This window comes from Rhodoferax sp. GW821-FHT07F03 (assembly GCF_059418745.1).
This window is the reverse complement of sequence record NZ_JBWKQM010000015.1, coordinates 1-57,671: the sequence shown is the minus strand read 5'-3', so window position 1 is coordinate 57,671 and position 57,671 is coordinate 1. Positions and strand designations below refer to the sequence as shown.

Genomic DNA, 57,671 nt, shown 5'->3' with positions numbered 1-57,671 from the left:
CAGCGAAGGACGCACATATGAGTGCTCACCATTTCCAACAAGCCTATCCCGCTTGGTCAACCGTAGAAGCATTGCGCGACCCGGCCTTAATGTCGCGTTTCTGGCATCGCGTTACCCGTTAATTAGCTTTCTATTTATGACTAAAAAAAATATTCTCATTATCGGCGCAACCTCTGGTATTGCAGAGGCGGTAGCCAGGCGTTATGCAAGCCAAGCTTGCAACTTTGTACTGGTGGCGCGCAACCAGGAAAAACTGGACACCATCGCATCCGATCTGACTGCCCGCGGAGGCGCCGCAGTGCGTACATACGTCTGGGAAGCAAGCGACGCCGCGGCCCTGCCCGCGTTAGCCAATTTCGCGTGGGATGCATTTGGAAGCATTGATCTCGCCCTGGTAGCGCACGGCACCTTGCCGGACCAAACCCGCGCCCAAGGCGACTTGGCTTATGCCATTGAGCAATTCCGCACAAACGGTGAGAGCGCCATAGCCTGCATGCTGGCTATTAGCGGCAAATTTGAGGCTCAAGGCAATGGTGTTCTTGCGGTAATCGGCTCTGTAGCCGGTGACCGAGGTCGCGGCAGCAATTATGTGTATGGCGCAGCTAAGGCTGCCGTGGATGCATTTGCGTCAGGCTTGCGTGCCCAACTATACAAAAAGGGCGTACACGTATTAACCATCAAACCCGGGTTTGTAGCCACGCCTATGACGGCCGAACTCAACCTGCCAGCACGTTTGACGGTTAGTGCGGATCGTGTGGCTGCAGATATTCAGAATGCGGTTGAGAAAAAAAATGGCACCCTATATACGCCATGGTTTTGGAAATTTATTATGTATGCCATCAAAAATATACCTCTACCCATATTTAAACGGCTCAGTTTATAAAACAATCATGACTCAAAAAAATTAGCCCACACCAAATACAAGTCTGATTCAACAAAAAAAGCCCCTTATAATATAAACTTATCTTAAAAATTTAATTCAATCGACATAAACACCGACTCACATACGTGCTTATCTTCTCAGTGGTCCACATCACATCCAAATGAATAAAACCATCAAAATCAACTGTACGCCACACCAATACTCGGTTACAGAACCATCGCACTGAACACGCAACAGTTGACAGAATTGGCTTGAGGTCTGCACTAGCACTGGAGTTCAACAGCTCCCCCCAACTGCCACTTTAGGTTTATTTTTGAGAATAAAAAAAACTGCATTTCAAATCCTCTCAATCATCAAAATTAATCGCATGAAACAACCAAACAATTTTCCAATTATTTTCAAAAAATTGATTTGGAGTGTCGCTTGCATCTTGCTTCTAATTGGCGTGATTGTTTCGTATGTTCCATTTTATCCCCAGTTCCCATCCAACGACTTAGATCCGTCATGGGCGCTAGGAATGAGTCACGCGGTCGAAAATGGCATAGGCATAGGTAGAAAAATTGCATTTACATTTGGACCACTTTCAAACCTTTATACCTCAATTTATTCCGGCACATATGATTTCGTATACCTACAGTTATCCATATACATATCATTATCCTTATTCATAGGAGTATACGCAATACTTCACAATGAAAAAAAATATATTACCATGCTTTTTATTGCCGCAATAACTCTCGCATTCGGCTATAGAAAAGATGCCTTTTTTATGTTAATCCCCCTTCTTTCTACGACCACCTTATTCACGGGATTATCAGAAAACACCGTGAAGCCTCGCAAAAAAATTTTTTTATTCCTATTCATTCTGCCGTCACTTGGTTTATTACCGCTCATTAAATTGAGTTTTTCAGCTATTTGCGGATTTTGCATTATTCTAAATTTCCTTTTTCTTATTCACGCACGGAAATATTGGATTTCTTTTTTTTCAATACTAATTCCAATTACATCCTGCCTGGTTATTTGGGTTACTTTTGGACAGCCGCTATCAGATTTCCATCTTTATCTGGAAAATGCTCTCCCAATCATATCGGGATATACCGAGGCCATGGCAATCGATGGAAAATTACGCTTGGTATATTTATTTATTTCCGGCGCCATCATTTTAATATTAGCATTTTTCGATGCACGCCGCGTAAGAAAAATTCCAGCACTAGCAACAACCTGCCTATGCGCTGTTTATTTATTCCTTGCATTTAAAGCAGGCTTCATTCGGGATGATAGTCATGCTGCATTAAGCGGCCTAGCGTTAATAATGATTGCATTAATATTATGGCCCTTTATGCAGCCGTCTCTACGCAGTTTCTTCGGGGTTCTTGTTGCAATCGTTGCAGGCCTTATCGTGCTTGCCGCAAATGCCGTAACCAATCCACATCAGGTCGCGAATCAGACGTTAGACAGAATTAAAAAGGCGATCGAAGGTATAGAATATAGAATTACTTCTCCGCAGAAATTCAATCAAGAATTTCTTGCTAGAATGCAAAATATCGCCACCCAAACCGGGCTTCCACTGTTAAATGGAACAACGGATATCTATTCCTACGCTCAAGCTGCCCTACTTGCCTCGGGCTCTAAGTGGAACCCCCGTCCGGTATTTCAGAGCTACTCCGCATATACACCATCATTGCTTAAATTAAATTCCGACCATTTAATCGGCGAGCATGCTCCTGATAATTTAATATTTACTGTTCAGCCGATTGATGGACGACTCCCCACGCTTGAGGATGGATTAAGTTGGCCATCCATTTTAAGCATGTATGATCCGATCACCATGGTGGGCGACAATATTATTTTGCGTCGAAATGAATTCGAAAAATCAAAACTTATTAATTTAGGAGGTATGACTTCTCGTTTTGATGAGGCTTTTGCCATTCCTGAATTTGATGGGCAAGTTTATATGACAATGTCATTGATGCAGAACTTCTTCGGCAAGGCAAAATCATTGCTATTTAAACCATCCAAATTAACTATCAAAGTTAAATTTCTAAATGGCCAAGTTAATGAATATAGAATTGTTTCCGGAATGACTCAGACACAATTCCTTATTTCTCCAGTTGTGGAAAGCGGTCGTGAATTCATGACCCTTTATGCTGGAACGGATTTTTTAAACGGAAAACGTGTTGCCAGCGTAGAATTGCATGAGAAAAATGGAATTAAATTAGAATGGCAACGGGAATTCAGTGTCAAATTCTACGGATTGAAGGTGCCTCAAAGGAATCGGGCCTTTGAAATGCTTGAAATAACTAAACCTTCAAAAATAAATGCACCGGCGCTCGGGCAATGTGTAGGCTCGATTGACACGATAAATGGAGCGCTTGCCAAACCAGGAACCACTAATGTCAAAAATTATCTCTCCATTAAAGGATGGAATACTACAAGCACTGATCGTTTTCCAGAGGATGTGGAAACAGTTATTCTTTTAACATCTGGATCTGACGTCTTTGAGGCAAGGACTTTAGTTAACAATCGACCAGATGTAGCCACCCACTTCAACGCTTCATCCATGGAGCGCTCTGGATACAGTGCCATTGTTGATGTCGGAGGGCTATCCGGCCCTTACAAGCTGGGATTAGGATTAAAAAAGCATGGAAATATTATTCGTTGCCCTCAATTTAAAAATGACATTGAAATTCAATAAGTTATCAACTCAAAAAGACTAAATTACATTCAATTTGATAAATAATAAAATTCACCCCAAATCACCCACAGCAATTCCATTAGCATATAAATACCACCCCCAATGATCTCTAATTTATTTTACAAAAAATATTAAATGAGCATCAAAATAATACTGCCTGGCGGCGCTGGCTTGGTTGGTCAAAATCTTGTTGCTCGGCTCCGAGCAAAAGGATGTACCAATATCGTCGTTATCGATAAGCACAAAACAAACATTGAAATTCTGAAAAAAATTCAGCCCGGTCTTACTGTTGAATTAGCCGATCTTTCAAGGCCTGGCGCATGGCAACGCCATTTTGAAGGAGCAGATGTGGTGGTTATGCTGCAAGCCCAGATTGGTGGTTTAGATTACCAAGATTTTGTTGACAATAACATTACCGCGACAAAATTGATTCTGGATGAAATCAAGAAATACAAAGTGCCACGTTTGGTACACATCAGCTCTTCAGTGGTGGAATCCGTAGCTGATGACTTTTATACCGATACAAAAAAGAAACAAGAGAAGATGGTACTGAGTAGCGGCATTACATGCCCCATCTTGCGACCGACTCTGATGTTTGGTTGGTTTGATCGCAAGCACCTGGGTTGGCTCTCTCGATTTATGGCGAAAGTTCCAGTTTTCCCTATTCCTGGTGACGGCCGCTTTATGCGCCAGCCGCTGTATGTTGGCGATTTTTGTAATGTGATTATCAGCTGCATTGAAAATGATGCCCGCAACGGTATTTACAATATTACGGGGCATGAGCGGGTAGATTACATTGATATTATTCGAGAGATAAAAATCGCAACAAAAGCCAAGACACGTGTGCTCAAGATTCCATATGGAATTTTCTATGTACTTCTGTGGACTTGGGCATTGTTTGACAAGAATCCCCCCTTCACTACGCAGCAACTACAGGCCTTAGTGGCCAAGGATGAATTTGAAGTCATCGATTGGCCAGGAATTTTTGGCGTGCGGTCCACTCCTTTTTCTGAAGCGATTTATGAAACATTCAACGATCCGGTTTACGGCCAGGTAGCATTGGATTTCTAAGATGACAAAAACACAACAACGCATCGCGGTACTTGGCGCGGGACCTATGGGCTTGGCAGTAGCCTACCAGTTGGCATTGGATGGTCACCATCCCATCGTATTTGAAGCGGATAATCGCGTGGGTGGAATGACGGCTACTTTTGATTTTAGTGGGTTATCAATTGAACGGTATTACCATTTTCATTGCATATCCGACTCTGCATTCTTGAAAATTCTCGACGAACTGAATCTGTCATCCAAAATGCGCTGGGTCGCCACAAAGATGGGCTATTGGTACCAAAACAGATTACAGCCCTGGGGTAACCCCATGGCTTTATTGACGTTTAAAGGGCTTAGTTTTTCCGCCAAATTCCGCTATGGCTTGCATGCCTTTCTTTCGACCAAACGCACCAACTGGCAACCGCTTGACAACGTAGAGGCTACCGGCTGGATCAAACGTTGGGTGGGCGCCGAAGCGTACGAAGTGCTATGGCGGCGGCTCTTTGACTACAAGTTTTACGACTACACATCGAATCTTTCTGCCGCATGGATATGGAGCCGCATTCGCCGGATTGGCCGCTCGCGGTACAGCCTGTTCAAGGAGAAGCTGGGATACTTGGAAGGTGGTTCGCAGACACTGCTGGACGGGCTAAAAACTGCCATTGAAGCAAATGGTGGGGAGATTCGTCTGTCGACACCGGCATCCAAAGTCGCAATTGAAGATGGACGGGTAACAGGTGTACAAACGGCGGTTGGCTTTGAAGCCTTCGACAAAGTGATCAGCACCGTTCCGCTGCCTTATGTGTCGCGGTTGATGCCTGATTTGCCCGCCAAGATTCTGGAACAATTTTCCACACTTAAAAATATTGCAGTTGTTTGCGTTATCGCCAAATTGCGTAAACCTTTAACCGAAAATTTCTGGTTAAATATTAACGACCCAGATATGGATATTCCTGGTCTCGTTGAATATAGCAATTTACGCCCCTTAGACCCGCACGTGCTGTATGTGCCTTTTTACATGCCCGGCGAGCATTCAAAATACCAGGATTCTGACGAGGTGTTTTTGGAGAAAGTACGCCGTTATTGCATGAAGATCAATCCACAACTCGTGGAGTCTGACTTTATTGATATACGGGCGAGTCGGTACCGGTACGCGCAGCCTATTTGTGATCCGGGTTACCTGGACAGATTGCCACCTGCGGCGCTTCCCATCAAAGGGCTATGGGTTGCAGATACCTCCTACTATTATCCCGAAGACCGTGGCATTTCAGAGAGCATCGGGTTTGGTCGCAACTTGGCCACGTCAGCAGCCGCAACCGAGATAACGGCGTGACCCCCCAGTTTGTTCGCTTCGTATTGGCGGGGGGCATTGCCGCTGCTGCCAATTTGGGCTCACGGCTAGTGTTTAGCTATTGGCTTGAATATGGCGTTGCCATTGTTTTGGCCTATTTGGTTGGCATGACAGTGGCATTTATTTTGATGCGGCAGCATGTTTTCACCACGAGCAGAGGCGCTTTAGGGCCCCAACTTGCCAAGTTTGCGGTAGTCAATGTACTGGCTGTGTTGCAGACACTCGCCATTAGCTTGCTTCTTGCGCGCTGGGTCTTACCTGGTATGGGTATCAACAGCCACGTAGAAGCTATTGCGCACTTGGCAGGTGTGTTGGTACCGGTGGTTACCAGCTATTTTGGACATCGCATGTTGACATTTAAATGAACGAGACGGCCATAGCCGCTGCATGGTCGCAGCGGTTGATTTATCCGAAATTTGTTCGCTGGCTCGTGGTTTTCATCCTCGGCGGCTGCTCTCTGTACCTGTGTGGCATAGTATGGAGCGGGTGGGCACTGGTGATACATGCCTTCACCCAACTTGGAGCTATTAGCTTAATAGCGGGCGCTTGCACAGCAAGCTTGGCGTATCTGGTTCGGTTTGCCCGCTGGCATCTGGCTCTTTACTGGCTCGGTAGCCAGGTGCCATGGCTGACCAACTTAAGGGTCTATCTGGCGGGTATTGCACTTACCACCTCGCCAGGAAAGCTGGGGGAAACTTTTCGGTCGGTATTGCTGGCGCCGCTAGGTGTGCCTGCAGCACGAAGCCTTGGTGCGTTTCTTGCCGACAGGCTATCAGATGTGCTGGGTGTGACTCTCTTGGGGGCGATGGCTGGCTGGTGGCAAACCGGCTTGCCAAATTCTGCAGCGTTTGCTTTGTTAGCCATTGCCTGTGGTAGCTTTGCATTTCGCGTCCTTGTGCTTCGCCCAGAACTCTTGAAACGCTGGAGCGCCCTGCAGCCAAGGCACGCCCAGCATCCTGGCAAACTTGCAATTGAAGCACTACAGCAGTGGGCGCGTCTTTGGCATCCGCTAACCGTTTTGCATTTTTCGTGTGCTGCAGCTATTGCTTACGGCATCCAAGCCAGTGTGTTTGCATGGTTTTGCAATCAACTAGCGATGGGGCTGCCTAATGCCGTCGCAATTGAAATTTTTGTCGACGCCACGTTGCTGGGCGCTGCGAGCCTTGTACCAGGCGGTCTGGGCGCGATGGAGGCGGCCTTGGTGGTGCAACTGGCCGAGCATGACATAGACACGGGGCTCGCCATCTCTGTCGCGATGGCCACGCGGCTGGTCACACTTTGGACAGGGATCTTGATCGGAATATGCGCGTTACTTACTGTGAAATCCAAACCATTTGGGCCACGCAAAAATTCTGATTAAATCCATAATGTGAAGCAGCTTCCTAGCCAAAGGGGCGCATTATTGTCTGGCACTGCTTATTACGACCTCGCTTAAACCACAAGAGTATCAATTGAACATATCAAAAGTCGCACTCATCACCGGAGTAACCGGCCAAGACGGAGCCTATCTCGCCGAACTCTTGCTGCAGAAAGGTTACGTCGTCCACGGCGTCAAGCGCCGCTCGTCCTTGTTCAATACGGACCGCATCGATCACCTTTACCAAGAACCACACGTCGACAATGCCAACTTCAAGTTGCACTATGGCGATCTGACGGACTCGACTAACCTGATTCGTATCATCCAGCTGGTGCAGCCGGATGAAATCTACAACCTGGCCGCGATGAGCCATGTGGCTGTGTCGTTCGAGACGCCTGAGTACACAGCCAATGCCGACGGTATCGGTACGCTCCGCATCTTGGAGGCCATACGCATCCTGGGGTTAGAAAAGAAAACCCGTTTCTACCAGGCCTCCACGTCCGAACTGTATGGCTTGGTGCAAGAAACTCCGCAGAAGGAAACTACACCGTTCTACCCACGCAGTCCATATGCGGTTGCCAAGATGTACGCATTCTGGATCACGGTAAATTACCGCGAGGCCTATGGCATCTACGCCTGCAACGGTATTTTGTTCAACCACGAAAGCCCAATCCGTGGCGAAACCTTCGTCACGCGCAAGATTACGCGCGCATTGGCGCGCATTAAGCTCAATCTTCAAGACTGCCTGTACCTGGGCAACATGGACTCGCTACGCGACTGGGGCCATGCTAAGGACTATGTCGAAATGCAGTGGTTGATGCTGCAGCAAGAAACTCCTGAAGACTTTGTCATCGCCACCGGAGTGCAATACAGCGTGCGTGATTTTGTCAATATTGCAGCTCAAGAGCTCGGCATCCACATCCGATGGGAGGGCCAAGGCGTAGATGAAAAAGGCTTCGATACGGCTACCGGCAAATGCATTGTCCAAGTGGATCCCCGCTACTTTCGCCCAACCGAAGTCGAGACGCTCCTAGGGGATGCAAGCAAGGCACGCCAGAAGTTAGGCTGGACTCCCAAAATTAGCTTTCAAGAGCTGGTAGCGGAAATGGTGCAATCAGATTTGCAAAGTGCCCAACGCGACGAATTGGTGAAGAAGCACGGCTTCGCCACGTACGATTACCATGAGTAATTTTCTTGGTCGCCATGGATAAGAATAGCAAAATCTATGTGGCGGGTCACAGGGGTCTAGCCGGTAGTGCGGTTGTTCGCGCTCTACAGGCTGATGGATACCTCAACCTCGTAACCCGCAACCACGCCGAACTTGACCTGGTGGACGCTGCCGCTACGCAGCATTTCTTTGAGCAAGAACAGCCAGATGTGGTCTTCTTGGCGGCGGCTAAGGTCGGTGGCATCCACGCTAACAATACCTATCCGGTCGATTTCTTGATGAGTAACCTGCTCATCGAGGCAAATATCTTCCGTGCAGCACATGCCACTGAAGTGGATCGGCTGGTATTCCTGGGTAGCTCTTGTATCTACCCACGCGACTGCCCTCAGCCAATCAAGGAAGAGTATTTGTTGACAGGGGTTCTGGAGGCAACCAATCGCCCTTACGCCCTGGCTAAGATTGCTGGCATAGAAATGTGCTGGTCGTACAACCGCCAATATGGCACCAAGTGGCTGGCGGCAATGCCCACGAACCTGTATGGGCCAGGCGATAACTACGACCTGAACAATTCGCATGTACTGCCAGCGCTGATTCGCAAGATGCACGACGCCAAGCTCTCTGGAGCAGACGAAGTCGTGCTCTGGGGCAGCGGTACTCCCAAGCGTGAGTTCCTGTATGTAGATGATTTGGCCAAGGCACTGGTATTCTTAGCAGCTCTGGAAGATAAGCGCTACGACGCACTGACGCACCCGTCGTTGTGTCCGCTAATCAACGTCGGCTCGGGTGAAGATCTCACCGTCCGCGCCCTAGCGGAAACCGTTGCGAGTGTAGTTGGCTATAAAGGGAAGTTTGTCCAAGACACCAGCAAACCTGACGGTACTATGCGCAAGGTAATGGACGTATCCAAAATCCGAAATTTAGGGTGGTCCCCTACGATTGATTTGCCAGCAGGCATCCAACGAGCTTACGAAAATTATTTGTGCATCTAGGCTCTAATAGCTCGCCGAAACCATTCGGCACAAACTCTATCTCTGTGGCCTTGTGCACCTACAACGGCGGGCAATTCATCAAAGAGCAAATTGAGAGTATTTGCCAGCAGAGTTTGCAGCCCATCGAGATTGTTCTATCGGATGATGCGTCGAGTGATCGCTGTGTGGAATTGGCACAGGCTGTCATCGCTAACCAAGCCTTAAAGCAATCCAATCCTCCCCCGAGGCTACTCATATTACGTAATAGTCAGCCGCTCAAAGTCGTTAAAAACTTTGAACAAGCAATCAAGGCGTGTACGGGTGATCTGATAGCTTTATGCGACCAAGACGATGTCTGGCATACGGACCGACTCGCTCGCATGGCCCAGGAGTTTGTACAACGACCCGATTTATTGTTGCTGCATAGCAACGCAAAACTTATCGACTCCACGGGGGGCGATTTATCTCAGTCACTCTTTGATGCAATTGAAGTCCAAGGTTTCGAACTAGACTGGATCCACACAGGGCGCGCGCTAGATGCTTTTTTGCGGCGCAATCTTGTAACTGGTGCAACTACCCTATTTCACCGTTCTTTATTGCAATATGCGCTGCCATTTCCCAAGGAGTGGTTGCACGACGAATGGCTGGCCATCGTAGCAGCTTGCATAGGGCTTGTAGACGTGATGGAAGATAGACTGATTAATTACCGCCAACATGCGGCAAACCAGATTGGAGCACGACGCGAAACGCTTCTATGGAAAATTCAGAAGGCTTTTGCGACGCGCGACGACACGCTGAGTGCACGCGCTACAAAGGTGGAAGTTCTTCTTGAAAGATTGGAGCGACTAGATAAATCCATACCTGCGACAACTATTGCAAAGCTACATGCGAAATTGGTGCACCAGCGCTTTAGAGCAAACCTCCCTAAGTGTCGCTTAGCTCGTTTGGCTCCTGTGCTTCGCGAACTGCTTACGGGCCGATACAACCAATTTGGTCGAGGCCTGCATTGCGTGGCACGTGATTTGTTGGAGTCGGGTTGAGATCAGACACTATATTGTGTGATAGCCAAAGAACAAAGGGCGTATTTTGATTTCCGTGGTGATAGTTAATTACAACGCCGGTGAGCTGCTGGCGGAGTGTGTGGAGACTGCCTTGCCCCAGGTAGGGGAAATTGTAGTCGTCGACAACGCGTCCATGGACACTAGCACCGACAGTTGCGCACGCCTTTTTGCCAATGATCCGCGCGTTCAGATTGTGCGCAATACCAGCAATTTGGGATTTGCAACTGCATGCAACATTGGTTTCTCAAGAACCACGGGTGAGCATGTGCTTTTTCTGAATCCTGACTGTCGGCTGGCTGCTTTCGCAGCATCAGAACTGTTGAAATATATAGAAAGCGATGCATCCGTCGGAATGGTGGGCGGACTGCTTATGAACCTCGATGGCTCAGAGCAAGGCGGCGGTCGACGAGCAATACCCACCCCTTGGAGGTCTTTCGTACGGGCGTTTGGTTTGAGCCGATACGAAAAACGCTGGCCCAAGCTGTTTTTTGACTTTCACTTACATAAACAACCCTTGCCAAGTCACCCTGTCAGCGTAGAGGCAATTTCTGGTGCCTGCATGCTGGTCAAACGCCAATCGATCCAAGAGGTAGGCCTATGGGACGAAGGATATTTTTTGCATTGTGAAGATCTGGACTGGTGTGTACGTTTTACACAGAAGGGCTGGAAGATTTTGTTCGTTCCCTCAGCCCGAATCACCCATGCCTTAGGTGTTAGTAGCCGCAGCCGGCCTATTTTCGTTGAGTGGCACAAACACAAAGGCATGATGCGCTTCTATCGCAAATTCTTCCAGCACCAGTACCCAGGCATATTCATGAGCTTGGTCTCGGTAGGAGTATGGCTCAGATTCTCACTGTTAGCCGCTTATCATCTTGCCAAACGCGGTAGGCAGTCGTTGGAAAAATCCCATGACTGACAGTGCATCGAAATATGCAACCTCGCTGGGGATACTAGGAGCCAGGAGCATGGTTGGCGCACACGTCCTGCCGGGTATTTCAAAAATCACGGAAAAGGCAATTGCCTTCAGCCGAAGTACCGCAGCCCCTGCAGATTCAGATATTGAGTGGCGACAGTTGCCCACTGAACTACAGTCCAGCGGTACAGACGTCGAGCCCATACCTTATTGGATTTGCGTAGCCCCCATTTGGGTATTGCCCGGATATTTTGCCATGCTGGAAAGCTGCGGGGTGCGCCGCATCGTTGCCCTTTCCTCCACCAGCCGGTTCACCAAGGACACGTCCACCGACATACATGAGCAAGCCATTGCCCGACAACTCGCCGACGCAGAAGATAGCTTGCAAGTCTGGGCAGAAGGTCGTGGCGTGGAATGGGTGGTGCTACGGCCTACACTTATTTATGACCAAGGCCGGGACAAAAATATCTCAGAAATTGCAGGATTCATACGTCGCTTCGGTTTTTTCCCTTTGTTCGGAGCCGCGCAAGGCAAACGCCAACCGATACACGCAGAGGACGTAGCAGCCGCATGTTTGGCGGCACTACAGTCGCCTGAGGCTGCAAACCGCACGTACAACATTTCCGGTGGTGAGACACTTTCCTACCGGGACATGATTAGCCGCATTTTTGCCATGCTTGGAGCCTCTCCACGCCTCTTAACTGTTCCTTTGTGGGCGTTTAGCATGGCCGTGGTGCTCATGCGTCAAGTCCCACGCTATCGAACTTGGTCTTCGGCCATGGCGGAGCGCATGAACAGAGATATGGTTTTTGACCATTCAGAAGCAACGCGTGATTTTGGATTCATTCCTAGAAAATTTGTATTGGAACCTGCCACCGTCTCTATCGCGAAGCCGCCTCGGCGTACGAGCTAAGAAAATACATATCGAGTGCTATTGGCATAATACAAATTATTAATCAGCGACATCCGTTTAATAGCCTATTATTGACATTGGCAAGCGACGCATACCGCGTGCAGCCTAAGCTTTTACAGGAATACCACATGTCTCTGATCAATACCCAAGTCCAGCCTTTCAAGACCGAAGCCTTCCATAACGGCAAGTTCGTTACCGTGAGCGATGAGACACTGAAAGGCAAGTGGTCTGTGCTGATCTTCATGCCGGCCGCCTTCACCTTCAACTGCCCTACCGAAATCGAAGACGCGGCTGAAAACTATGCCGAGTTCCAAAAGGCAGGTGCCGAGGTCTATATCGTTACCACCGACACGCACTTCTCGCACAAGGTGTGGCACGAAACCTCGCCTGCCGTGGGCAAGGCCAAGTTCCCTCTGGTGGGTGATCCTACCCACACCCTGACCAACGCTTTCGGCGTGCACATCCCTGAAGAAGGTCTGGCACTGCGCGGCACCTTCATCATCAACCCCGAGTTGGTGATCAAGACCGCCGAAATCCACTCCAACGAAATTGCCCGCGACGTCAAGGAAACCGTACGCAAGCTGAAGGCAGCTCAGTACACCGCCGCCCACCCAGGTCAAGTCTGCCCCGCCAAGTGGAACGAAGGCGCTGCAACCCTGACCCCTTCGCTGGACCTGGTCGGCAAGATCTAAATCTGCATGACGTAAGCGGCATCCAAAGGCCGCTACAGCCCGCTACGCACCCACGAGGTGGGTAGCGGGTGTTGGATAACCACGCCCAAAATATGGGCAGCACAGTCGAGATAGGAAGAGAACACCATGTTGGACGATAGCCTTAAATCACAACTCAAAAGCTACCTAGAACGGGTGACACAACCGTTTGAAATTGTGGCCTCCCTGGATGACAGCAAGGCCGCTGGTGAAATGCGTGGCTTGCTGGAAGACATCATAGCCCTATCCGACAAGATCACGCTGAAGACGGATGGAACGGACACCCGCAAGCCCTCCTTCAGCCTGAACCGCATCGGCAGCGCTATGAGCCTGCGCTTTGCCGCTATCCCCATGGGTCATGAATTCACCTCGCTGGTGCTGGCCCTGCTGTGGACCGGTGGCCACCCACCCAAGGTCGAACCCGGTGTGATCGAGAGCATCCAGGCATTGGACGGCGACTTCAATTTCGAGGTCTACCTGTCCCTTAGCTGCCACAACTGCCCGGACGTGGTACAGGCGCTGACGCTGATGTCGGTGTTTAACCCAAAAATCAAAACGGTCATCATCGACGGCGCACTGTACCAAGACGAGGTCAATGCCCGCGAAATCATGGCCGTACCCAGCATCTACCTGAACGGCAGCCATTTCGGCTCGGGCCGCATGACGGTGGAAGAGATTGTGACCAAGCTCGACACTGGCGCAGCCGACAAAGATGCCGCCCGGCTCTCAGCCAAAGAAGCCTTTGACGTACTGGTAGTCGGCGGTGGCCCTGCCGGCGCCGCAGCAGCCGTATACGCAGCCCGCAAAGGCATCCGCACCGGCATTGCCGCCGAACGCTTTGGCGGGCAGGTGAATGACACACTGGCGATCGAGAACTTCATCTCCGTACTGGAAACCGACGGCCCGAAATTCGCCATGGGCCTGGACGCGCATGTGAAGGCCTACGGCGTAGATGTAATGAACCTACAACGTGGCGACAAATTGATCCCCGCCACCACGCCCGGCGGCCTGGTCGAGGTGCAGCTGGCCAATGGCGGCTCCCTCAAATCCAAGACCGTGATCGTGACTACCGGCGCGCGCTGGCGCAACGTCAACGTGCCCGGTGAACAGGAATACAAAAACAAGGGCGTAGCCTATTGCCCGCACTGCGACGGTCCGCTGTTCAAGGGCAAGCGCGTGGCGGTGATTGGCGGCGGCAACTCGGGTGTCGAGGCGGCCATCGACCTGGCCGGACTGGTGGCGCATGTGACCCTGATCGAATACGGCGATGCCCTGCGTGCCGATGCGGTGCTGGTCAAAAAGCTGCAAAGCCTGCCCAACGTGACCATTCACATGTCAGCGCAGACCACCGAGCTGACCGGTGACGGCAACAAGCTGAACGGCCTGACCTATACCGACCGCACCAGCGGCCAAAGCCACCACATAGCGCTGGAAGGCTGCTTTGTGCAGATCGGCCTGGTGCCCAACACCGAATGGCTCAAGGGCACACTGGAACTCAGCAAGCACGGCGAGATCATCGTGGACAACCGGGGTCAGACTTCGGTGCCCGGAGTGTTCGCGGCGGGTGACGCGACGACCGTACCCTTCAAGCAAATCATCATCGCCGCAGGCGATGGCGCCAAGGCAGCGCTGGGTGCATTTGACCATCTGATCCGCAGCTCATCCCCTGCCGTAGCCTGAAGATATAGCCAGTAGACGTCCAGCCACGGATGCCCAGCACCCGTGGCTGAAACAACTCAGGGCTTGCCCGACTGCGTGTAGCCGCCGGTCAGGCACTCAGCCCCCTTGGGGTCCTGGCAGCACGCAGCCAGCATGCGCACGCTGCGGACAAACTGTTCATTCCACTGCACCTCGCTGTGCAGATTGCCAGGCGGCATCCAATGCGACTGGGGGAATTTCTTGCCCCACGCGTCCAGCCCCTCGGTATGCCCCTGGCCAATGGACTGCCACATGGCCACGTTACAGCTATTCATGTTGCCTATGCGATGGCAGGTGGTACATGCGTTGCCGCGGGTGCTGATGGAAAAAGGTACAGCCCAGCGCTGAAAATCTTTACCAATATCATTTTTGTACAAACCAAAGGGATCACCAGGCACCATACGTGTCTGGGCGATAAAGGGGCTGTACATGAAAGGGCCGCTGTCGTGGCACTGCACGCAGTTCTTCGCGGCGGTCAGACTCGGCTTGTTCCAGAAGGTCTGCGCAGGAGGATAGCCGGGCAAAGGCTGCGCCTGGTTGGGCGGCGGTACCTTGCGGCCATCGACGCCCTCGTTTTGTTTCAGTGGCTTACGTGTGCTGGCCTGGAACCAGCAGGTGCTGCCGGTGCGCACGTTGTGGGCCACGATATCCACCTCATCATACAAATGGGTGTCAGCGGGGCGAATCATCTTCTGCCGGCAAAAGGCGCTGATCTGTGCCTGGTCATCGTCGCGCAACACCAGCGCTCGCGAGTACGGCACGCATTGACCATCGGTCTTCTGCCCTTTGTCTGGCGGCAGCAGAGAGGGCCGGTCGCAGAGCATGTTCTTGGTGTACTTATCGGGTGTACGCCCATCCACGGCGATGGGTACAGCCACGCCGGTTTCACAACTGAATGCGGGTATGGGAGCCACCTTGTCTGCACACTCCTGGCCGTATTCGATAATGCCTTGCGCATGCGCAGCCCCCGCCATAAGCAGCACCATACTGAGTAAATAACGCTTCATACAAGCAGCCCTTTCTCCTCTGTAACCAGCGCACGGATCGCTTCGTAATACCGCACATAGCCGGTGCAGCGGCAGATATGGGCACCACATGCGTTGGCAATGGCCGCGTCCAGATCCGAGACAGGAATCGGGGCCAAACGCAGACGCTCCAGCAGCATATGGGTGGCCATAACAAAGCCTGGAGTGCAGTACCCGCACTGAAAGGCAAAGTGGTCCAAAAAGGCCTGCTGAATACGGTCCATATGCTCAGGCTGGCCTATGCCTTCGATGGTGGTGATGCTTTCGCCGTCCAACAGCACCGCAGGGGTCGAGCACGCCAGCAATGGCTGGGGCAGGCTCTGTGGGGTGCGTTGCACCGCCACGGTACAAGCACGACAAACACCGATGCCGCAGCACAGCTTGGTTCCGGTCATCCCCAAGTCTTCCTGGAGAAAGTCGATCAGCGCCAGATCGTCTGACACCTCACGCTGCACCTTTTGACCATTGATATGGATAGTGATGGACTGGTTCATTTTCTCAATACCTTGCGCACTTTTTCAGGGGTCATAGGGAGTTCATAAAACCGATGGCCAGTGGCAAACGCCACCGCGTTCGCAATCGCCGGAGCAATCGGGCACAGCACGGCCTCAGCAATACCCTTGGCAGTGGACTCAGTAGTGGGCAGGACGGTCAGCCCCAGCCTTTCCAATGGCACATCGCCAGCCAAAGCTACGTGGTAGTTATCCAGATTCCAGCGACCGTTGCCACCGCCCTCCCCTCGCAAGGGGATGTTTTCCAGCAATGCGTAGCCAATACCCATGGCCACACCACCTTGGGCTTGGCCTTGCAGCAGATCAGGCTGGATAACCTTGCCAGCATCCAAAAACAGCTCAATCTGCAGAACCTTGACAATGCCGGTTCGGCGTTCGATCTGCACAGCAGCCAGTGCACCCGAAGGCGAAAACAGACTACGCCCATACAAACTGGCGTTCGCAGGGGGGGCGACGGTATGGGTCCGGTCGTGGCGCCGCCAATCATGTTGATTGGCCAGCTTGGTGGACAAGCCATCCAAAGGCAAGCTGCCGCTCCAGTCCCCGACTTTGTAGTCGGCCGACACCCACTGCCCTTGGTAAACCGCATGCACCATGGCCGCAGCAGGCAGACCACCGGCATACAACTGGCCAGCAATCCTTACCAGATCCAGCGGCGGCAAACCGGGCGCCTCCAGTTGGCTGTCGCGCCACTGGGTGTGCCCACGCAAGGTGTCAGTCGATACCCCCCACAGCTGCGCAGCAGCCGGCAGCAAACCAGTTTCAAACAGAACCAGGCTGGCCTGCTCCGCCACATGGACCTGGTGAAACGCCGTCAAACAGGCACTGGACGACATGGCCCAGCTCGCAGTCCAACGCGGGTTGTTCCAGGCATTGGTGTCCGACGTATCGGTGAAACCCAATGGCTGCGTGAAATACGCGGCCTCCCCCATATTGGCCAACGTGGCATTGGCACCGGCGTATTTGGCCGTGCTGATGGCCAAGGTGGTGGCAGAACCATTGCCCATGTCCACGCAATTGGTGCGCACCGTGAGCTGCCCGTCTTGCGCAATCGAGACTTCGGCCATCACGCCATCCGTACCCGTGCCGAAGGCCTGATTGGCCAGCGCAAAGCCCACTCCATACAAATGCTCGGCCGTATGCCTGTGTGTGTGGCGCTGTGCCCACAAAGGATGCTCGCGCGCCAGACGGCAAATCTCAGCCAGTTGCATAGGCTGGGTCAACGGTGTGCCGGTTACCGTGCGGTCACCCTTGCGCAGTACATTGCGTTCACGCAAGGCAATGGGGTCCAGCTTCAGGCGCACTGCCACTTCGTCCACCAGACTCTCCACCGCAAAGCTAGCCTGTGGGCCACCAAACCCCCGCATGGAGCCGGCCACCACACCATCGGTCGGCACGGCTCGGGCATCCACAGCCGCCTGAGTAATGTTGTAGCCTCCGGTGCCACAGTAGGCGGCCAGCTCGGCCACATACTGGCTGTAGTTGTTATTGCCGCCCGAGCGCAGGTCTTGGTGGCTCTGAAAAGCCACGAAGCGACCGTCGCGGTCCACCGCAATACGCTGCCGCATGGTGGAGTCCAACTGCTTCAAACCAGACTGGAATTGCTCGTACCGGTCTTGTGCAATACGCACCGGCCCGTCAGCATAAGCCGCAGCCAGGGCCAGCAAAGGAGGGAATGTCGATGTATCTCGCCCGCCAAAGCCGCCGCCGGGGTAGCAAGAATTGAGCACCACCGTCTTCACCTTGATCGGACACTCCTTGTTCTGGAACAAGCCGAAGGTGGATGACAGGTCGCCATTGGTCGCCTGCGTGCCCATCACCAAATGCAGCGTATCGCCATTGCGCCATGCCAGGCCTGCTTCCGGCTCCATGAACATCGGGTCCAACACCTGCGTGGAATACGTACCCTCAAAGCTGCGAATACCGGGCTTGCGAAAAGTCTGATCTATATCGCCCCGCAAGGTGCGCGCTACCCAATCGACGGCGGTAGGAGGATGGGCAAATGGATTGCTTTTGCCGCTCTCCACCTGTGAAAAGCCAACGCCCGCCGCATCTGCGTAGCGCGTTAGCTGGGTGGTAGGTGCATATCCCTGGTGGACCTCCGGGATGCGGACGACATCGCCGTAGCACAGCACATCGGGGTTGAATTGCAGCAAGCGCTTAGCTTGGCGCCAGGTTTCAAAATTGCGAAACAGCAGCAGTGCCACGGGCTGCCCAAAGAAGACAGGGCGTTGCCCCTTGCCCACCAGCAAACCACTGGGCCATGTAGCCGGTGGTTGGGCAAACCAGGGAACGTCGATGTGGTCGCGCAGCAAATCTTCCTGCGTCACAACCTTGGTGGGCTTGAGCGCTTCCGGCAGCATCGACAGGTCTATGCGCTCAAACAATCGATCCACCACCGTTGCACGCAAGACCATGCCCACCTGCTCCTGGGCTGGCCAACCGGGCATATCGCGGGCACGGAAATCGCGCGCATAAATCTTCTGCCCGGTCACCTTGGCAATGCCATCGATACGAAACCGGGCCTTGCCAGGAGTATCGCCCCACGCGGGTTGGCCCGTCGGTGGCGGCACTGCGGTGGGATCAGTGGCACCTAGGGCCAAACGATTGAACACAACGCATAAACTAGCCGCTCCAGCGGTCTGGATAAATGTTCGTCGTGATAAGGTAAACAGGCTTTTCAAGTCAGATCCTTCCTTATTGCTAGTGCTGGCCGGCCTGCACAAATGGCTCACCGCACGAGGCACAAAGCAGGCCGCCGGTGTAACACCTTGTATCATTCTTGTCTATGGCATGAAATAGGCGAATAGAAATTATTTTTCGGCGTGGTGCCACTATTGAAGGCCCCCCAAAATCTGCGGAGGTTCAGCACATGGAGTCTTATGTCGCGTCAGCCGATTGCGAAAGCATGTTCGAATGGGCGCCCATTTCATTGTGGCTGGAAGACTACGGCGAACTCAAGAATCTGTTCGATGCCTGGCGTAAGCAAGGCGTAGTGGACATACGTGCTCACCTGCAAGCTGCGCCTGAGCGGCTGCTGGAGTGTTCGCGCAAGATCCGCCTGGTTCGGGTCAATCGCCAAACCTTGATCCTGTGTGCAGCACAGAGCCAAGAAGAACTGGTGGCCCGCCTGTCCGATATTTTTCGCGACGACATGCTGGAGTCGTTTGTCACCGAGCTGGAAAACCTGTGGAGCGGAGTCTTCCATTTCACCAAGGAGACCGTGAACTACGCGCTGGACGGCAGGCGTATTGAAGCGCAGATCCATGTTCGCGTGCTGCCCGGCCACGAAGAAAGCTGGAGCCGGGTGATGGTGACACTGGAGGACATCACAATCCGCAAGAAAATCGCCGCCAACCTGGAATATGTCAGCACCCACGACTCTTTGACAGGTCTGTATAACCGCGCTTTTTACACCTCGGAGTTGGAGCGCATTGCGCGCCAAGGCACGTGGCCGCTGTGCGTAGTGGTGATGGACCTCAACGGACTCAAGCGCATCAATGATGCGCAAGGCCATGCGGCCGGTGACGCAGTACTGCGGCGCGTGGGAGACCTGTTGCGCCGGGCGCATGCCATGTCCCACCCCGCCTGCTCCATGGTGCGTATTGGCGGAGACGAATTCGCCGCCTTGATGCCTGGCTGCAACGAATTGCTGGCGCAAGCTCTGATCGACTGCATCACCAAGCTGGTGAGCGAAAGCAATCTGCATGACCCCGAGTACCTCATCAGCCTGTCCATAGGCATGGCCACCTGCAGCGCCGCGGGAGACATCGACGAAAGCCTGCATCTGGCCGACCAGCGCATGTTTGCCGAGAAAAACCGCTTCTACGCTGCCGCCCCCATAGAGCGGCGCATCGTATAAGCCGCTTAACTACACGACCAACCCGTCTGAGCTCTAAACGCGCAGGTCGATCAGACGCTGCAATGTGCGCTGCAGCAAACGGGCATCGTTGCTGGCCCTGTGGCGCTGCTCCCCCAGCTCCATACACACTTGCTGCTTCATGCCATGCCACTGTGACAGTTCATCTTCCCGCAACAAAGAGCGCAGGTTTTCGAGCTTGAAATAGGGGCTGAGGTCGGCCACTTCAAACAGCGCGTTGATCCAGCTGTAATCATTCGCCCAACCATCGGAATACACGGTTTGCCCACGCAACTGGGTGTTGAGCAACTGAGCCACTTCCAGCGCGGAGCGCCCCTTGTGCACAACCAGATCACGGGAAATATGGTGCAGTTGTTCAGCCGCTGGGTCCCAATGGGTCCACTCCGGCTCGGGCTTGATCAAGGAACAAAAGCTGCGACCATCAGACAACACACACCCCACTTCAATCGGATAGCTGTTACGCCCCAAACCAGAGGCTTCGATATCCAGGACGGCGGGAGCGGGGTGTGCTTGCATATGGCAATTGTGACTGCGTCAATTGATTCATCTCTGATTTTTATCAAGTTGCCACAACCTGTATCGGCATAGAGTGGACGGCCCAACCCGGACCCCACATGCCCATCGAGCTCTACCGCGACCCTCAACACACCTGCCTCATGTTTGCCGACCTGATCGAAGAAGGCGGACAAGCCGTGCAGGCCAACCAATTCCTGATCGTAGACAGCGGCACGGGCGCCATCATCGACCCGGGCGGCAACCTAGCCTTCAACGAGCTATTCCTGGGCATGACGCGTTACTTCAGCCCACACAAGCTGTCCTACGTCATGGCCTCGCACGCCGACCCGGACATCATTGCCTCGCTGGACCGCTGGCTCACCTCGACCAGGGCCCATCTCGTCATCTCCAAAGTGTGGGAGCGCTTTGTGCCGCACTTCACCAAGGTAGGTAAAACCGAGGACCGCATCATCGGTGTAGCCGATGCAGGCGGCCGCCTGCCGCTGGGCAAGAGCGAGCTCTGGTTGCTGCCCGCGCACTTTCTGCACTCCGAAGGCAACTTCCACTTCTACGACCCCATCAGCCGCATCTTGTTCACGGGCGACCTGGGCGCTTCCGTGCTCACGGGTGAAGAGTCCAAGCAGGCCATTACCGATTTGCGCAAGCATATCCCGCACATGGAAGGCTTTCACCGTCGCTACATGGTGGCCAACAAAGTGCTGCGCCTGTGGGTCCGCATGGCACGCCAGTTGGACATTTCCATGCTGGTGCCACAACACGGCGCACCGATTGTCGGAGCCCCAGCGATAGCGGCGTTTTTCGACTGGGCCGAATCGCTCGCGTGCGGTATCGACTTGTTTGACGAACGGGCCTACCAGATACCTACCCAAAGCATTGACCGCTGAACCACAACGCCCCGTGTAGCAGGGAGGCAAAGCAGGCACATTTCTTTTGATAGTCCCGCAGACTGCAGCGACAATGGCCCATCTTTTCACCCCTACGCTAGAGGACGAACACCATGAAGGGCGACCCACAAGTCATCGCGCATCTGCAAGCGCAACTCAAGAACGAACTCACCGCCATCAACCAGTACTTCCTGCACTACCGCATGTACAAGCACTGGGGCCTGGACAAGCTGGCCAAGAAGGAATACGAAGAATCCATCGGCGAGATGAAGCACGCCGACAAGCTGATGGACCGCATCTTCATGCTGGACGGACTGCCCAATCTGCAAGACATGGCCAAAATCCTGGTCGGTGAAGACGTGCCCGAATGCCTGGCCTGCGACCTGAAGGCTGAGCAAGGCGCGCAAGCCACCATCAAGGACGGCATCGCCTACTGCGAAAGCGTGCGCGACTACGTGTCCCGCGACCTGCTGCAAGGCATCCTGGACGACACCGAAGAGCACATCGACTTCCTGGAAACCCAGATCGACCTGCTGGGCAAGGTCGGCATCCAGAACTACTTACAAAGCCAGATGGGGGAACTGGGCTAACCCCCGCCAACCCCAGGTCCATAGCGGGCCGGTGCAAACCGGCCCGCTATTTTTTTAGTAGCTGCTTGCGCACGTTTTACCTGCGCTGCAGCCCTTTTTTCTATAAATGGTGGACGGCCAGTGCAGCAGCGGGCAAGGCCGCTTGCGCCACCTGCACCAGATGCTGGTGGTGGGTGAATAGCAGCACCTGGCCTCCTTTAGCGAAGCGGGCCAGGGCCTGGAACACCTGGGCGGCGCGGCTGTCGTCGGAAGTCATCAGCACATCGTCCAGCACCAGCGGCATGGCTTTGCCGGCCTCGCGCTGCAACTCCAGCGCAGCCAGGCGCAGCGCCAGGTACAGCTGGTCGGCCGTGCCCTCGCTCATGGCTTCGACACCGATCACCCGGCCGTCGACGCCTTCGGCCTGCAGCACCGGTTTGTCGGCGGAGGCATCGACCAGCAGCTTGGGGTAACGGCCGCCGGTGATCAGCCCAAAGTACTCGGACGCCAGCCGCAACATCGGCGCCTGGGCGCGTTCGCGAAAGCGCTTCAAAGCCTCTTGCAGCAAGGTCTCGGCCAGCCGCAGCTGGGCCCAGGGCCTGACCGCGCCGCGCAGGCGCGCGACGGCCGACTCCATTTGTTCACGCGCCTCGGCAGCGGCTGCCGAGGTGTCGATGGCCTGCAGCGCGCGGCGGGCATTCTGCGCGGCCTCGCTGGCCTGGGCGATGTCCAAGTCCAGCTGCGCGACGCGGGCCTCGCAGGCACTGCGCTCGGCATCCAAGTCCACTACATCCTGGCCCACCACCGCCGCCCGCAGCTCGGCCAAGGGCCGTGTCGCCGCCTGCTGCAACTGGCCTTCCAGGGTGCGCAGCTGCTCTTGCAGCGCGCGCTTGGCATGGGAGCGGTCCTCGGCCTCCGGCAATTCGGCCGCATCGCTTACCGATGCCGCCGCGCACAGAGCTTGCAGCACGCTCTGGCTGGTCGACTTCTGCTGGCCCGCTACCACCTGCTGGCGCAGGGCCACATCGAGACGCCGCTGCAGCTCGGTCGCTTGCGTGGCATGCGCCTGGGCCTGGGCCACGCGGGTGCCGAGCCCGTCGACAAAATCGTCCACATGCTGCACCGGCGGCTCCTGCAGCAGCGCGGCCAAGGCCTGGGCCTGGGTCTGCAGCGCGTCCTCGCGGGCCTGCAGCTGGGCAATCGCCTGGACGCGCCGGCTCTGCTCTGCCTGGGCCTGGTCCAGCGCCGCCAGCTCGGCCAGGCGCGCCTTGATGGTCGCCGCGCTGCTGGCCGCCGGCAGAAACAGGCGCGCGATCCAGCCGGCTTGGGCGGTCGCATGCGCGTCCCGCGCCTGCTGTTGCGCGGCCAGGCTGGCCTGCAGCGTACTGCGCTCGGCCTGCAGCAGGCCGCGTTGCCGGCTGCGCTCGCGGATGCGGGTGTCGGCTTCCAGCGCACTGCGCAGCCAGGTCACGGCCTGCGGCAGCAGCGCCGCTAGGTCGGCCGATGCGCCCTGCCCAACCGCTTGCAGCGCCGCGACCAAAGCCTGGGTTGCTGCCTGCGCACGGCCTTGCAGATCGGCCAGCTCACGCTGTAACGCGTCGTGCTGCTCGCACAGGGCCAGCGCGTTCTGGCGCTGGCCTTGCCACTCGCGCAGCGCCGCTGGCGGATACGGCGGCAGGCCGGCCTGGGCCAGGGCGGCCTGCCAGTCGCTCTGCTGCTGCGCGGTCTGGGCGGCGCAGGCGCTGCGCTGCTCGGCAATCGCGGCGCGCCGGCTCTGGGCCTCGCTGGTCTGCAGCGCGCATTCGGCCGCCTGGGCGGCCCGCTCGGCGCCGGCGCGCAGCAGATCGGCCTGGCGGTCGGCCTCGGCCTGGGCCTGTTCGAAAGCCGCCAGCAACGCCGGGTCGGCAGCCGGGTTGGCATAGCCGTGCTTGAGTTGCAGCCAATGGCTGTCGCGCTGCTGGCGTGCGGCCTGCAGGCTCTGCGCGGTGACCAGTTCGCCGACGGCCGCGAGCTGCTGCTGGCGCAGCTGGTAGGTCTGCAGCGCGCGTTGCAGGGCGGCGTCCTCCTGCTGCAAGGCATCGCTCAGCGCGGCCAACGCGGTCTGGGCTTTTTCGGCCTCGGCGATCTCGGCCGGCAGCAGCGGGCGCACCGCGTACAGGGCGGCGGTGTCGGGCAGACGCAGCCCGGCCAGGGCCTGTTGCAGGCGGGGTACCACTGCATCCAGCCCGCGCTGGGCCTCGGCCAGGCGTTTGGGCGTATCGCCGAGCGCCTGGGCCTGCTGCACAGCCGCGTCCACGGCGGCTTGCAGCGGCGGGGCCACGCTGTGTACCTCGCCATCGGTGGTGTCGGCCAGTTGCGCGTCGATCTGCGCCAGCCGCGCCTGCTGCTGCGCCAGCGCCTGGGTCTGGCGCGCCAAGTTGTCGAGCAAGTCGTCCAGCGCGACCCGGTCGGCCGTGCCCGGTACGGCTGCCAGCACCGTGGCCAGATCTTGCTGCGGGGCGATGCGCTGGGCCATGGCGGCCAACGCGGCCGCGCCCTGCTCCACCTGGGTCTGGGTCTGCAGGCGCTCGCTGCGCTGCTGGCGCACGGCCGCGCAGTCGCGCAGCAGGCGTTCGATCGCCGGCGCGTGGGCCAGCAAGGCCGGCTCCAGCCGCAGGCCGGACTGGGCCTGGGCGCAGTGGTCGATCTCGGCCTGGGCGGTATCCCACTGGCTGTGCGCGCTGTGCAAGCTGTGCTGCGCGGCCAGGCGCTGCTCGCGTGCGTCCAGCGCCAACAGCTTTATAGTGTTTTGTGCCTCTAGCGCAGAATCTACCTGCGCATGCTGCTGCAATAAAGGTAGCACGGCACGCAGCTCGGTCAGCGCGTGGATGCGCTTGGTCTGGCTGGCCAACTGCTGCTTCAGGTCGGCCAGCTGTGCATTGGCCGACTCCAGCGCGCGCTGCCGGTCCTTCCATTCGGCGGGTCGCACCAGCGCGGCCTTGAAGGCGGCTTTGTGCTCCTCGATCTGGCGCAACGCCTCGGGGATGGTGGCCTGGGTAGCGCGCGGGCTGTAATAGCTTTTGGCGTCGTCCTGCAGGCTGGCCAGCAGCGCCTTCACGCCTTGCAGGCCGGCGCTGGCTTCGAACAGCGCAGCCCCCAGCTCGCCCTCGCCTTTCAGCAAATCTTCGCCGCCCTGGCGCAGGCGCGTATGGTCCAGGCCAAAGCTGCGCTCGAAGCCGGCGCGGTCCAGGCCGCCGGTCAGCGCCTGGGCAATGGCGGCCGACACGGGTGTGGCCAGCGGCAGGCCGGTGGCGGGGTCGGCAGCGGTCAGCGCATCCTTGTTCTTCTTGCGCCGGGCCACGGCCACCGGCTGGCCATCGGTATCGGCGAACACCCCGGCCAGCAGCAGCTTGGCGCTGTCGTGCACAAAGTTGTCGGCGCTGCGCAGCGGAATGCCAAAACGCAAGTCGGCCATGGCGCGCAGGGCCGAGGACTTGCCAGCCTCGTTCGGGCCGTACAGCAGGTGCACATTGGCCGAGGTAGCGCTGAAGTCCAGCTCTTTGCCTGTGAACGGGCCGAAGGCGCTCAAGAAAAGTTTTTGCAGCTTCATGCGGCGCTCCCCAGCCGGGCCAATAGCGTGGCTTCGGCGTCCAGCAGCAGGGCTTGCATGGCGGCGGGCGTGCTCCAGTCGGCATCGGTTTTGGCCTCGGCCGGCAGCTTGTGCAGCACGTCGCCACAGGCTTTGGCCGTCCAGGCGGCCAGCGCTGCGGGGTCGGCAGCCAGTTCGTCGACCAGGCGCAGCAATTCGGCCACCGCGTCCTCGCCCTGGGCCAACTGGGCCCGGTCTATGGGGCTGGCCAGGCGCAACTGGACCTGCTCTATCCAGAGCTCGGCGCCGGCCACGTCCTGGGCGGCGGCGTGGACCGCCGCCTCCAGCGTGCCGGGTTGCTGGGCCTCGGTGCCGTGCAAGGCGCTGCGGCCGGTGAGCACCACACGCAGCGCATGCAGGCGGTCGCCGGCGCCGCGGGTGGCGTCGGCCAGCGTGGCGGCGATCAGCTGGGTAGCTTGCGCCAGGCTGTCCATGCCGTCCAGCGCCAACTGCAGCTGGTGCCAGCGCACGACGTCCAGCGGCACGAAGCGCGCCTCCATCTGCCCGCCTACCACCGTCACCAGTTCGCAGCCCTTGGGCCCGGTTTCGTTCGCATGCCGGCCCTGCAGGTTGCCGGGGAAGACGACGCGCGGCGACTCGCAAACGACGTCGCGGGTATGCACATGGCCCAGCGCCCAGTAGTCGTAGCCCTTGGACTTGAGCATCGGCAAGGTCGTGGGCGCGTAGGTATCGTGGATGCCGCCACCGACCGTCAGGCTGGTGTGCAGCATGCCGATGTTGAACTGGCCGGGCACGGCATCCGGGTAGTCGGGCACAAAGTCTTCGTCCACCGCGCGCTGCGGAAAGCTGCGGCCGTGGATGGCAACGCCGAGCGCGTCGATGCGCATGGTTTCCGCACTGCGGCTGGAGAACACTTTCACGTGCTCGGGCAAAGGCAGTTCGCGGGTAATGGTGCCTTGGGCGTCGTGGTTGCCCTGGACGATGTAGACGCCAATCTGCGCCCGGCCCAGCCGCACCATCTGCTCGCGGAAGAACAGGCCGGTGTGGAAGTCGGGCCAGTCGCGGTCGTACAGATCGCCGGCCAGCAGCACGAACTGCACCTGCTCAGCCAGTGCCAGATCGACCAGGTTTTCCAATGCGCGACGGGTGGCGTTGCGCAGGCGCTCCACCGGCGCCCCCGCATAGCGGCTCAGGCCGCGCAAGGGGCTGTCGATGTGCAGATCGGCGGCGTGGATGAAACGGAAGCTGCCGGAGGTTTCCACTACAGTATTCATAGCGGACAGTGTAGGTGGAATGTGCGGTGAAGGGCTTTTATCAAGCGACAGAAATCAGCCTGCCACTGGCGTCGCACTTGGACATAAAAAAAGCACCTGGCGCAGATGGAATCTGCGCCAGGTGCTATTGTTTTTGCAGAGCGGGCTTGCCCGCCCTGATGCCTACTCGCCCAGGTACGCGGCGCGGACCTTGGGATCGCTGAGCATTTCCTTGGCGTCGCCGCTCATGGTGACGATGCCGGACTCCATCACATAGCCACGGTCGGCAATGCCGAGGGCGCGACTGGCGTTTTGCTCCACCAGCAGCACGGTCACACCCTGGGCATACACGTCTTTCACCACTTCAAAGATCTTGTCGACCATGATGGGCGACAGACCCATGGAGGGTTCGTCCAGCAGCAGCACCTTCGGGCGGCACATCAGCGCGCGGCCCATGGCCAGCATTTGCTGTTCGCCACCGGACATGGTGCCGGCCAGTTGGTCCTTGCGCTCACGCAGACGCGGGAAGATGGTGAACATCTTTTCGATGTCTTCCAGGATCGCGGCCTTGTCGTTGCGGATGTAGGCACCCATCAGCAGGTTTTCCGTGATGGTCATGCGGGTGAACACGCCACGGCCTTCCGGCACCATGGCCAGGCCCTTCTTGACTAGGTCCCATGCGCCCTGGCCCCTGATGCTTTGGCCCAGGTACTGGATGTCGCCGGCCACGAATGGCAGGGTGCCGGTAATGGCCTTCATGGTGGTGGTTTTGCCAGCACCATTGGAGCCGATCAGGGAGACCAGCTCGCCTTCGCGCACTTCAAAGTCCACGCCTTTGACGGCCTGGATGCCGCCGTAGGAAACCTTCAGCCCACTGACCTTCAGCAGCACTTCGCCCGCTTTTTTGTTGGGTGTTGCAGCCATTATCAATGTCCTCCGGTTCCGAGATAAGCTTCGATCACTTTTTCATTCTTCTGCACTTCGGCAGGTGTGCCTTCGGCAATCTGCTTGCCGTAGTCGAGCACGGTCAGACGGTCGCACAGGCCCATCACCAGCTTCACATCGTGCTCAATCAGCAGGATGGTGCGGTTGTCCTTGCGGATCTTGCTGATGAGTTCGCGCAGCATGACCTTTTCGGTCGCGTTCATGCCGGCAGCGGGCTCGTCCAGCGCAATCAGCTGCGGGTCGGTCGCCAGGGCACGGGCGATTTCCAGGCGGCGCTGGTCGCCGTAGCTCAGGGTGCGGGCCTTGTAGTCGGCCAGCTTGCCGATGCCGACGTAGTCCAGCAGCTCCTGGGCGCGCTGGGCGATTTCCAGCTCTTCCTTCTTGAACGACGGGGTACGGAACAAGGCGCCCAGCAGACCCGAATGGGTGCGGATATGGCGGCCAACCATCACGTTTTCCAGCGCCGTCATTTCAGCGAACAGGCGAATGTTCTGGAACGTGCGTGCGATACCGGCCTTGGCGACTTCATGCACCGCCGTGGGGGAGTACGGCTTGCCGGCCAGCTCGAAGCTGCCGCTGTCAGGCGTGTACAGGCCGGTGATCACGTTGAAGAACGTGGTCTTGCCGGCGCCGTTCGGGCCGATCAGGCCATACACCTGGCCGCGCTTGATGGTGATGCCTACATCGCTCAGGGCCTGCAGGCCGCCAAAACGTTTGGAAATGCCCGCGACGCGCAGGACCACATCGGTGTTATTTGTATCAGTCATGTGTGTTCCTTACTTACCTTGCAGCGACTTGCCATGGTCGGGCGCAGGCCACAGACCACGGGGGCGCAACAGCATGATGATGATCATGGCCACGGCAATCAGCAGTTGGCGCAGGATGGCCGAATCCAGACGGCCACCGGTCATGGCCTGCAGCGGGCCGGCCAGATAGCGCAGTACTTCAGGCAGGGCCGACAGCAAGATCGCGCCCAGAATCACGCCAGGCAAATGGCCGATACCGCCGAGCACCACCATGGCGACGATCATCACCGACTCCATCAGACTGAAGGACTCGGGCGACACAAAGCCCTGGAACGCGCCGAACAAGGTGCCGGACACGCCACCAAAAGTAGCGCCCATGCCGAAGGCCAGCAGCTTCATGTTGCGGGTGTTGATACCCATGGCCTTGGCGGCAATTTCATCTTCGCGGATGGCCATCCAGGCGCGGCCTATACGCGACAGCTCCAGACGGGAGCACAGCACGACGCTGATCACCACCAACGCCAGGAACAGGTAGTAGTACAGGCTGACGGATGCCACCTCAAAGCCAAACACTGTCAGCGGCTTGCCCAGGTCAATACCGAAGAACTTCAGCGAGTCGATCTGGCCCAAACCCTTGGGGCCGTTGGTGATGTTGATGGGGTGGTCCAGGTTGTTCAGGAACACGCGGATGATTTCACCAAAACCCAGGGTCACGATAGCCAGGTAGTCACCACGCAGCTTGAGGGTTGGAGCCCCCAGCAACATGCCGAACAAACCGGCTATCACCGCCCCGACAGGCAGGATCAGCCACAAGGGCATGTGCAAACCTTCAGGGAACATGGCAGCGATGGCCGGGAAGGCATCCGTCAACTGGGGCGAAGCCAACAGGCCATAGGTGTAGGCACCCACGGCAAAGAAGGCCACATAACCCAAGTCCAGCAGACCAGCAAAGCCGACCACGATGTTCAGGCCCAGGGCCAGCATCACATAGATCAGCGCCATGTCGGCGATACGCACCCAGGCGTTGCCGAAGCCTTGCAGGACCAGCGGCAGAATCACCGCAGCCAGCGCCGCGATGATGAAGGTAATTGTTTTGTTCTGTTTCATGAAAGTGCTCCGGTCAGGCGCGGTCGGCCACGCGCTCACCCAGCAGACCCGAGGGACGCAGTGTCAGCACGATGATCAAGACGATGAAGGCAAAAATGTCCGAGTAGTTACTACCCAGGATGCCACCAGTCACCTGGCCGATGTAGCCTGCGCCAATGGATTCGATCAGACCCAGCAAGATACCGCCGACCACCGCACCGGCCAGGTTGCCGATGCCGCCGAACACGGCTGCCGTAAAGGCCTTCAGACCGGGCAGGAAGCCCATGCTGTGCTGCACCGTGCCGTAGTTGGACGCATACATGATGCCGGCGATGGCCGCCAGCACGGCACCGATGATGAAGGTGGCGGAGATCACCATGTCAGGCTTAACACCCATCAGTGCCGCCACACGGGGGTTCTCGGCCGTAGCGCGCATCGCGCGGCCCAGCTTGGTGTAGTTCACCAGCCACACCAGCACCGCCAGGGACACCGCTGTCAGGCCCAAGATCAGGATCTGGGTGGGCGTGATCACCGCGCCGCCCACGTTGAAGGGCGTGCTGGGCAACAAGGTGGGATAGGGTTTGTAATTGGGCTTCCAGATGATCATGGCCAGCGTTTGCAGCAGGATGGACATGCCGATAGCGGTGATCAAGGGGGCCAATTTCGGGCTGCTGCGCAGCGGCCGATAGGCTACTTTTTCAATGACGAAATTGAGTGTCGCTGCAACCACGCAGGCAATGATCATCGAGATGAATAGCATGATCCAGCCGGGTGTTCCCGGCATGGCGTCCTGCATCAAGCCGATGATGGTCCAGCTGGTCAGCGCGCCGACCATCAGTACCTCGCCGTGCGCGAAGTTGATCAAGTTGATGATGCCGTACACCATGGTGTAACCCAAGGCGACCAAGGCATACATGCTGCCCAGTACCAGACCGTTGATGATCTGCTGAAGCAAGATATCCATAAAAATTATTCTCCATTTTGTAATGCACCACAGCCAGCGTCAGTGCATAGCCCGCGATCCGGGGCCGGCGTTCATACACAAGCACCCATCTAGCAAAAAACCCGCCAGGTCCATCCCTGGTCGGGTTCTGCCGGGATTGTAGCGAGCATGAATCGGGCCAAAACCAGGGTTTTATGCCGTGTTTACCCTCGGAAACAGACGGATAAGCGGTTTTTCACAAGTATTAGTCTGACTCATTATGCAAATACATTAACGAGCACAACTTATAGGACATAGGCCTTGCAAAGCGTTCTGGCTTTTCGGACTGGAAATACCTTGATACAAGTCCCCGCTTCAAAAGTCCTGCTTTCAGCGAAGCGTTTCCACGGCCAGCGCAACCGGACGGCAGAGAAATACGGCGGGTCAGCACCAATGCAGCGCAGCGCCAGCCAGTAGTGGGTGCATATCCACCGGCATGCGCAGGCCCGCGCACAGGCAGCCGCTTGCGCTACTGCAGCTATTTGTCCGATGTACCCGCCTCGTCATCCCACTTCCTCAGCAGGGCCAGCTTCTCGCCAATCTTGGCTTCCAAGCCACGGGGTGTGGGCCGGTACCAAGCCGGCTCCTGCATGCCATCCGGAAGATAGGTTTCACCCGCCGCATAGGCATTGGGTTCATCATGGGCGTAGCGGTATTCATGCCCATAACCCAGCTCCTTCATCAGCTTGGTGGGGGCATTGCGCAAGTGCACTGGTACTTCACGGCTCTTGTCTTGCTTGACGAAGGCTTTTGCCTGGTTGTAGGCGTTGTAGCCCGCATTGCTCTTGGCCGCCACCGCCAGATAGATCACCGCCTGGCCCAGTGCCAACTCGCCCTCGGGACTCCCCAGCCGTTCGTACGTCAGGGCGGCATCATTGGCAATCTGCATGGCGCGAGGATCCGCAAGCCCAATGTCTTCCCAGGCCATGCGCACGATCCGCCGCGACAGATAACGTGCATCGGCCCCACCGTCCAGCATTCTTGTGAGCCAGTAGAGCGCGGCATCGGGATGTGAACCACGGACCGATTTGTGCAGGGCCGAAATTTGGTCATAAAAATTGTCGCCGCCCTTGTCGAAACGCCGGCTGTTCAAGCTCAGGGCGTTCTGCAGGAAATCGGCCGTGATCACACTCAGACCTGTCGCCCTGGCGGCCGTACTGGTTTGCTCCAGCAGGTTCAAGAATCGTCTGGCGTCGCCGTCGGCGTAGCCAATGATGGTGTCTCGTGCCAGGTCATCAAACTCCAGATGGCCCAAGGCCATTGCCTGCGCACGCTTCAGCAGCAGTTTCAATTCTTCGTCAGTCAGCGACTTCAGCACATAGACCTGCGCCCGCGACAGCAAGGCCGAATTCACTTCAAACGAAGGGTTCTCGGTGGTCGCGCCTATGAAGGTCACCAGGCCACTTTCCGCATATGGAAGCAGCGCATCTTGTTGGGACTTGTTGAATCGGTGGATCTCGTCCACGAACAAGATGGTGTGCTTGCCCATGGCCAGGTTCTGCTGCGCCTGCTCCATCGCCGCACGGATGTCTTTGACACCCGAAAATACCGCCGACAGGGCAATGAACTCGCACTTGAAAGCAGTGGCCGTCAGTCGCGCCAAGGTGGTTTTGCCCACGCCCGGGGGGCCCCAGAAAATCATGGAATGCGGTGTTCCCGACTGGAAAGCCAGCCTCAAGGGCTTGCCTTCACCCAGAAGATGGGACTGCCCAACCACCTCGTCCAGGGTCTTGGGGCGCAGCGCCTCCGCCAACGGCGCAGAAGGCTCTTGTGCGAACAGATCAAGCATGGCGAACCCCTGCAAAACCACGGGCAAGTTCTCCATACGGCGCAATCCATACCAGCCCCCCTGCCAGCCTGCTCGGACGCAGGTGATCGGCCCGGTGGGCGTCCTTGGATGGAGGGGTGGAGGTCATGGTGTCGCGCGGGCGGAAATGGGGAGGATTTTTTTGCGCAGCAAGCGCTGCACTGATTCTGCCATGCGGTCCATCCGCAACAGCCCGCAGCCACCGAGCCCGCCAGATACCGTATCCTCGGGCACTTTCCGAGCAACCTTTTGCGCGCGCTGTTCCCAAATGATTTATGTTCCCGTGCCCGTCTGGCACATCGAGATCGACCGGCCCCTGCCCATCAATATCTGGGACTCCAAAGGCAATCTGCTGCTGCGCAGAGGCCAGGCCATCACCTCTGAACACCACCGCGACCACCTGTTTGCGCATGGCGCCTGTGCCATACAGAGTGACTTCAAGGCCTGGGCCCACAGTTACGACCGCCTGGTCTATGCCATGCTGCGCGCCGGCGCGAGCATCGACGACATCGCCAAAGCCAAAATGCCGGAAGAAATCCTGGAGCTGGACTACACCGTAGGCGAAGACATCACCGGCGACTGGACCGACGTGCAAGCCGTGCTTGGCTCCATCCTGCACGCGGGCGCGGTCGCCAAGAACCCGCTGGGAAGGCTGCAAGGCGTGCAAAAACGCGTGATGGAATTGCTGGACCACGACGCGGACGACAGCCTGTTCAAACTCTTCCAGACGCTGGCCGACCGCACGCTGGGCTACTGCGCCACCCATGCCCTGTTATGCGCGGCAGTATGTGAACTGACAGCGCGCAAAATGGAAGTAGACGAACTGGTGCGTCCGGTACTGATGCAGGCCGCACTAACCATGAACATCAGCATGGCCAAACTGCAGGACTCGCTGGCCTCCCAAAGCACGCCGCTGAACTCCACGCAAAAACAGATGGTGCAGGACCACCCGCAGCGCAGCGCGGACATGCTGCGCGCCTTCGGTGTAGTTAACGAGGACCTGCTGGACATCGTGTCGCGGCACAACGACCGCGATCTCCGCAAAGGTCTGGCGCGCAACCACCTATGTCGGCGCATTCTGTATACGGCAGATGCCTTCATCGCCAAGATGGCCGCACGTAGCACCCGGCCCGCCTTATCCGCCTTGGTGGCTGCACGCTCCAGCATCGTCGGCGCTGGGGAAGAAGATGCCGAGGTCGCCAAAGCCATGGCCACGGCCGTAGGCTTTTACCCGCCCGGCACCTATGTGCTGCTGGCCAATGGGGAGAAAGCCGTGAGTGCCAAGAAAGGCGCCTCAGTAAACACCCCGCTGGTCGTCAGCGTGGTCAACCCGCAAGGCCTGCCGCTGGGCATTTATGTGATGCGCGACACGCGGGAGAAAAACTATGCCATCCAGTCACCCGTGGCATCCGACAGCATGCGCATACACCACGAGCGGGTACAGCGCGCCCTGGGCAAACTGCCGCCAAACAGCTAAAACTTGCCCCCGGTTAGTGGCGGCAACGGCTACTGCCGCACCACGTCGGCACCTGCCGGCGGCTTGAACTGAAAGCTGTCCGCCGCCAGGCTGGGGTTGAGTTCCATCTTGGCGAAGCTCATCACCGAGCGCTGGCCAAAGCTGTCCAGAATCTCCAGCGCGCCGAGTTCGGTCGCTTTGTCCACCTGCTTGAAGCCCACGCGCACGCTTTGCAGTTGACCGTCCTTGGCCTTGGGGGTGGCCACTACCCACTGCAGGCCATCCTGGTCAGGTGCGGCCTGCAGAGTGAAATCGGCCTGCAGGGCTTTCAGATCGGGTGCAGCCGCGATCAGCGCTGCAGGCGTGGAGCCCAGCACCTGCGATTGCTTGCGCGCCGTCACCTGGTTCAGGTCCACGTCATACAGCCACAGGGTCTGACCATCGGCCACGATGCTCTGCGCAAATGGTTTTTTGTAGATGAACTTGAAGCGGCTGGGGCGTTGAAACTCAAACGTGCCGCTGGAGGTCTTGCTGCGCGCAGCCTGCCCGTCCTTGGGTGGCGAAGTCACCACCTGGGTGAATTCGGCGCGGCCGGTCTTCGCTGTCTTCACGAAGTCTTCCAAGCTTTCAAGGCCTCCGGCGCAGGCAATACCTGCGCCAGCAGCTATGAATACCGTAGCAATCAGTTTTTTCATGTATTTACTCCGCGCGCGCCGGCACCAGAATTTCACGTTGGCCCGCACCGCTCATTGCGCTGACCAGGCCGGCTTTTTCCATGTCTTCCACCAGGCGCGCGGCGCGGTTGTAGCCGATCTTCAAATGGCGCTGCACCAGGGAGATGCTGGCCTTGCGGTTCTTCAACACTACCTCCACTGCCATGTCGTACATCGGGTCCTTCTCGCCCCCGCTGCCGCCACCCAGACCGTCAGCACCCTCGCCGTCCTCACCATCGACCGTGCCGCCTTCCAGCACGCCTTCGATGTAGTCGGGCTCGCCCTGGGTCTTCAAGTAACTTACAACGCGGTGCACCTCTTCGTCGCTGACAAAGGCGCCGTGCACCCGGGTCGGCATGCCGCTGCCGGGCATGTACAGCATGTCGCCCAGGCCCAGCAGGGCTTCGGCGCCCATCTGGTCCAAAATGGTGCGGCTGTCGATCTTGCTGCTGACTTTGAAGGAAATCCGGGTCGGGATGTTCGCCTTGATCAGGCCGGTAATCACGTCCACGCTGGGCCGCTGGGTCGCCAGAATCAAATGGATGCCGGCAGCCCGCGCCTTCTGCGCCAAGCGGGCGATCAACTCTTCGATCTTCTTGCCGACCACCATCATCAGGTCGGCCAGCTCGTCGATCACCACCACGATGTGCGGCTCGCGCTTCAACGGTTCGGGGCTGTCGGGCGTCAGGCTGAACGGGTTGTAGATGAACTCTTCGCGCGACGCGGCTTCGTCGATCTTGGCGTTGTAGCCGGCCAGGTTGCGCACGCCCAGCTTGCTCAGCAGCTTGTAGCGGCGCTCCATCTCGGCCACACACCAGGTCAGGCCATGCGCGGCTTGGCGCATATCGGTAACCACTGGGGCCAGCAGGTGCGGAATGCCTTCGTAGACCGACATTTCCAGCATCTTCGGGTCGATCATCAAGATGCGCACATCGCGCGCCTCGGCCTTGTACAGCAGGCTCAAGATCATGGCGTTGATACCCACCGACTTGCCCGAGCCGGTGGTGCCGGCCACCAGCACGTGCGGCATCTTGGCCAGGTCGACCACCACCGGGTTGCCGATGATGTCCTTACCCAGGCCCATGGTCAGCAGCGACTTGGCCTCGTGGTAGACCTGCGAGCCCAGGATTTCCGACAGCGTAATGGACTGGCGCTTGGCGTTCGGTAACTCCAGCGCCATGTAATTCTTGCCGGGAATGGTTTCCACCACGCGAATGGACACCAGGCTCAAGCTGCGCGCCAAGTCCTTGGCCAGGCCGACGATCTGCGAGCCCTTGACGCCGGTAGCGGGCTCGATCTCGTAACGGGTAATCACCGGGCCGGGCGAGGCCAGCACCACGCGCACCTCGACGCCGAAGTCCTTCAGCTTTTTCTCGATCATGCGGCTGGTCATTTCCAGCGTCTCGGGGGCCACGGTTTCCTGGCGCAGCTGCGGGCCGTCTAGCAGGTCCACCTGCGGCAGCTTGGTGTCGGGCATCTCGGTAAACAGCGGCTTTTGGCGCTCCTTCGCCACACGCTGGCTCTTGGGTGGATCAACCAAAGTCGGTTCAATCATGACCGGCTGAGGGTGGTGGGCCTCGATCTCGACGCGCTCCTCGCGCACCACGGCTTCACGCTTCTTGGCAGCCTTTTTGCCCACGGCCAGGTCCACCGCCACTTCGCGCTTCTCGCGCCGCGTTTCCACCAGGGAATAGGTCCAGGCGCCCAGACGCTCAGCCACCTGGCTCCAGGAAAAGCGGAACACCGCAGACACACCAATCACCCCCAGCGTGATCCACACCAGGCCGGAGCCGGTAAAACCCAGCCACTTGACGCCAAACGGACCGATCAAATAACCCAGCGCACCGCCCACATGGCCCGGCAGCTGCGGCTCAAGCCGGTACAGACGCGACCATTCCAGCCCGGTGCTGGCGCACAACAGAACGGCCAGGCCAATCCAGAAAGTCCAGGCATTGCCACTAAGACGTGGCGCAGGCTGCTGGGCACGCTCATCCGGGGCATGGCCACGCATCCAGCCGGCCAGGGCAGCCAGCCAGGCGCGCACACCGGCAGCAAAACACCACCATACAGAAAAACCCAGGCTGAAATAGCTGAGGTCTGCGATCCAGGCACCCAGGCGCCCGCCCCAGTTGCGCACCACGGCGCTCTGGCCAGAGGTGGACCAAGCGGGGTCTTGCAAGGTATAGCCCAACATGGACATGAGCCAGAACACCAGGGCCAGCAGCCCCAGGATCAAACCGATTTCACGCGCAAAACGGTTGAGGCCCGTGCGTACGGGCGACACCACCGGGCCAGATGAATTGAGGGTATTGAGAGAATAAGTCATGGGCAAGAAGTACTGCCCTGAGCTTACCCCAAGCCCAGCCCCCGAATGGGGCACGGCGGCCACGCACTCGCCGCAAGATGTAAGAACGTGTTCAAACAGCCCGTGCAGTACTGCCAATCGTTTAAATCAGGCTACCCAGCACCGACTGGATGTGGGTCGAGCCATTGTCCTGGCTGACGATGTAGCCACGCTCCTCCAGGTCTTTCATGACGCGGCTGACCATCTCGCGCGAGGCCCCCACCATCTTGGCCACGTCCTGGCGCGAAATCTTGTCACGAATGACCATCTGGCCGTTCACGTCATGGGCGGCAGACTCCAGCAGCACATGGGCCACACGGCCGTACACATCCATCAGGGCCAGCGACTCGATCTTCTGGTCGGCACGGCGCAACCGCTTGACCAGCCCAGTCATCACAGCCCGGGCCATGGCGGTATTGCCCTCCAGACAGTGCTCGAATTCAGCACGGCCCAGCACCAGGCAGTCGGTGAGGGCATCCGCCTGCACGGTGGCCGAATGCGGTTCGTGGTCGATCAGACTCATCTCCCCCACATAGTCACCCATTTGCAGCGTAGCCAGGATCACCTCGCGACCGCGACCGTCTGTGGTCAGCACCCGGGCCCGGCCGCTGAGCACGATAAACAGCGTGTCAGACTTGAGGCCTTGCTCGACGATCACCTCGCCCCGTTTGAAGCGTCGCTTGGTGACCGCCTTGGCCACGACATCCGCCTGCTCGGACGTCATGCTGGAAAACAGGGGAACGCGTAACAGCAGCTCTATGTTGGACAACATTGACATTCGCATTTCCTCTTTAAAAGACACATCAGCCTCTGCCCGGCCCATGCCTAACCCTCGGCAAGGGCAACTGCACGGAACCCTGCAAGCCATAGGTTCTTACAATCTGGGGCAAAATTTCAATTAAACGCCATCGTTAAAAGCGCCCGGCAGCCACGCTGACTTGCATTTTCATAGCAAGCCGCGAACTGTACACGGCACCCTCCTATTTTCACCACAGGTTTTCATCCATGTCCATGATTAAACACGCCAAAGTTTTGGTTTTGGGGTCGGGCCCCGCCGGCTACACCGCCGCCATCTACGCTGCCCGCGCCAACCTGAACCCGGTACTCATCACCGGCATCGCCCAGGGCGGCCAGCTGATGACCACCACCGAAGTAGACAACTGGCCTGCCGATGTGATGGGCGTGCAAGGCCCCGAGCTGATGCAGCGCTTCCAGGAGCACGCCGAGCGCTTCAAGACCGAAATCATTTTCGACCACATCAACACCGTGGACTTCAGCAAGCGCCCCTTCACCCTGACCGGCGACAGCGGCAGCTACACCTGCGACGCGCTGATCCTGGCCACCGGCGCCTCCGCCCAGTACCTGGGCCTGGAATCCGAAACCGCCTTCATGGGCCGTGGCGTGTCCGGCTGCGCCACCTGCGACGGTTTCTTCTACCGAGGTGAAGACGTGTGCGTGGTCGGCGGCGGCAATACCGCCGTGGAAGAAGCGCTTTACCTGTCCAATATCGCCCGCAAGGTGACCCTGGTGCACCGCCGCGACAGCTTTAAGGCCGAGGCCATTCTGGTGGACAAGCTGCACGAAAAAGTTGCAGAGGGCAAGATCGAGCTCAAGCTCTTCCACACGCTGCAACAGGTGCTGGGCGATGCCTCCGGCGTGACCGGCGTGCGCCTGAAAAGCACACAGAGCGATGCCACCACCGACGTCACCCTCAAGGGCTGCTTCATCGCCATCGGCCACAAACCCAATACCGAGATCTTTGCTGGTCAGTTGGAAATGAAGGACGGCTACATCGTTACCCGTAGCGGCTTGCAAGGCTTTGCCACCATGACCAGCGTGCCCGGCGTATTTGCCGCCGGCGACGTACAAGACCACATCTACCGCCAGGCCATCACCAGCGCCGGTACGGGTTGCATGGCCGCACTGGACGCACAGCGTTTCCTGGAACAAGGCACGCATTAAAAGCAAGCCCGCAGGCGGGCCTGAATTTATACAAAAGGAGCGGCCGGCGCAGGTACCACCTGCACCGGCCGCTCTTTTTTTGATAGTAAATAGCTACTGCGCAGGCTTGGGCTGCAAGGTGATGCGCAGACCCTGCGGCGTCACCTCCAGGCTGCCGGGTACATAGCCCATACCTTCCACGGTGGCCATGTTCTTGGCGCTGACCTGGTAGAGGCTGGCATCGTCCAGCAAACGTTCGGCCAGCTGAGGTGCCAAGCCTTGCACCAGGCTTTGGTAGCGCTCGGGCACGCCGGCAAAATCCAGGCTGTTGACGTGCAGATCGACCAGGCGGATGGTCTGGTCGCTGGGCTCGAAACGCAGGCCATAGTCCACATCCAATGTGCCATTGAATACATTGCGGCCCAGGCGCTCGGACACCTGGATCTGCAGCGACGTGCCGACGCGGTTATGCTCGGGCAGCATACGCACCTGGGGCGTTTGGGCCTGGATTTCAAACAACGGGCCGATGCGGCCGGTATAAGGGAAACGCTGCGCCAGCAGCGACTGGATCTTCTCGGTACTGATAGTGGTGCTACGCGGCCCGGTGCCAACGCATGCAGCCAGCACACTCACACCCAGCAGCAGAACCCAGCGCAACAGATAAACATACAAACGCATTACAGCAAAGCCTCCTTGTCTACACCACTGCGGCCCAGTTGGATGCGCAGCTTGCGCAGGGCCTCGTTTTGCACCTGGCGCACCCGTTCACGGGTCAGGCCCAGACGCACACTCAAAGTATCCAGGGTTTCGGGTTCACGGTTGTGCAGGCCAAAGCGGCCATCCAGCACCTCGCGCTCGCGCCGGGTCAAGGTGGCGGTCCAGGCCTCCAGCAGGCGCTCCACCTCGTGGATCTGGGTGTGTGCGGCGGGGTCCAGTGCGCTCTCGTCCGTCAAGGTGTCACCCAGGGTCTGCCCGTCTTCCGAGCGGTCGAAGGTCGAGTCCAGCGAGCGCGGTGTTTCGGCCAGAGCCAGCAGGTCGGCCACCTCATGCTCGTCGCGGCCCATCAGGGCGGCCACGTCGTCCACACGCACACCGTCCGGGCGCAACGCGGCAAATACCGGGTCATGCTCCAGCGTGCGCCGGGCCCGCAACACCTGCTGCAGCTCGCGCACCACATGCACCGGCAGGCGTATCACCCTGCCCTGCTGCATCACCGCACGCTCGACCGACTGGCGTATCCACCAGGTGGCATAGGTGGAAAAGCGAAAGCCCCGGTCGGGCTCGAACTTGTCGATGGAATGCATCAGGCCGAGGTTGCCCTCTTCGATCAGATCGCCCATGGGCACACCGCGTCCCAGATAGGCCTTTGCGATGCTCACGACCAGGCGCAGATTGTGTTCGATCATGGCCTGGCGAGCCGCAAAGTCGCCGGACCTGGCACGCACCGCCATGTCGAACTCTTCGCTGGCGGTGAACAGCTCGGTGCGGCGCACATCGCGCAGATACAGCGTGAGCGCGTCGTGGATTTCGCCGCCCGTGGCGAGCCAGGAGGCCAGGCCGTCGCCCGCCAACGGCGCGGCATCGACCTCGGGTACGGCATCTTCGCCCAACGCATCCACGACCAAGGTCTTAGCGGATACGTCAGGCTTTTGCATGGTGTTTACCGGTTGGGGAGGTATTTGGTCGGATCGACCGGCTTGCCCTGGCGTCGAATCTCGAAGTGCAGCTTCACACGATCGGTGTCGCTGCTGCCCATCTCGGCGATCTTCTGGCCCTTGCGCACAGACTGGTCTTCTTTGACCAACAAGGTCTGGTTGTGCGCATAGGCTGTCAGATACGTGTTGTTGTGCTTCAAGATCAACAGATTGCCGTAGCCGCGCAAGCCGGCACCGGCATAGACCACGCGGCCATCGGCGGCGGCCAGCACGGGGTCACCGGCCTTGCCGCCTAAGTCCAGGCCCTTGTTCTTGGCTTCGTCGAAACCGGCGATCTGGCTGCCACTGGTGGGCCAGATGAAAGCCACGTCGTCATCACCACCTGTGGCCACGGCAGCCGCAGGAGCTGCAGATACGGGTGCCATCGGCTTGCTGGCAGCGCTGGCCGGGCTGCTGGCCGCACTGGCCGCGGCACTGGCGGCAGGCACCGCAGCCGCCGTCACGGTAGAGCTGGTGACCGGGCGCGTCACCACGCCAGCTTCGGTGGCCGTGGCGTTCGGCGAGATCACGCGCAGCACCTGGCCAACTTCAATCAGATTGGGGTTGTCCAACCCGTTCCAGCGCGCAATATCCTTCCAGCTCTGGCCGTTGTCCAGGCCGATGCGGATCAGGGTGTCGCCAGGGCGGACTGTGTAATAACCAGGCTTGCCTGCATTTTCGGCGCCGGGCAAGGGCTTGGCGGGAGCGGCATCGGCCGGCGCAACGGCAACGGACGACTGGGTGCGGACTGCCCCCGTACCACGGTCTTCTACCGGGGCTTTGTGCAAACTGGTACTGGAGCAGCCGACCACGGCCAGTACGGCCAAAACGGCGGCCGTGTATTTCCAATCCTGAGGACGCAAAGCGAGCATGTGTAATTCCTGTTCAAGCAATCCCTGATTTTAGAGGGACAAAGTGAACGGCCTCGAGCAATTGCTGCTGCAGACCTTTGGCCGTTTTATCCACAACCACCAAAGCCTGCTGCCCCCCGGGCGTCACCATGGGTGCAACCAGGCGCCCACCCACAGCGAGCTGGTCCAGCCAGGCCTGTGGAATCGCCTCGCCACCCGCAGCGGCAATGATGCCCGCATAGGGCGCGCCCTTGGCATAGCCAACCATACCGTCGCCAAACAGCAGGTGCACATTCGGCAGGCGAAAGGGTCGCAGATTGGCGCGTGCCTTGTCGTGCAGACCACGCAGGCGCTCGATGCTGTAGACCTCGCGCGCCAGCACGGCCAGCACGGCAGCCTGGTAGCCGCAGCCCGTGCCAATCTCCAGCACACGGCCCAGCGGCCCGGCATGGCCTAGCGGAGAATCCAGCAGTAGCTCGGCCATGCGGGCTACCACATTGGGCTTGGAGATGGTCTGACCCAGGCCGATGGGCAGGCTGGTGTCTTCATAGGCCTGGTTCACCAAGGCGGTATCGACAAAGCGGTGGCGCTCCACCTGGCCCATGGCGCGCAGCACAGCGGCCGAGCTTATGCCCATGGCGGCCAGCTTCTGCACCATGCGCGCACGCACCGCAGCCGAGTCCATGCCGTGGCCGGGTGCCGGTGCATGTTCGAAGCTTTTAGGGCCTCTGGCGCTGGAATTAACTGCGGCAGCAGCTACTTTTTTAATAGCAACTGTCTTGCCCGATGGAGCACCGGAGGAGAGGTCCAGTCGCGCGGGAAAGCGGGGACGTTGGGTCATGGAATCCACTGCCGCTATGCACCCGCGAGATGGGCCGCAGTCTGCGCCCAGTAACCCAGATGGTCGTGGTCAGTGAGATCCACTTTAAGAGGAGTCATGGTCACATGGCCTTGCAGGCTGGCATGGAAGTCGGTGCCTTCGGCATCGTCCTTGGCGCGGCCGGCCTCGCCTATCCAGTACATGGTGTCGCCACGCGGACTGTCCATGGTGATGACTTTTTCGGCCGCATGGCGGCGGCCCAATCGGCACACCTTGAGTGGCTTGAGCTCTTCCAGCGGCAAGTTGGGGATATTGATGTTCAACAGAAACGGCTGGGCACCCACCAACTGTTGTTGGGTCATACGCAGCACCAGATTGCGCGCAGTCTGGGCTGCGGCATCCAGATGCTGCCAGCCCTTCTGGGTTTGCGAAAAAGCCAAAGACGGAATGCCGAACAAATAGCCTTCCATGGCTGCACCCACGGTGCCAGAGTAAATGGTGTCGTCGCCCATATTGGCACCATTGTTGATGCCAGAGATCACCATGTCCGGCCGGTAACCCAGCAAGCCGGTCAGCGCGATATGCACGCAGTCCGCCGGCGTGCCGTTCACATAGCGAAAGCCGTTGCTGGCCTGGTGCACGTACAGGGGGGAGTACAGGGTCAGTGCATTCGACTTGGCGCTGTTGTTGTGCTCGGGAGCAACCACCTCGACCTCGGCCACATCTTTCAGGGCTTCATACAGCGCAACAATGCCAGCGGCCTGGTAACCATCGTCGTTGGAGATAAGAATTTTCATAACAACAGGAACATGCCCGTCCGTTCAGCAGACCGGTTTCAAAATGTGATTTTGGATTGTAGGGAAGTTCTGTCGCTCAACCTGTGCGGCTGCCGCCGACCAGACCTTTACAGTCCCTGCTGCTGCGCAAACACCTCGGGGCGCAAAGGCCGCGCAAAGTGGTAGCCCTGGGCATAGGTGCACTGCAGATGGCGCAGACGATGGGCCACCGCCTCGGTTTCCACACCCTCGGCCAGCACCGGCAAACCCAGGCTCAAGGCCAGTGAGATCATGCCGCGCACGATGGCGGCATTGTCCGGATCGTCGATCAGGTCGCGCACAAAAGACTGGTCAATCTTGATCTTGTCGAACTTGATGCGCCGCAAATACGCAAAACTGGAATAACCGGTGCCAAAGTCGTCGATGGACAGCTTCACGCCCAAGGCCTGCAATCGGCGCAGTACGGCGGTGACCGCCTCACCATCGTGCAGCAATACGCTTTCGGTCAACTCCAGCTCCAGACAATCGGGTGGAATGCCGGAAACATCCAGCGCCTCTTCCACCTGCTTGAGCACCACGCCACGCTGAAACTGCCGGGCCGACAGATTCACCGCCATCATCAAATCAGGACGACCGGCATCGTGCCAGGCGCGCAGTTGCAAGGCTGCAGTCTTCAGCACCCAGCCTCCCAAAGCTTCAATCACGCCGCAGTCTTCGGCAATCGGGATAAACACGCCAGGGGGAATTGCGCCACGCTCGGGGTGGTCCCAGCGGCACAAGGCCTCGACACCGATCACGCGCCCGCTGGGCAGATGGATCAAAGGCTGGTACTCCAGACGCAGGGCGTTATTTTCAATCGCTCGGCGCAAGGCCGACTCGATGCGCAAGCGCTCCAGCGCCGCCTCGTTCATGGTGGCATCGGCAAACTGGTAGGTGCCCCGTCCACCGCGCTTGGCAGCATACAGTGCCGAATCCGCCCGGCCAAACAGGGCATCGAAATTGTCGCCATCGGCCGGAAACATGGCGATGCCGGCCGAGATGGAAACATTCACCGGCATATCGGCCAGCACCATGGGCTGGCCCACGGCATCCATCAGCGCCGTGACGGCATGGGCCGCATCTGCCGTGCTCTGCACGTTGCGCAGCAGGATCAGAAACTCATCTCCACTGAGCCGGCCGATGACGGAGCGCTCGTCGGCAAACCGGCTCAAGCGCAAGCCGACCTCACGCAGCATCTGGTCGCCTGCGCCGTGGCCCAGGGAGTCGTTCAGCGTCTTGAAGTTGTCCACGTCAATGACGATCATCGCCACCTGCTCGTGGGTGCTTTGTGCATGTTTGAGCACCAGCGTAGAGCGCAGCGCCACGTGGGTGCGGTTCGGCAAACCGGTAATCACGTCCTGGCTGGACAGATAGGCAATCTGCTCCTCGGCTGCCTTGCGCGAGCTCAAATCGGTAAACGCCGCCACGTAGTGGGTGATTTCGCCGTGGGCACGTTGGTGGAGTGCCGACAGACTCAGCCACTGCGGATACACCTCACCGTTCTTGCGCCGGTTCCAAATCTCGCCAGCCCAGCGCCCCTCGCCAGTCAAAACCTTCCACATATTCTCAAAGAACATGGGCGTGTGCTGCCCGGACGCCAGGAATTGCGGGTCGCGCCCAAGCACTTCACTGGACTGGTAACCGGTGATTTCAGAAAATGCACCGTTTACCATGATGATGCGGTTGCGCTCATCGGTGACCATGATGCCGTCGGTGCTCTGCTCCAGAACGCGGCCCGCCAGCTCCAGCTTGGTCGCCGCAATTTGCTGGTCGGTAATGTCGCGGCGCACCACCAGCAGATGCATGCGCTCGCCCCGGCGACCAAAGGTGGGTACGCGGATCACGTCGAAACAACGGGCGTTGCCGTGGCCATCTTCCACCATCTCTTGCATCTGCGACGGCAGCCCGGATTGCCAGGTCGCCTCGTCAGCCAATGCACCATGACGCAGGCTATCGCCCTGGGGATGGTCTCGGTCGGCAATCTCCAAGTCGGTATAGCCGTATGCCTGCTGCTCGGATATGTTCAGCACCGCACGCGCCGCAGGGTTGGTCAACAGCCAACGCCCCTCACCGTCCTTGAGATACACCAGGTCTGGTAGATGGCCAAACACCGAACCCAGCAGCTTGTCGCGGTCGCGCAGCAGGCGATCAGATTCCGAACGCGCCGTCACATCCAGGCCTATGCACCAGATGGAGCCAGAGGCGTCGCCTTTCTGCAGCCCGTCGATGCTGGACCAGGCAATGCGGCGTTTGGCACCGGACTTGGTGGTCAGCGTAGCCTCCAGATCCCGAAAGCTCGGTCCCTGCTCCATGAAGTCGGCGATTTTGCGTGCTAGGTATGCGGAGTTCGGATACAGCCACTGCAAGGCCTCAGGGTGGCCAACCAGTTCGTCACGGCTATAGCCCGTAACAGCCTCGCATTCGCGGTTCCAGTAGGTGATGCCTTGATTTCCGTGTAAGTCCTTGGCGCAAACCAGGACAGGCAGACTGTCCAACACGCTCAGTATTTGGGGCGACACCGCAATACCCGTCACCAGAGACGCCAACGCCGCCTGGGTCACGTCTCCTGCACCCATGCCGCTTTGCCGAGCAAGCTGTGGCAAAGCAGGTTCCAATAGAACTTGAGGGTGCTGTGTTTCCACGCAAGCTTTCTAGAAATAAGGCAGTTGGGTGTTCAAAATAATATTTTCAAACTGTATACGAGAACCCGATCCTGGGCCGCATGCGGGTATCTATATTTGATTCGCGGCAAAGAGTCCCGCCGAGTACCGCCGGCTAGCACCACTCTCGCCATGTATGGCAGACAGGCTTTCTGGCACATGCCCACTGCATGACCACGGCCAAGAACCATCCACGCGTGGAAAATAAAAAAGCGCACTACCCAAAGAGTAGTGCGCTTTTATAAACTGGGGTGGCTGAAGGGGCTCGAACCCTCGACAACAGGAATCACAATCCTGGACTCTACCAACTGAGCTACAGCCACCGTAGATTTAAATTATAACCCGAGTTTTGCGGGTTAACGATTATTCCGCAGCAGATAGTGTTTTCAGCATCGGTTTGGCTACATTGATCTTGACCTTGAACATCTCTTTCAAGGTTTGGTAGTACGCACGCCCCTCAGCTGCAGCCCAACCTTGAGAGTATTGCTCACGCCCTTGCTGCGCCACATCCGCGGCAGGCACGTCGCGGGGCACGCGCTTGTTGACCTTGACCACGGCATAACCTTGCTCACCCAAATCCACCCCCGTCCACGCAGGCAGAGTGGCCAGATCGACACGCATGGCGGCATTCACTACGCGAGGAAGCTGTTGCTGGGCGTTTTCCCGCGACACCAAGACAGGGGCAGACAAACTCGCCGCACCAGGGCTGGCCTTCCATGCAGCCAACTTGTCCATACCGTCCTTTTTGGCCAGCTCTGCTGCACGCGACGCAATCAACTGCATACGCACCCGGTCTTTGACCTCAGACAATGGCAAGGTATGTGCCGGCGCATACTGGGTGATGCGCCCCGCAACCAACTGGTTGGAGCCAACGTCAATGGCCTCCGTGTTGTGCTTTTTCTCAATCGAATCTGCCGAAAAAATGGCATTCAAGAATTTGGCATTGGCCAATACACCCTTGGCGTCTGCTGCAGGGGCACGCCCCAGGCTGGCTGTCTTGATCTCCAGCTTCAATTTATCCGCAATAGGCTTGAGGCTGTCCGCCTGCTCATAGACGCCGTTGGTAAACACATCGGCCACCTCGGCAAACTTGCTCTGGGCTTGCTGATTCTTCAGTGCAGCTTCCAGCTCAGGGCGCATTTCTTCAAAACCGCGTTGCTTGGGTGCTCGAATATCCGTCAACTGAATGATGTGAAAACCGAAGTCCGACTCCACAATGTCACTGATATCACCTTTCTTCAAGGCAAATGCAGCATCCTCGAAAGGCTTGACCATAGCGCCACGCGCAAAGTAATCCAGGTCACCGCCCTTCGCAGCAGAGCCTGTGTCCTGGGAATTCTTCTTGGCGACATCAGCAAAACTGGCTGGCGATTTTTTCACCAGGGCCAGCAATTCCTCGGCCTTGGCGCGGGCCTTTTTACGATCTTCGGCCGACGCATCCTTGGGCGCGTTGATCAGGATATGGCTGGCACGACGCTCTTCTTTTCCTGCCAAACGTTCGGCATTTTCCTTGTAGTAAGTCTGCAAATCCTGCTCGTTAGGTACGATGTCTTTTTTCACGGCATCCAGGTCCAGTACCAAGTATTCCACCTGGGCTTGTTCGGGAGCCTGGTACAGAGAGGCGTGGTCCTTGTACCAAGTCTCAAGCTCTGCATCACTGGGGCTGACCTTTGAAGCAAAATCCGCCGTCTTGAAAAGTGCCACTTGCACCTCGCGCTTTTCAAAGAAAGCGTTCAAAGACACATCGGCCTCTACACCCGATGCGAACGCCGTGGCAGCCACACCATTCACCACCTGCCGCTGCGACAAATCGGTGCGCACGCGGGATTCAAACATTTCCGGTGTCATACCCTGGGCGGCCAGCAATTGGCGGTAACGCTCCATGTCCAACGATCCATCTGGCTTGCGCAAAGACGCAATCGTGGAGTCCTCCTGCAGACTGCGAGCCAGTCTGCCATCGCTGGTCACGAGGCGGAATTTCTCGGCAGCTGCCGCCAGCACACGCTCTTGCACCAAGCTTTCCAAGGTGGCGTAACGCGCATCCGCAGAGTCGAGCAGCTTGGGGTCCAGGTTGGGCCGCGAAGCCATCATGCGCTGCACCTCGCGTTGGTGTGCAGCATCCCAATCGGCCTGCTTGATGTCGTGCCCCGCCACCTTGGCGACCGTATCGCCGCCTTCGTTGTAACGCCGGAAGCCCTCACGACCACCGACCACCACGAACGCAGGAATGATCAACAAGAACATCAAGCCCATCATGATCTTGCTGTGCTTGCGAACGAAATCAAACATGGAAGAACTCTTTTGAAAAAACAAAAAAGGCGAACAATCTGTTCGCCTTTACTGGGTGGGGTTGGTGGGTGCTGACGGGCTCGAACCGCCGACCTACGCCGTGTAAGGGCGCTGCTCTACCAACTGAGCTAAGCACCCCACCTGAAACAGAAAACTCAGTTCAACGCATCTTTCAATGCCTTGCCTGGACGAAACTTTGGCACCTTGGCTGCCTTGATTTTAATCGCAACGCCAGTGCGCGGATTACGTCCGGCACGAGCAGCACGCTTGCCAACAGCAAAGGTGCCGAATCCTACCAGCGAAACGGTGCCACCCTTTTTCAGCGTGGTTTTCACCGCGCCGATGGTGGACTCCAGCGCACGCGCAGCAGCAGCCTTGGAAATATCAGCATGCTTTGCGATGTGTTCAATCAATTCAGTTTTGTTCACAAGGAGCCCCTCGCTCTAATTTATTCAGACCAATGTATCTAACAAATTCCCCCCGACTTGCTGCTCTGCGGCGCGCAAAAAAACAGGCCTGGGGGAAACATAACTTTGCAGCACCTACTGCGCAACCGATTAAAACTTTGGACTCCCAACATGTCAATCGGACAAACTGCATTCAAGCGGCGCGGAGGCGGATTCTAGACTGAAATCGGGCCACTCTTGAACAGCACTCACACTTTTTATCTCGCCGCAACAACAGCTCACAAACGGTGCGCGTGACCCGCAGCAATTGCACTACTTTGGGGCCTTCAACGCAGACGCCGCAAACACTTATTTTGTACGTGCGCGTATCTCCGGCAAGGCCTTCTGTAAATAATAAACCATGGACCAAATGGTCAGGATTGCAGAAATCCAGATCAGCCACTGACCCCACACATGGGTGTCCACCACACCGAACAAGCGGCCGTCAAAAAGCAAAAATGGAATGGCCACCATCTGCGATACGGTCTTCAATTTACCGATCATGTGCACAGCCACACTCTTGGACGCGCCGATCTGTGCCATCCACTCGCGCAGAGCAGAAATCGCAATCTCGCGGCCAATGATGATAAGCGCCACGAAGACATCGGCACGGCGCAAATAAACCAGCACCAACACACAGGCACACACCAGAAATTTATCCGCCACCGGGTCCAGAAAGGCCCCGAAGGACGAGGTCTGGTTCAGCCGGCGAGCCAGGAAACCATCCAGCCAGTCGGTGGCGGCAAACACCACGAACATCACGGTCGCAATCAGGTTGCGGCTGGGCTCGGCCAGGGGCAAATAAAAGACCCCGACGATCAACGGTATCGCGACGATGCGCGTCCAGGTCATGATGGTAGGAATGGTCCAGAACATACCTGATTGTGTCATGCGATTGGGGTGTGGGCCTCAACGCAATGCGCGGTAGATTTCTTCCGCCAATTCCCGCGAAATGCCGTCAACTTTGGCGATATCGTCCACACCCGCAGCGGCCACGCCACGGATGCCACCAAAACGCTGTAACAGGCTGGCGCGTTTCCTCGGGCCGATACCGGCAATATCCTCCAGCTTACTGCCACCCACGCGGACCTTGGCGCGCTGGGCACGCATGCCAGTGATGGCGAAGCGATGGGCCTCGTCACGGATCTGCGCAACCAGCATCAGCGCCGCCGAATCGCGAGCCAGCGTGGCCTTGGTGCGGCCATCGGCGAACACCAACTCTTCGAGCCCGACCTTGCGACCCTCGCCTTTTTCGACCCCCACGATTAACCCCAGGTCCAACCCCAAAGCCTCAAACACCGACTTCGCCATCGACACCTGGCCCTTGCCTCCGTCGACCAGCACAAGGTCAGGCATGCGCCCAGCCGGTGGCTCAACACCAGGCTCAGCCTGCACGCCAAATTTGCTGTAGCGCCGTGTCAGCACCTGGCGCATAGCCGCGTAATCGTCGCCCGGCGTAATGCCTTCGATCTTGTAGCGCCGGTACTCGGAGTTTTGCATCTTGTGCTGCTGGAACACCACGCAGGAGGCCTGGGTCGCCTCGCCGGCCGTGTGGGAAATATCAAAACATTCGATGCGCAAGGTATCGAGGTCGTCCGGCACCAGGTCCAGCGCGTCCACCAGGGCACGCGTGCGGGCTTGCTGCGAGCCCTCCTCGGCCAGCAGGCGAGCCAGCTGCAGGCCGGCATTCTTCTGCGCCATCTCCAGCCAGACGCGGCGCTGCTCGCGCGGACTGTGCACCGCCGTGACCTTGGTGCCGCTTTGCGACGACAAGGCGTCGAGCAAACTCTTGCCAACTGGCACGCTGGTGATCAGAGCCGGCGGAATGGGGATGTCAATGTAATGCTGGGCTATAAAGGCCTCCAGCACCTGCACCTCCACGCCCTGGGCCGCGTCCTCACCTTCCACCTCGACCGCGTTCATGAACACCGCGTCTTCCACATGCGTGGGGTAGTAAGCCCTGTCGCCAAGGTGACGCCCGCCGCGCACCATGGCCAGATTCACACAGGCCCTGCCCCCCTGCACCTTCACCGCCAGGATGTCCACGTCCTTGTCGGACACGTTGTCCACCGACTGCTGATGCAGCACGGTAGACAGGGCGCTCATCTGGTTCCGCAGCTCGGCCGCCTGCTCGAACTCCAGCTTGTCGGCGTGGGCCATCATGCGGACCTCCAGCGCCTTCAGCACCTGCTGGGTTTCGCCGTCCAGAAACTTCTCGGCGTTCAGTACGTCCTGCGCATAGTCTTGCGGCGAGACAAAGTTCACGCACGGGCCGGAGCAGCGCTTGATCTGGTACAGCAGGCAGGGCCGGGTGCGGTTGTTGAACACCGTGTCCTCGCAGGTCCGCAGGCGGAACACTTTTTGCAGCAGCTGGATGGATTCCTTCACCGCCCAGGCGCTGGGGAAGGGGCCGAAGTAACGGTGCTTCTTCTCCACCGCGCCGCGGTAATAGGCGACGCGCGGAAAGGTCGCGGCGCTCTGCTCGGCCGTCACACTCGATATGGCAGGCAGCGCGGTGATCTTCAGATAGGGGTAGCTTTTGTCGTCGCGGAACAGGATGTTGTACTTGGGGTGCAACGTCTTGATCAGGTTGTTTTCCAGCAACAGCGCCTCGGCCTCGGAGCGCACCACTGTCGTCTGCATGCGCGTAATCTTGCTGACCATATGGCCGATGCGGGTACCACCATGGTCGCGCTGGAAATAGGTGGTGACCCGCTTCTTCAGGTTCTTCGCCTTGCCCACGTACAGCACCGTGCCGTCGGCATCGAAATAGCGGTACACGCCGGGCAAGGCGGGCAAGGCGGCGACTTCGCTCAGCAGTTGCTCAGAATGCACGGGCTCGACAGCGGACACTACAGGTGGTTCAACAGGATTAATCTCGGACATAAGCCGTATTGTGGACAATCCAAGGCTGCGCTCCTCCACCGCCCCATGATCCCCCTGAAATACCTGTCGGCATATCCGGCCCACGTCACCGCCCAGGTGCAGCAGCTGCTGGCCGCCGACAAGCTCGGCCCACTGCTGCTGAAAAAATACCCCAGCGCCCACGGCGTGCGCACCGACAAAGCCTTGTACGACTATGTGATGGACCTGAAGAACCAACACCTGCGCAACGCCGCGCAGATCAACAAGGTCGGCTTTGACGCCAAGCTGCACGTCTACCACCATGCGCTGGGCACCCACACCACGGTGTCGCGGGTGCAGGGCAACAAGCTCAAGGCCAAGCACGAAATCCGCATCGCCACGCTGTTCAAGGACGTGCCCGATGCCTTCCTGAAAATGATCGCGGTGCACGAACTCGCCCACCTGAAAGAGCGCAACCACGACAAGGCCTTCTACCAGCTGTGTACCTATATGGAGCCCGACTACCACCAGCTGGAATTCGATGTGCGCCTGTACCTGACGCATATCGACGTGGCCGGCAAACTGGACTGGCCCGCATGAAAACCTGGGATATCTTCTGCCAGGTGATAGACAACTTTGGCGACATCGGCGTCTGCTGGCGCCTGTCCACCGACCTGGCCGCGCGCGGCATGCAGGTGCGGCTGTGGGTGGACGATCCGTCGGCCCTGGCCTGGATGGCGCCGCATGGCTGCCCTGGCGTAGAAGTGCGGCACTGGACCCAGCCGCTGGACCTGGCGGGACTAAGCTCCAGCGATGTCTGGGTTGAAGCCTTCGGTTGCGAGATTGCTCCTGAATTCATAGCTGCTCACGCAGGCGATACCTGCGCCAGTGGCTCAAAACCCTTATGGATCAACCTCGAATACCTGTCGGCCGAGGGCTATGTGGAACGCAGCCACGCCCTGCCCTCGCTGCTGCGCGACGGCCCGGCCGCGGGCCGGCAGAAATGGTTCTTCTACCCTGGCTTCAACGACAAGACCGGCGGCCTGCTGCGCGAAACCGATCTGGCCCAGCGCCAGGCCAGCTTCGACCGCAGCGCCTGGCTGCAAGACCTGTGGCCCCGGCTGCAGCATGGCTTGGGCGCCCCACTGGCCAGCAGCGAAGAGACGGTAGTCAGCCTGTTCTGCTACGAGCCCCCAGCCCTGAAAGCCTTTCTGGAACAGCTGGCCGGCGCACCCCACCCCACCCGGCTGCTAGTCACCGCCGGCCGGGCGGCGCACGCGGTGCAGGCATTGCTTTCAGATGAAAACTGCCTGCGGCGCTTATCCTACCTGCAGGGGCAGCTATCGATTTCATACCTACCCGCATTGACCCAACGCGAATTCGACCACCTGCTGTGGGCCGCCGACTGGAATCTGGTGCGCGGCGAAGACTCTCTGGTGCGGGCCATCTGGGCCGGCAAGCCCTTCGTCTGGCACATTTATCCGCAGGACGACGCAGCCCACCACGCCAAGCTGGAAGCCTTTCTGGACGTGGCCCAGGCGCCACACTCGCTACGCCAATTCCACCGCGTCTGGAACGGGTTACAGGCCGGCCAGTTGCCGGTACCCGACCTAGCGGACTGGAATACCTGGGCGAAGGCTTTACGGGCCCGACTGTTGCTGCAAGCAGACCTGGCGACGCAGCTTCTGAGCTTCCAGCCTAAAAACCGTTAAAATCCAGGGCTTTGCCCAAACGGGCTGCTATCGGCAAACGCGATGTTTTGCCCCACCCGCCGCAGACATATCCCCCGAAGATGTTCCCGGGAGCGTTGCGCGGCCCTCACTCCAGAGAATGCTATGAAAATCGCCCAAGAAATCCGCGCAGGCAACGTCATCATGAACGGCAAGGACCCGATGGTCGTCCTGAAAACCGAATACAGCCGCGGCGGCCGCAACTCCGCTACCGTGCGCATGAAGCTCAAGAGCCTGATCGCCAACTTCAACACCGAAGTAGTGTTCAAGGCCGACGACAAGATCGACCAGATCGTGCTGGACAAGAAAGAGTGCACCTACTCCTACTTCGCCGAACCCATGTACATCTGCATGGACACCGAATACAACCAGTACGAAGTCGAAGCCGAAAACATGGGCGACGCACTGAACTACCTGGAAGATGGCATGGAACTGGAAGTTGTGTTCTACGACGGCAAGGCCATCTCGGTTGAACTGCCCACCAGCGTGCAGCGCGAAATCACCTGGACCGAACCCGCCGTCAAGGGCGACACGTCCGGCAAGGTGCTGAAGCCCGCCAAGATTGCCACCGGCTTTGAATTCGGCGTGCCAATCTTCGTGGCCCAGGGCGACAAGGTCGAAATCGACACCCGCACCGGCGAATACCGCAAGCGCGTCTAATACACGCCCAGGCGAACCCTAAAAAGGCTCCTTCGGGAGCTTTTTTTATGGCCGATAAACCACCCTCCCAGGCCTCCATGCAAGCACCATCCGCAGTCGATCCCAAAACCGTGGCGCATTTCCAGCCCAAGGCCATCACGCCCACGGCCGAGCAGTTGGCGGTGCAGGTCAGCCCGGCGCGCATGGCGATCGTGGAGGCTAACGCAGGCGCCTCCAAAACCACCGTGCTGGCTCTGCGCATGGCCGAAGCCTGGACGCGCGGCACCCGGCCCGAACACATCTTCGCGTTGACCTATACCGACGCCGCCCAGCTGGCACTCAAGACGGCACTGAAAAAGATCGGTGTGCCAGCCGCCATCGTCCAGCAACTGCGCATACAAACCTTCGAGGCCTTTTGCAGCCAGGTGCTACGCGACATGGAGGGCGGGCCCATACCTCTCTACACCGAGGCCGAACAATTCAGCCCCGTGCTGTGGGAGGCCGTGGAACGCGTGGCTGAACACCCCGGTGAAAAATGGCCAGAAGAACTGCTCATGCCCACCCTGGGTGACCAGGGTCTGGTCGACAGTTTTTTGCAATACAGCGAAATCCTCAAAGGCACGCTGCGCGATGTGCTGGAGCGCCAGGAGCAGTCCGTCACGCCCGACTACGCCGCCTCCCTGGAAATCGAATACACCCAGCTCAAGATCTACCTGGCGTTTGAACGCCTGCGTTGCGCCACCCCCGAAAAGCCCACCTTCCGCGGCCCGCATGACGCCACCTACGATCTGGCCTGCATGTTGCAGGAGGCCGAGCCCATGGAGCACTACCCTGCCTGGCCGACCCGGGTGAAGGTGCTGGTCATCGACGAAATGCACGACATGAACCAGGCCATGTTCACCGTGCTGCAGGCCCTGCTGGCCAGCAACCGCTGCTTCTTTTGCGGTGTGGGCGACATCGACCAGGTGATCCACAAAGCCACCGGCGCCGACGCCAAATTCATGCGCAGCAGCCTGGCCGAACACAGCAGCCACAAGGTTCAGCGCTACCCGCTGACGCATAGCTTCCGCTTCGGCACCGCCGTGGCCAAGCTGGCCGGCCAGATCGCCAACAAGGCTTACGCCACCATGGCCCCGCACACCACCCAGCTCACGCGCCTGGACTACGCCGACAACGCCGCCTGCGCTGCACAGGTGGTGCAGCAGGCCCTGCAATGGAAGAGCCAGCCGCGCGCCAAGATGCATGAATGTGCGGTGCTGCTGCGCCATGCCCACCAGTCGGTGCAGATTGAAAACGCCTTGATCGAGGCCGGCCTGCCCTACACCACGCGCGGCTTTGACAGCTATGTGCTGCGGCCCGAGGTGCTGTTCCTGCGCGGCCTGCTGGCCGTGGCTACCGACGACCTGCGCAGCGTTACCGTGGAGCGCACCCGTGCTCTGGTGATGCGCGCGCTGGTGTTTTTTGCCGGCTCACACATCCAAGTGGAGGGGCGCGAGCACGAGTCGCAGCAGGAGCTGTTGGACGATGCCGTGCGCAGCGTCACCGACAACCCGCTGTTCCTGACCTCATTCTTCGACAACCAGGTGCTGCGCAACGCACCAGCCAATACCCGCAAGCGACTGCAGGCTGCCGTGCAGCGCATACGCAGCCACACCGACCCCGGCCTGCTGGACGTCGTGCTGAAAGATTTGCAGATCCACACCCTGATGAACCAGGTGCTCAGCTCACGCCTACGCCGTGTGGAGGCCGAAACCAACCTGGCCTGGCTGGCCCAGGCGGCCGAGCGCTTTGCCAGCCCGGCGCTGTTCTTCCAGCACCTGAACGCAATCGAGCAAAAACAGCAGGACAGCCAGCGCGACAAAGGTAGCAGCCTGCTGCTTGCCAGCATTACCAGCGTCAAGGGCCTGGAATTCGATATGGTGCAAATACCATATCTGGCACAAGGCGAGTTCCCCGACCCGCATTCCGACGCGGGCGAGGAAGCCAATACCTTTTATGTAGGCATCACCCGCGCCCGACGCCAGCTGACGCTACTGGCCAGCCAGACACGGCCCAGCAGCCTGCTGGGCGACAAGCACTGAAACACCTCAGCGAAGCATGCAGCGGCCGGGTTCGCTCGGCAGGATGATGCCCCAGCGCACCACGCCGGTGCCGGTTTCGGTGGCCTGGGCCTGCGACACGGCCCAGGGCATATTCCAGGCACCGGTGACCGAAGCCTGCGCCATCAGACGGTTCAGCTCCGGACTGTTGGCTGAGGAGCCGGTAGCACCCCGCGTCTGATCGTCCAGCACCATGGCACCGCAGGTGCGGATGGCTTCGGCATTGACCCAAGGCGATTTAAAGTAGTGCCCGTCAATCAGCACCGCCACCCGCTGCGAACTCGAGCTGTGAGCCACGATATTGCCGCCCAGCCAGATATCCGAGACAACGATGCGCAAGGGCACACTGGTGTTCTTGCGCCACTCATCCATGGCATTGCTCGCCAGCAAACCGCCTGGGAAGTTGGCCCGGGTACGCCAATGGAAATGCTCGGCCACCACCGTCTTGCCCAACACCAAGATCAGGCATAGAACAATATGCGCAGCGATCACCGCACACAAGATAGAACGCTCAATCAACCTGGACGTGGGCGTACGCAGCACGGCCATCGCAAGCAAGCCCGTCAGTAAAAATGCATTCGCGCCCCAACGGGACACCAGCTCCGTCCGGGTCGCAACGCAGTACACCACCGTCAGCACCAGCGGCGCCAAGGTGGCAACCCACAGGAATAAGCGATCCGATGGGTTCAGGGCCGGCGTGGGTTGCAGCGCCTCCGTACTTCTACGGCACAGCCTGCGCAAATAGAGCAGGCCCAGCACCAACGGCCAGACGCGGGCCAGCTGGATGCCCGCAAAAGCCCCCAGGCTAGCCAACTGGGCGGCCCAGCCTTGCAAGGGCTGCGTCACGGAATGGGCATAGCGGAAAGGCAGGAAATTCGTGGTTTGCAGCCAGATGGCATGCGGCACTAGCACGGCCACACACACCAGGGCCGCCACGGCCAGGCCCTGCAGCGTGATGCGATGGTGCATGGCCCGGTCCAGCGCCAGGTACAACAGCAAACCGGCGATGGGCATCAGCGCCACATACTTCACCATCATGGACAAGCCGGCATACAGCCCCGCCAAAGCCCACAGATAAAGCGATCTCCGGCGGGACGCCAAATAGAACGTCAACACCATCGCCGCCTGGAAGGGCAGCAACGCGGTGTTGTGGTTGAAGTTGTCGGCACCCAGGTTGTGGTAGGTCACCAGCGAGGTAAGGGCTACCGCCACCAACGCCCGCCGCTGCGACATGAATTCGCAGCCCAGGCGCCAGGTCAGGAACAAGGCCAACACAGTGCTAGCCTGCGCCGCCACGAATGGCAGCGCCACCGAGGGGCCAAACACCTGCAGCAAGCCGTGCATCAACCAAGACGGCACGGGCGGATGCTTCCAGTAGCCGTTTTCCAGCGAAAACGACCAGATGAACTGCTCGGCCGAATCGATCTCAGGTGCCTTGTAGGTCAGGCCTGAGGCCAGGCTCCATAACAGCACCTGACCCAGGCACAGCAGCAGCACGGTATGCCACACGGGGCGCTCGCGCACGGCCTTCAATGCAGTGCCGGTGCTCCGGGCCTCTACAGGCATGGCATCCATACTCATGGGCACAGCCCGCCCACCAGAGTAGCACTCCCTGGAATACGCTTATGCCATTCCAAGCCGAGAGCCTGCCCGTTACAAGCCGCCGACCACACCGTACACCACCTCTCGCTTAGAACTTGTTCACGATCTATCCGCCGCTGGACTGAAAATAGGCGGATGAGAAAGAAATACGCCAGTGATATCAGCCG

General features: G+C 58.5%; 48 protein-coding genes and 2 tRNA genes (1 of these 50 running past the window's edge). 23 read left to right on the top strand and 27 right to left on the bottom strand.

Features of this window, described 5'->3' with window-relative positions; all coding sequences use genetic code 11:
- From AC07R0_RS21705 to ahpF, 14 genes are all read left to right on the top strand, one after another.
- Positions 1-122, top strand: the final stretch of a protein-coding gene (locus tag AC07R0_RS21705) for an FAD-binding oxidoreductase (protein WP_495106412.1). It extends 1,195 nt beyond the left edge of the window; 122 of the gene's 1,317 nt are visible here — the last part of the coding sequence; the start codon falls outside the window, past its left edge; the stop codon is at positions 120-122.
- Positions 123-136: 14 nt separating this feature from the next.
- The gene (locus tag AC07R0_RS21700) at positions 137-883 is read left to right on the top strand and encodes an SDR family oxidoreductase (RefSeq protein WP_495106411.1); all 747 of its coding nucleotides are present in this window, start codon (positions 137-139) and stop codon (positions 881-883) included.
- A 367-nt stretch (positions 884-1,250) separates the two neighbouring features.
- Complete coding sequence (locus AC07R0_RS21695; protein WP_495106410.1) at positions 1,251-3,578, top strand: hypothetical protein; 2,328 nt, start codon at positions 1,251-1,253, stop codon at positions 3,576-3,578.
- Between the two features lie 135 nt (positions 3,579-3,713).
- The gene (locus tag AC07R0_RS21690; protein WP_495106409.1) at positions 3,714-4,649 is read left to right on the top strand and encodes an NAD-dependent epimerase/dehydratase family protein; all 936 of its coding nucleotides are present in this window, start codon (positions 3,714-3,716) and stop codon (positions 4,647-4,649) included.
- A gap of 1 nt (position 4,650) precedes the next feature.
- Positions 4,651-5,961, top strand: a complete 1,311-nt coding sequence (locus AC07R0_RS21685; protein ID WP_495106408.1) for an NAD(P)/FAD-dependent oxidoreductase — start codon at positions 4,651-4,653, stop codon at positions 5,959-5,961.
- Positions 5,958-6,344, top strand: a complete 387-nt coding sequence (locus AC07R0_RS21680; RefSeq protein ID WP_495106407.1) for a GtrA family protein — start codon at positions 5,958-5,960, stop codon at positions 6,342-6,344. Before AC07R0_RS21685 ends, AC07R0_RS21680 begins: the two co-directional genes overlap by 4 nt.
- Positions 6,341-7,339 carry a lysylphosphatidylglycerol synthase transmembrane domain-containing protein gene (locus tag AC07R0_RS21675; protein WP_495106406.1) on the top strand — a complete coding sequence of 333 codons (999 nt, stop codon included), beginning with the start codon at positions 6,341-6,343 and terminating at the stop codon, positions 7,337-7,339. Before AC07R0_RS21680 ends, AC07R0_RS21675 begins: the two co-directional genes overlap by 4 nt.
- 97 nt (positions 7,340-7,436) lie before the next feature.
- Positions 7,437-8,525, top strand: a complete 1,089-nt coding sequence (gene gmd, locus AC07R0_RS21670) for a GDP-mannose 4,6-dehydratase (RefSeq protein ID WP_495106482.1) — start codon at positions 7,437-7,439, stop codon at positions 8,523-8,525.
- 14 nt (positions 8,526-8,539) lie between these two features.
- Complete coding sequence (locus AC07R0_RS21665; RefSeq protein ID WP_495106481.1) at positions 8,540-9,493, top strand: GDP-L-fucose synthase family protein; 954 nt, start codon at positions 8,540-8,542, stop codon at positions 9,491-9,493.
- Between the two features lie 44 nt (positions 9,494-9,537).
- Positions 9,538-10,512: a glycosyltransferase family 2 protein gene (locus tag AC07R0_RS21660; RefSeq protein ID WP_495106405.1), complete on the top strand. Its 975-nt coding sequence runs from the start codon at positions 9,538-9,540 to the stop codon at positions 10,510-10,512.
- A gap of 55 nt (positions 10,513-10,567) precedes the next feature.
- Positions 10,568-11,449: a glycosyltransferase family 2 protein gene (locus AC07R0_RS21655; RefSeq protein WP_495106404.1), complete on the top strand. Its 882-nt coding sequence runs from the start codon at positions 10,568-10,570 to the stop codon at positions 11,447-11,449.
- Positions 11,442-12,359 carry an NAD-dependent epimerase/dehydratase family protein gene (locus tag AC07R0_RS21650; RefSeq protein WP_495106403.1) on the top strand — a complete coding sequence of 306 codons (918 nt, stop codon included), beginning with the start codon at positions 11,442-11,444 and terminating at the stop codon, positions 12,357-12,359. The genes AC07R0_RS21655 and AC07R0_RS21650 overlap by 8 nt, the downstream gene beginning before the upstream one ends.
- A gap of 128 nt (positions 12,360-12,487) precedes the next feature.
- Complete coding sequence (gene ahpC, locus AC07R0_RS21645; protein ID WP_490592802.1) at positions 12,488-13,051, top strand: alkyl hydroperoxide reductase subunit C; 564 nt, start codon at positions 12,488-12,490, stop codon at positions 13,049-13,051.
- Between the two features lie 126 nt (positions 13,052-13,177).
- Entirely contained in the window at positions 13,178-14,749 is a 1,572-nt protein-coding gene (ahpF, locus tag AC07R0_RS21640; RefSeq protein ID WP_495106402.1) for an alkyl hydroperoxide reductase subunit F, read from the top strand.
- Between the two features lie 56 nt (positions 14,750-14,805).
- On the opposite strand, the gene AC07R0_RS21635 is transcribed toward ahpF, so the two are convergent.
- The 3 genes from AC07R0_RS21635 to AC07R0_RS21625 are packed head-to-tail and all read right to left on the bottom strand — an operon-like array spanning position 14,806 to position 18,877.
- Entirely contained in the window at positions 14,806-15,774 is a 969-nt protein-coding gene (locus AC07R0_RS21635; protein WP_495106401.1) for a hypothetical protein, read from the bottom strand.
- The gene (locus tag AC07R0_RS21630; RefSeq protein WP_495106400.1) at positions 15,771-16,286 is read right to left on the bottom strand and encodes a (2Fe-2S)-binding protein; all 516 of its coding nucleotides are present in this window, start codon (positions 16,284-16,286) and stop codon (positions 15,771-15,773) included. Before AC07R0_RS21630 ends, AC07R0_RS21635 begins: the two co-directional genes overlap by 4 nt.
- Positions 16,283-18,877, bottom strand: a complete 2,595-nt coding sequence (locus AC07R0_RS21625) for a xanthine dehydrogenase family protein molybdopterin-binding subunit (RefSeq protein WP_495106399.1) — start codon at positions 18,875-18,877, stop codon at positions 16,283-16,285. The genes AC07R0_RS21630 and AC07R0_RS21625 overlap by 4 nt, the downstream gene beginning before the upstream one ends.
- 299 nt (positions 18,878-19,176) lie before the next feature.
- Here AC07R0_RS21625 and AC07R0_RS21620 point away from each other — a divergent pair, with 299 nt between their 5' ends.
- Positions 19,177-20,166: a GGDEF domain-containing protein gene (locus tag AC07R0_RS21620; RefSeq protein ID WP_495099419.1), complete on the top strand. Its 990-nt coding sequence runs from the start codon at positions 19,177-19,179 to the stop codon at positions 20,164-20,166.
- 33 nt (positions 20,167-20,199) lie between these two features.
- Here the strand turns inward: AC07R0_RS21620 and AC07R0_RS21615 are convergent, their stop codons facing one another.
- Positions 20,200-20,700: a 3'-5' exonuclease gene (locus AC07R0_RS21615; RefSeq protein ID WP_495106398.1), complete on the bottom strand. Its 501-nt coding sequence runs from the start codon at positions 20,698-20,700 to the stop codon at positions 20,200-20,202.
- 98 nt (positions 20,701-20,798) lie between these two features.
- Here AC07R0_RS21615 and AC07R0_RS21610 point away from each other — a divergent pair, with 98 nt between their 5' ends.
- Both AC07R0_RS21610 and bfr read left to right on the top strand, forming a co-directional pair.
- On the top strand, positions 20,799-21,584 hold the full coding sequence (locus tag AC07R0_RS21610; protein ID WP_495106397.1) for an oxygen-binding di-iron domain-containing protein: 786 nt from the start codon (positions 20,799-20,801) through the stop codon (positions 21,582-21,584).
- A gap of 113 nt (positions 21,585-21,697) precedes the next feature.
- Complete coding sequence (gene bfr, locus AC07R0_RS21605) at positions 21,698-22,174, top strand: bacterioferritin (RefSeq protein ID WP_495074969.1); 477 nt, start codon at positions 21,698-21,700, stop codon at positions 22,172-22,174.
- Between the two features lie 100 nt (positions 22,175-22,274).
- Here the strand turns inward: bfr and AC07R0_RS21600 are convergent, their stop codons facing one another.
- The 7 genes from AC07R0_RS21600 to AC07R0_RS21570 all read right to left on the bottom strand — a co-directional run bounded on the left by AC07R0_RS21600 (position 22,275) and on the right by AC07R0_RS21570 (position 32,543).
- The gene (locus AC07R0_RS21600; RefSeq protein WP_495106396.1) at positions 22,275-25,742 is read right to left on the bottom strand and encodes an AAA family ATPase; all 3,468 of its coding nucleotides are present in this window, start codon (positions 25,740-25,742) and stop codon (positions 22,275-22,277) included.
- The gene (locus AC07R0_RS21595) at positions 25,739-27,016 is read right to left on the bottom strand and encodes a metallophosphoesterase family protein (RefSeq protein ID WP_495106395.1); all 1,278 of its coding nucleotides are present in this window, start codon (positions 27,014-27,016) and stop codon (positions 25,739-25,741) included. The genes AC07R0_RS21600 and AC07R0_RS21595 overlap by 4 nt, the downstream gene beginning before the upstream one ends.
- A gap of 162 nt (positions 27,017-27,178) precedes the next feature.
- Positions 27,179-27,919 (bottom strand): ABC transporter ATP-binding protein, encoded by a 741-nt coding sequence (locus AC07R0_RS21590; protein WP_495074972.1) that lies wholly within the window; start codon positions 27,917-27,919, stop codon positions 27,179-27,181.
- 2 nt (positions 27,920-27,921) lie between these two features.
- Positions 27,922-28,707, bottom strand: a complete 786-nt coding sequence (locus tag AC07R0_RS21585; protein WP_490592794.1) for an ABC transporter ATP-binding protein — start codon at positions 28,705-28,707, stop codon at positions 27,922-27,924.
- Positions 28,708-28,716: 9 nt separating this feature from the next.
- Complete coding sequence (locus AC07R0_RS21580; RefSeq protein ID WP_495074973.1) at positions 28,717-29,793, bottom strand: ABC transporter permease subunit; 1,077 nt, start codon at positions 29,791-29,793, stop codon at positions 28,717-28,719.
- Between the two features lie 13 nt (positions 29,794-29,806).
- Positions 29,807-30,736 (bottom strand): branched-chain amino acid ABC transporter permease, encoded by a 930-nt coding sequence (locus AC07R0_RS21575; protein WP_495074974.1) that lies wholly within the window; start codon positions 30,734-30,736, stop codon positions 29,807-29,809.
- A 496-nt stretch (positions 30,737-31,232) separates the two neighbouring features.
- Positions 31,233-32,543 (bottom strand): replication-associated recombination protein A, encoded by a 1,311-nt coding sequence (locus AC07R0_RS21570; RefSeq protein WP_495099423.1) that lies wholly within the window; start codon positions 32,541-32,543, stop codon positions 31,233-31,235.
- Between the two features lie 286 nt (positions 32,544-32,829).
- On the opposite strand from AC07R0_RS21570, the gene AC07R0_RS21565 reads away from it, so the two are divergent.
- Entirely contained in the window at positions 32,830-34,038 is a 1,209-nt protein-coding gene (locus AC07R0_RS21565; RefSeq protein ID WP_495106394.1) for an HD-GYP domain-containing protein, read from the top strand.
- 29 nt (positions 34,039-34,067) lie between these two features.
- On the opposite strand, the gene lolA is transcribed toward AC07R0_RS21565, so the two are convergent.
- The 3 genes from lolA to AC07R0_RS21550 all read right to left on the bottom strand — a co-directional run bounded on the left by lolA (position 34,068) and on the right by AC07R0_RS21550 (position 37,852).
- Positions 34,068-34,712 carry an outer membrane lipoprotein periplasmic chaperone LolA gene (gene lolA, locus AC07R0_RS21560; protein WP_495106393.1) on the bottom strand — a complete coding sequence of 215 codons (645 nt, stop codon included), beginning with the start codon at positions 34,710-34,712 and terminating at the stop codon, positions 34,068-34,070.
- A 4-nt stretch (positions 34,713-34,716) separates the two neighbouring features.
- Positions 34,717-37,056 (bottom strand): DNA translocase FtsK, encoded by a 2,340-nt coding sequence (locus AC07R0_RS21555; RefSeq protein ID WP_495106392.1) that lies wholly within the window; start codon positions 37,054-37,056, stop codon positions 34,717-34,719.
- 121 nt (positions 37,057-37,177) lie between these two features.
- Complete coding sequence (locus AC07R0_RS21550; RefSeq protein ID WP_490592787.1) at positions 37,178-37,852, bottom strand: Crp/Fnr family transcriptional regulator; 675 nt, start codon at positions 37,850-37,852, stop codon at positions 37,178-37,180.
- Between the two features lie 227 nt (positions 37,853-38,079).
- Between AC07R0_RS21550 and trxB the strand changes: the two genes are divergently transcribed.
- Complete coding sequence (gene trxB / locus AC07R0_RS21545; protein ID WP_495074979.1) at positions 38,080-39,036, top strand: thioredoxin-disulfide reductase; 957 nt, start codon at positions 38,080-38,082, stop codon at positions 39,034-39,036.
- A gap of 93 nt (positions 39,037-39,129) precedes the next feature.
- Here trxB and AC07R0_RS21540 read toward each other — a convergent pair whose 3' ends face one another.
- The 12 genes from AC07R0_RS21540 to uvrC all read right to left on the bottom strand — a co-directional run bounded on the left by AC07R0_RS21540 (position 39,130) and on the right by uvrC (position 51,476).
- Positions 39,130-39,693: a YceB family lipoprotein gene (locus AC07R0_RS21540; RefSeq protein ID WP_495106391.1), complete on the bottom strand. Its 564-nt coding sequence runs from the start codon at positions 39,691-39,693 to the stop codon at positions 39,130-39,132.
- The gene (locus AC07R0_RS21535; protein ID WP_495106390.1) at positions 39,693-40,670 is read right to left on the bottom strand and encodes a sigma-70 family RNA polymerase sigma factor; all 978 of its coding nucleotides are present in this window, start codon (positions 40,668-40,670) and stop codon (positions 39,693-39,695) included. Before AC07R0_RS21535 ends, AC07R0_RS21540 begins: the two co-directional genes overlap by 1 nt.
- Positions 40,671-40,675: 5 nt before the next feature.
- Complete coding sequence (locus AC07R0_RS21530; RefSeq protein WP_495074982.1) at positions 40,676-41,581, bottom strand: peptidoglycan DD-metalloendopeptidase family protein; 906 nt, start codon at positions 41,579-41,581, stop codon at positions 40,676-40,678.
- Between the two features lie 13 nt (positions 41,582-41,594).
- The gene (locus AC07R0_RS21525; RefSeq protein ID WP_495106480.1) at positions 41,595-42,245 is read right to left on the bottom strand and encodes a protein-L-isoaspartate(D-aspartate) O-methyltransferase; all 651 of its coding nucleotides are present in this window, start codon (positions 42,243-42,245) and stop codon (positions 41,595-41,597) included.
- A gap of 170 nt (positions 42,246-42,415) precedes the next feature.
- On the bottom strand, positions 42,416-43,177 hold the full coding sequence (gene surE, locus AC07R0_RS21520) for a 5'/3'-nucleotidase SurE (protein ID WP_490592781.1): 762 nt from the start codon (positions 43,175-43,177) through the stop codon (positions 42,416-42,418).
- Positions 43,178-43,284: 107 nt separating this feature from the next.
- The gene (locus AC07R0_RS21515) at positions 43,285-45,771 is read right to left on the bottom strand and encodes an EAL domain-containing protein (RefSeq protein ID WP_495106389.1); all 2,487 of its coding nucleotides are present in this window, start codon (positions 45,769-45,771) and stop codon (positions 43,285-43,287) included.
- 331 nt (positions 45,772-46,102) lie between these two features.
- A tRNA-His gene (locus AC07R0_RS21510) sits at positions 46,103-46,178 on the bottom strand.
- A gap of 40 nt (positions 46,179-46,218) precedes the next feature.
- Complete coding sequence (locus tag AC07R0_RS21505) at positions 46,219-48,144, bottom strand: peptidylprolyl isomerase (RefSeq protein WP_495106388.1); 1,926 nt, start codon at positions 48,142-48,144, stop codon at positions 46,219-46,221.
- A gap of 62 nt (positions 48,145-48,206) precedes the next feature.
- Positions 48,207-48,282: transfer RNA gene (locus AC07R0_RS21500), tRNA-Val, on the bottom strand.
- Between the two features lie 17 nt (positions 48,283-48,299).
- Positions 48,300-48,572, bottom strand: coding sequence for an HU family DNA-binding protein (locus AC07R0_RS21495; protein ID WP_490592778.1), 273 nt, complete (start codon positions 48,570-48,572; stop codon positions 48,300-48,302).
- Positions 48,573-48,899: 327 nt separating this feature from the next.
- Positions 48,900-49,466 carry a CDP-diacylglycerol--glycerol-3-phosphate 3-phosphatidyltransferase gene (gene pgsA, locus AC07R0_RS21490; RefSeq protein WP_490592777.1) on the bottom strand — a complete coding sequence of 189 codons (567 nt, stop codon included), beginning with the start codon at positions 49,464-49,466 and terminating at the stop codon, positions 48,900-48,902.
- Between the two features lie 33 nt (positions 49,467-49,499).
- The gene (uvrC, locus tag AC07R0_RS21485; RefSeq protein ID WP_495106387.1) at positions 49,500-51,476 is read right to left on the bottom strand and encodes an excinuclease ABC subunit UvrC; all 1,977 of its coding nucleotides are present in this window, start codon (positions 51,474-51,476) and stop codon (positions 49,500-49,502) included.
- 45 nt (positions 51,477-51,521) lie between these two features.
- Between uvrC and AC07R0_RS21480 the strand changes: the two genes are divergently transcribed.
- From AC07R0_RS21480 to AC07R0_RS21465, 4 genes are all read left to right on the top strand, one after another.
- On the top strand, positions 51,522-52,034 hold the full coding sequence (locus AC07R0_RS21480) for a M48 metallopeptidase family protein (protein WP_495106386.1): 513 nt from the start codon (positions 51,522-51,524) through the stop codon (positions 52,032-52,034).
- Complete coding sequence (earP, locus tag AC07R0_RS21475) at positions 52,031-53,146, top strand: elongation factor P maturation arginine rhamnosyltransferase EarP (RefSeq protein ID WP_495106385.1); 1,116 nt, start codon at positions 52,031-52,033, stop codon at positions 53,144-53,146. Before AC07R0_RS21480 ends, earP begins: the two co-directional genes overlap by 4 nt.
- A 123-nt stretch (positions 53,147-53,269) precedes the next feature.
- Complete coding sequence (gene efp, locus AC07R0_RS21470) at positions 53,270-53,824, top strand: elongation factor P (RefSeq protein ID WP_490592775.1); 555 nt, start codon at positions 53,270-53,272, stop codon at positions 53,822-53,824.
- 77 nt (positions 53,825-53,901) lie between these two features.
- On the top strand, positions 53,902-55,884 hold the full coding sequence (locus AC07R0_RS21465; protein WP_495106384.1) for a 3'-5' exonuclease: 1,983 nt from the start codon (positions 53,902-53,904) through the stop codon (positions 55,882-55,884).
- Between the two features lie 6 nt (positions 55,885-55,890).
- Here the strand turns inward: AC07R0_RS21465 and AC07R0_RS21460 are convergent, their stop codons facing one another.
- Positions 55,891-57,483: a glycosyltransferase family 39 protein gene (locus tag AC07R0_RS21460; RefSeq protein ID WP_495106383.1), complete on the bottom strand. Its 1,593-nt coding sequence runs from the start codon at positions 57,481-57,483 to the stop codon at positions 55,891-55,893.
- Between the last annotated feature and the right edge of the window lie 188 nt (positions 57,484-57,671).

What these genes read in the sequence shown, in the direction of transcription:
- AC07R0_RS21700 (WP_495106411.1), top strand. Translation starts at nt 137, where the DNA reads ATGACTAAAAAAAATATTCTCATTATCGGCGCAACCTCTGGTATTGCA.
- AC07R0_RS21695 (WP_495106410.1), top strand. Translation starts at nt 1,251, where the DNA reads ATGAAACAACCAAACAATTTTCCAATTATTTTCAAAAAATTGATTTGG.
- AC07R0_RS21690 (WP_495106409.1), top strand. Translation starts at nt 3,714, where the DNA reads ATGAGCATCAAAATAATACTGCCTGGCGGCGCTGGCTTGGTTGGTCAA.
- AC07R0_RS21685 (WP_495106408.1), top strand. Translation starts at nt 4,651, where the DNA reads ATGACAAAAACACAACAACGCATCGCGGTACTTGGCGCGGGACCTATG.
- AC07R0_RS21675 (WP_495106406.1), top strand. Translation starts at nt 6,341, where the DNA reads ATGAACGAGACGGCCATAGCCGCTGCATGGTCGCAGCGGTTGATTTAT.
- AC07R0_RS21665 (WP_495106481.1), top strand. Translation starts at nt 8,540, where the DNA reads ATGGATAAGAATAGCAAAATCTATGTGGCGGGTCACAGGGGTCTAGCC.
- AC07R0_RS21650 (WP_495106403.1), top strand. Translation starts at nt 11,442, where the DNA reads ATGACTGACAGTGCATCGAAATATGCAACCTCGCTGGGGATACTAGGA.
- ahpC (WP_490592802.1), top strand. Translation starts at nt 12,488, where the DNA reads ATGTCTCTGATCAATACCCAAGTCCAGCCTTTCAAGACCGAAGCCTTC.
- ahpF (WP_495106402.1), top strand. Translation starts at nt 13,178, where the DNA reads ATGTTGGACGATAGCCTTAAATCACAACTCAAAAGCTACCTAGAACGG.
- AC07R0_RS21635 (WP_495106401.1), bottom strand. Translation starts at nt 15,774, where the DNA reads ATGAAGCGTTATTTACTCAGTATGGTGCTGCTTATGGCGGGGGCTGCG.
- AC07R0_RS21630 (WP_495106400.1), bottom strand. Translation starts at nt 16,286, where the DNA reads ATGAACCAGTCCATCACTATCCATATCAATGGTCAAAAGGTGCAGCGT.
- AC07R0_RS21620 (WP_495099419.1), top strand. Translation starts at nt 19,177, where the DNA reads ATGGAGTCTTATGTCGCGTCAGCCGATTGCGAAAGCATGTTCGAATGG.
- AC07R0_RS21615 (WP_495106398.1), bottom strand. Translation starts at nt 20,700, where the DNA reads ATGCAAGCACACCCCGCTCCCGCCGTCCTGGATATCGAAGCCTCTGGT.
- AC07R0_RS21610 (WP_495106397.1), top strand. Translation starts at nt 20,799, where the DNA reads ATGCCCATCGAGCTCTACCGCGACCCTCAACACACCTGCCTCATGTTT.
- bfr (WP_495074969.1), top strand. Translation starts at nt 21,698, where the DNA reads ATGAAGGGCGACCCACAAGTCATCGCGCATCTGCAAGCGCAACTCAAG.
- AC07R0_RS21600 (WP_495106396.1), bottom strand. Translation starts at nt 25,742, where the DNA reads ATGAAGCTGCAAAAACTTTTCTTGAGCGCCTTCGGCCCGTTCACAGGC.
- AC07R0_RS21595 (WP_495106395.1), bottom strand. Translation starts at nt 27,016, where the DNA reads ATGAATACTGTAGTGGAAACCTCCGGCAGCTTCCGTTTCATCCACGCC.
- AC07R0_RS21590 (WP_495074972.1), bottom strand. Translation starts at nt 27,919, where the DNA reads ATGGCTGCAACACCCAACAAAAAAGCGGGCGAAGTGCTGCTGAAGGTC.
- AC07R0_RS21585 (WP_490592794.1), bottom strand. Translation starts at nt 28,707, where the DNA reads ATGACTGATACAAATAACACCGATGTGGTCCTGCGCGTCGCGGGCATT.
- AC07R0_RS21580 (WP_495074973.1), bottom strand. Translation starts at nt 29,793, where the DNA reads ATGAAACAGAACAAAACAATTACCTTCATCATCGCGGCGCTGGCTGCG.
- AC07R0_RS21575 (WP_495074974.1), bottom strand. Translation starts at nt 30,736, where the DNA reads ATGGATATCTTGCTTCAGCAGATCATCAACGGTCTGGTACTGGGCAGC.
- AC07R0_RS21570 (WP_495099423.1), bottom strand. Translation starts at nt 32,543, where the DNA reads ATGCTTGATCTGTTCGCACAAGAGCCTTCTGCGCCGTTGGCGGAGGCG.
- AC07R0_RS21565 (WP_495106394.1), top strand. Translation starts at nt 32,830, where the DNA reads ATGATTTATGTTCCCGTGCCCGTCTGGCACATCGAGATCGACCGGCCC.
- lolA (WP_495106393.1), bottom strand. Translation starts at nt 34,712, where the DNA reads ATGAAAAAACTGATTGCTACGGTATTCATAGCTGCTGGCGCAGGTATT.
- AC07R0_RS21555 (WP_495106392.1), bottom strand. Translation starts at nt 37,056, where the DNA reads ATGACTTATTCTCTCAATACCCTCAATTCATCTGGCCCGGTGGTGTCG.
- AC07R0_RS21550 (WP_490592787.1), bottom strand. Translation starts at nt 37,852, where the DNA reads ATGTCAATGTTGTCCAACATAGAGCTGCTGTTACGCGTTCCCCTGTTT.
- trxB (WP_495074979.1), top strand. Translation starts at nt 38,080, where the DNA reads ATGTCCATGATTAAACACGCCAAAGTTTTGGTTTTGGGGTCGGGCCCC.
- AC07R0_RS21540 (WP_495106391.1), bottom strand. Translation starts at nt 39,693, where the DNA reads ATGCGTTTGTATGTTTATCTGTTGCGCTGGGTTCTGCTGCTGGGTGTG.
- AC07R0_RS21535 (WP_495106390.1), bottom strand. Translation starts at nt 40,670, where the DNA reads ATGCAAAAGCCTGACGTATCCGCTAAGACCTTGGTCGTGGATGCGTTG.
- AC07R0_RS21530 (WP_495074982.1), bottom strand. Translation starts at nt 41,581, where the DNA reads ATGCTCGCTTTGCGTCCTCAGGATTGGAAATACACGGCCGCCGTTTTG.
- AC07R0_RS21525 (WP_495106480.1), bottom strand. Translation starts at nt 42,245, where the DNA reads ATGGACTCGGCTGCGGTGCGTGCGCGCATGGTGCAGAAGCTGGCCGCC.
- surE (WP_490592781.1), bottom strand. Translation starts at nt 43,177, where the DNA reads ATGAAAATTCTTATCTCCAACGACGATGGTTACCAGGCCGCTGGCATT.
- AC07R0_RS21515 (WP_495106389.1), bottom strand. Translation starts at nt 45,771, where the DNA reads ATGGGTGCAGGAGACGTGACCCAGGCGGCGTTGGCGTCTCTGGTGACG.
- AC07R0_RS21505 (WP_495106388.1), bottom strand. Translation starts at nt 48,144, where the DNA reads ATGTTTGATTTCGTTCGCAAGCACAGCAAGATCATGATGGGCTTGATG.
- pgsA (WP_490592777.1), bottom strand. Translation starts at nt 49,466, where the DNA reads ATGTTCTGGACCATTCCTACCATCATGACCTGGACGCGCATCGTCGCG.
- uvrC (WP_495106387.1), bottom strand. Translation starts at nt 51,476, where the DNA reads ATGTCCGAGATTAATCCTGTTGAACCACCTGTAGTGTCCGCTGTCGAG.
- AC07R0_RS21480 (WP_495106386.1), top strand. Translation starts at nt 51,522, where the DNA reads ATGATCCCCCTGAAATACCTGTCGGCATATCCGGCCCACGTCACCGCC.
- earP (WP_495106385.1), top strand. Translation starts at nt 52,031, where the DNA reads ATGAAAACCTGGGATATCTTCTGCCAGGTGATAGACAACTTTGGCGAC.
- efp (WP_490592775.1), top strand. Translation starts at nt 53,270, where the DNA reads ATGAAAATCGCCCAAGAAATCCGCGCAGGCAACGTCATCATGAACGGC.
- AC07R0_RS21465 (WP_495106384.1), top strand. Translation starts at nt 53,902, where the DNA reads ATGCAAGCACCATCCGCAGTCGATCCCAAAACCGTGGCGCATTTCCAG.
- AC07R0_RS21460 (WP_495106383.1), bottom strand. Translation starts at nt 57,483, where the DNA reads ATGAGTATGGATGCCATGCCTGTAGAGGCCCGGAGCACCGGCACTGCA.